This is a genomic window from Kurthia massiliensis, assembly GCF_000285555.1.
GTDB classification, from domain to species: Bacteria; Bacillota; Bacilli; order Bacillales_A; family Planococcaceae; genus Kurthia; species Kurthia massiliensis.
The window spans coordinates 1-42,267 of record NZ_HE611003.1 but is presented as its reverse complement, the minus strand read 5'-3'; the positions used below and the strand labels follow the sequence as shown (position 1 = coordinate 42,267).

The 42,267-nt window shown below is 39.5% G+C and carries 50 protein-coding genes; 40 read left to right on the top strand and 10 right to left on the bottom strand.

Annotation, left to right across the window (positions count from 1 at the left end):
• Nucleotides 1-403: RNA-guided endonuclease TnpB family protein (locus KMHG_RS18100; protein ID WP_010290680.1), on the top strand; the 403-nt coding region annotated here is incomplete at its 5' end.
• Between the two features lie 124 nt (nucleotides 404-527).
• Here the strand turns inward: KMHG_RS18100 and KMHG_RS18095 are convergent.
• The 3 genes from KMHG_RS18095 to KMHG_RS14785 all read right to left on the bottom strand — a co-directional run bounded on the left by KMHG_RS18095 (nucleotide 528) and on the right by KMHG_RS14785 (nucleotide 2,429).
• Nucleotides 528-884 (bottom strand): DUF2500 domain-containing protein, encoded by a 357-nt coding sequence (locus KMHG_RS18095; protein ID WP_044504922.1) that lies wholly within the window; start codon nucleotides 882-884, stop codon nucleotides 528-530.
• Nucleotides 885-972: 88 nt separating this feature from the next.
• Nucleotides 973-1,497 (bottom strand): YceI family protein, encoded by a 525-nt coding sequence (locus tag KMHG_RS14790; RefSeq protein WP_010290678.1) that lies wholly within the window; start codon nucleotides 1,495-1,497, stop codon nucleotides 973-975.
• Between the two features lie 71 nt (nucleotides 1,498-1,568).
• Nucleotides 1,569-2,429, bottom strand: a complete 861-nt coding sequence (locus KMHG_RS14785) for a VOC family protein (RefSeq protein ID WP_010290675.1) — start codon at nucleotides 2,427-2,429, stop codon at nucleotides 1,569-1,571.
• A 142-nt stretch (nucleotides 2,430-2,571) separates the two neighbouring features.
• On the opposite strand from KMHG_RS14785, the gene KMHG_RS14780 reads away from it, so the two are divergent.
• The 12 genes from KMHG_RS14780 (at nucleotide 2,572) to KMHG_RS14725 (ending at nucleotide 10,332) form a co-directional block, all read left to right on the top strand.
• Nucleotides 2,572-2,880 carry a winged helix-turn-helix transcriptional regulator gene (locus tag KMHG_RS14780; protein ID WP_010290674.1) on the top strand — a complete coding sequence of 103 codons (309 nt, stop codon included), beginning with the start codon at nucleotides 2,572-2,574 and terminating at the stop codon, nucleotides 2,878-2,880.
• 81 nt (nucleotides 2,881-2,961) lie between these two features.
• Nucleotides 2,962-3,897, top strand: a complete 936-nt coding sequence (gene murB / locus KMHG_RS14775; protein WP_026022136.1) for a UDP-N-acetylmuramate dehydrogenase — start codon at nucleotides 2,962-2,964, stop codon at nucleotides 3,895-3,897.
• A 48-nt stretch (nucleotides 3,898-3,945) separates the two neighbouring features.
• Nucleotides 3,946-4,704, top strand: coding sequence for an exodeoxyribonuclease III (locus KMHG_RS14770; RefSeq protein WP_010290671.1), 759 nt, complete (start codon nucleotides 3,946-3,948; stop codon nucleotides 4,702-4,704).
• Nucleotides 4,697-5,050, top strand: coding sequence for a fluoride efflux transporter FluC (locus KMHG_RS14765; RefSeq protein WP_010290668.1), 354 nt, complete (start codon nucleotides 4,697-4,699; stop codon nucleotides 5,048-5,050). Before KMHG_RS14770 ends, KMHG_RS14765 begins: the two co-directional genes overlap by 8 nt.
• A complete protein-coding gene (crcB, locus tag KMHG_RS14760) occupies nucleotides 5,047-5,391 on the top strand; it encodes a fluoride efflux transporter CrcB (protein WP_010290663.1) in 345 nt (114 codons plus the stop codon). The genes KMHG_RS14765 and crcB overlap by 4 nt, the downstream gene beginning before the upstream one ends.
• Nucleotides 5,392-5,477: 86 nt before the next feature.
• Complete coding sequence (locus KMHG_RS14755) at nucleotides 5,478-6,587, top strand: GNAT family N-acetyltransferase (RefSeq protein WP_010290657.1); 1,110 nt, start codon at nucleotides 5,478-5,480, stop codon at nucleotides 6,585-6,587.
• 36 nt (nucleotides 6,588-6,623) lie between these two features.
• Nucleotides 6,624-6,917: a late competence development ComFB family protein gene (locus tag KMHG_RS14750; protein WP_010290656.1), complete on the top strand. Its 294-nt coding sequence runs from the start codon at nucleotides 6,624-6,626 to the stop codon at nucleotides 6,915-6,917.
• Nucleotides 6,918-6,995: 78 nt separating this feature from the next.
• A complete protein-coding gene (mntR, locus tag KMHG_RS14745) occupies nucleotides 6,996-7,421 on the top strand; it encodes a transcriptional regulator MntR (protein ID WP_010290655.1) in 426 nt (141 codons plus the stop codon).
• Between the two features lie 30 nt (nucleotides 7,422-7,451).
• On the top strand, nucleotides 7,452-8,312 hold the full coding sequence (locus KMHG_RS14740; protein ID WP_010290654.1) for a CvfB family protein: 861 nt from the start codon (nucleotides 7,452-7,454) through the stop codon (nucleotides 8,310-8,312).
• An 88-nt stretch (nucleotides 8,313-8,400) separates the two neighbouring features.
• Nucleotides 8,401-9,339, top strand: a complete 939-nt coding sequence (locus KMHG_RS14735; RefSeq protein ID WP_010290653.1) for a DUF1002 domain-containing protein — start codon at nucleotides 8,401-8,403, stop codon at nucleotides 9,337-9,339.
• A gap of 117 nt (nucleotides 9,340-9,456) precedes the next feature.
• On the top strand, nucleotides 9,457-9,741 hold the full coding sequence (locus KMHG_RS14730) for a GNAT family N-acetyltransferase (RefSeq protein ID WP_010290652.1): 285 nt from the start codon (nucleotides 9,457-9,459) through the stop codon (nucleotides 9,739-9,741).
• A 120-nt stretch (nucleotides 9,742-9,861) separates the two neighbouring features.
• A complete protein-coding gene (locus KMHG_RS14725) occupies nucleotides 9,862-10,332 on the top strand; it encodes a DUF4064 domain-containing protein (protein WP_010290651.1) in 471 nt (156 codons plus the stop codon).
• A 35-nt stretch (nucleotides 10,333-10,367) separates the two neighbouring features.
• On the opposite strand, the gene KMHG_RS14720 is transcribed toward KMHG_RS14725, so the two are convergent.
• Complete coding sequence (locus tag KMHG_RS14720; protein ID WP_010290649.1) at nucleotides 10,368-10,943, bottom strand: TetR/AcrR family transcriptional regulator; 576 nt, start codon at nucleotides 10,941-10,943, stop codon at nucleotides 10,368-10,370.
• A gap of 165 nt (nucleotides 10,944-11,108) precedes the next feature.
• Here KMHG_RS14720 and KMHG_RS19465 point away from each other — a divergent pair, with 165 nt between their 5' ends.
• Nucleotides 11,109-11,666, top strand: coding sequence for a YbyB family protein (locus KMHG_RS19465; protein ID WP_010290646.1), 558 nt, complete (start codon nucleotides 11,109-11,111; stop codon nucleotides 11,664-11,666).
• 92 nt (nucleotides 11,667-11,758) lie between these two features.
• Here the strand turns inward: KMHG_RS19465 and scpC are convergent, their stop codons facing one another.
• Both scpC and KMHG_RS14705 read right to left on the bottom strand, forming a co-directional pair.
• Nucleotides 11,759-13,264: a succinyl-CoA:acetate CoA-transferase ScpC gene (gene scpC, locus KMHG_RS14710; protein WP_010290645.1), complete on the bottom strand. Its 1,506-nt coding sequence runs from the start codon at nucleotides 13,262-13,264 to the stop codon at nucleotides 11,759-11,761.
• 314 nt (nucleotides 13,265-13,578) lie between these two features.
• Nucleotides 13,579-14,229 (bottom strand): LytTR family DNA-binding domain-containing protein, encoded by a 651-nt coding sequence (locus tag KMHG_RS14705; RefSeq protein ID WP_010290644.1) that lies wholly within the window; start codon nucleotides 14,227-14,229, stop codon nucleotides 13,579-13,581.
• A 567-nt stretch (nucleotides 14,230-14,796) separates the two neighbouring features.
• On the opposite strand from KMHG_RS14705, the gene KMHG_RS14700 reads away from it, so the two are divergent.
• The 5 genes from KMHG_RS14700 to KMHG_RS14680 all read left to right on the top strand — a co-directional run bounded on the left by KMHG_RS14700 (nucleotide 14,797) and on the right by KMHG_RS14680 (nucleotide 18,414).
• Nucleotides 14,797-15,582, top strand: coding sequence for an AraC family transcriptional regulator (locus KMHG_RS14700; protein ID WP_010290643.1), 786 nt, complete (start codon nucleotides 14,797-14,799; stop codon nucleotides 15,580-15,582).
• A 104-nt stretch (nucleotides 15,583-15,686) separates the two neighbouring features.
• Nucleotides 15,687-16,565 carry a membrane protein insertase YidC gene (gene yidC, locus KMHG_RS14695; RefSeq protein WP_010290640.1) on the top strand — a complete coding sequence of 293 codons (879 nt, stop codon included), beginning with the start codon at nucleotides 15,687-15,689 and terminating at the stop codon, nucleotides 16,563-16,565.
• 63 nt (nucleotides 16,566-16,628) lie between these two features.
• Nucleotides 16,629-16,874 carry a hypothetical protein gene (locus KMHG_RS14690; RefSeq protein ID WP_010290639.1) on the top strand — a complete coding sequence of 82 codons (246 nt, stop codon included), beginning with the start codon at nucleotides 16,629-16,631 and terminating at the stop codon, nucleotides 16,872-16,874.
• A gap of 27 nt (nucleotides 16,875-16,901) precedes the next feature.
• Nucleotides 16,902-17,672 (top strand): M15 family metallopeptidase, encoded by a 771-nt coding sequence (locus KMHG_RS14685; protein WP_010290638.1) that lies wholly within the window; start codon nucleotides 16,902-16,904, stop codon nucleotides 17,670-17,672.
• A 106-nt stretch (nucleotides 17,673-17,778) separates the two neighbouring features.
• The gene (locus KMHG_RS14680; RefSeq protein WP_010290637.1) at nucleotides 17,779-18,414 is read left to right on the top strand and encodes a M15 family metallopeptidase; all 636 of its coding nucleotides are present in this window, start codon (nucleotides 17,779-17,781) and stop codon (nucleotides 18,412-18,414) included.
• Between the two features lie 36 nt (nucleotides 18,415-18,450).
• Here KMHG_RS14680 and cls read toward each other — a convergent pair whose 3' ends face one another.
• Entirely contained in the window at nucleotides 18,451-19,911 is a 1,461-nt protein-coding gene (gene cls, locus KMHG_RS14675; protein WP_010290636.1) for a cardiolipin synthase, read from the bottom strand.
• 185 nt (nucleotides 19,912-20,096) lie between these two features.
• On the opposite strand from cls, the gene KMHG_RS14670 reads away from it, so the two are divergent.
• The gene (locus tag KMHG_RS14670; RefSeq protein WP_010290635.1) at nucleotides 20,097-21,488 is read left to right on the top strand and encodes an L-cystine transporter; all 1,392 of its coding nucleotides are present in this window, start codon (nucleotides 20,097-20,099) and stop codon (nucleotides 21,486-21,488) included.
• A 159-nt stretch (nucleotides 21,489-21,647) separates the two neighbouring features.
• Here KMHG_RS14670 and KMHG_RS19460 read toward each other — a convergent pair whose 3' ends face one another.
• Both KMHG_RS19460 and rodA read right to left on the bottom strand, forming a co-directional pair.
• A complete protein-coding gene (locus KMHG_RS19460) occupies nucleotides 21,648-21,785 on the bottom strand; it encodes an Lmo0850 family protein (RefSeq protein WP_010290634.1) in 138 nt (45 codons plus the stop codon).
• Between the two features lie 379 nt (nucleotides 21,786-22,164).
• The gene (gene rodA, locus KMHG_RS14660; RefSeq protein ID WP_010290633.1) at nucleotides 22,165-23,337 is read right to left on the bottom strand and encodes a rod shape-determining protein RodA; all 1,173 of its coding nucleotides are present in this window, start codon (nucleotides 23,335-23,337) and stop codon (nucleotides 22,165-22,167) included.
• 142 nt (nucleotides 23,338-23,479) lie between these two features.
• Between rodA and KMHG_RS14655 the strand changes: the two genes are divergently transcribed.
• The 6 genes from KMHG_RS14655 (at nucleotide 23,480) to KMHG_RS14630 (ending at nucleotide 31,413) form a co-directional block, all read left to right on the top strand.
• Complete coding sequence (locus KMHG_RS14655) at nucleotides 23,480-24,241, top strand: hypothetical protein (RefSeq protein WP_010290632.1); 762 nt, start codon at nucleotides 23,480-23,482, stop codon at nucleotides 24,239-24,241.
• A gap of 209 nt (nucleotides 24,242-24,450) precedes the next feature.
• Nucleotides 24,451-25,515, top strand: a complete 1,065-nt coding sequence (locus tag KMHG_RS14650; RefSeq protein ID WP_010290630.1) for a D-alanine--D-alanine ligase — start codon at nucleotides 24,451-24,453, stop codon at nucleotides 25,513-25,515.
• A gap of 17 nt (nucleotides 25,516-25,532) precedes the next feature.
• Nucleotides 25,533-26,888 (top strand): UDP-N-acetylmuramoyl-tripeptide--D-alanyl-D-alanine ligase, encoded by a 1,356-nt coding sequence (locus KMHG_RS14645; protein ID WP_010290627.1) that lies wholly within the window; start codon nucleotides 25,533-25,535, stop codon nucleotides 26,886-26,888.
• Nucleotides 26,889-27,816: 928 nt separating this feature from the next.
• Entirely contained in the window at nucleotides 27,817-29,352 is a 1,536-nt protein-coding gene (gene cshA / locus KMHG_RS14640) for a degradosome RNA helicase CshA (RefSeq protein ID WP_010290625.1), read from the top strand.
• 116 nt (nucleotides 29,353-29,468) lie between these two features.
• Nucleotides 29,469-29,948 carry a PH domain-containing protein gene (locus tag KMHG_RS14635; protein ID WP_044504931.1) on the top strand — a complete coding sequence of 160 codons (480 nt, stop codon included), beginning with the start codon at nucleotides 29,469-29,471 and terminating at the stop codon, nucleotides 29,946-29,948.
• Entirely contained in the window at nucleotides 29,941-31,413 is a 1,473-nt protein-coding gene (locus KMHG_RS14630) for a PH domain-containing protein (RefSeq protein WP_010290623.1), read from the top strand. The genes KMHG_RS14635 and KMHG_RS14630 overlap by 8 nt, the downstream gene beginning before the upstream one ends.
• A 19-nt stretch (nucleotides 31,414-31,432) precedes the next feature.
• On the opposite strand, the gene KMHG_RS14625 is transcribed toward KMHG_RS14630, so the two are convergent.
• On the bottom strand, nucleotides 31,433-32,053 hold the full coding sequence (locus KMHG_RS14625) for a rhomboid family intramembrane serine protease (RefSeq protein ID WP_010290622.1): 621 nt from the start codon (nucleotides 32,051-32,053) through the stop codon (nucleotides 31,433-31,435).
• 70 nt (nucleotides 32,054-32,123) lie between these two features.
• Between KMHG_RS14625 and acpS the strand changes: the two genes are divergently transcribed.
• From acpS to KMHG_RS14555, 14 genes are all read left to right on the top strand, one after another.
• Nucleotides 32,124-32,477, top strand: a complete 354-nt coding sequence (gene acpS, locus KMHG_RS14620) for a holo-ACP synthase (protein WP_010290621.1) — start codon at nucleotides 32,124-32,126, stop codon at nucleotides 32,475-32,477.
• 170 nt (nucleotides 32,478-32,647) lie between these two features.
• Nucleotides 32,648-33,766, top strand: coding sequence for an alanine racemase (alr, locus tag KMHG_RS14615; RefSeq protein ID WP_010290620.1), 1,119 nt, complete (start codon nucleotides 32,648-32,650; stop codon nucleotides 33,764-33,766).
• Between the two features lie 156 nt (nucleotides 33,767-33,922).
• Nucleotides 33,923-34,183, top strand: a complete 261-nt coding sequence (locus KMHG_RS19370; protein ID WP_010290619.1) for a hypothetical protein — start codon at nucleotides 33,923-33,925, stop codon at nucleotides 34,181-34,183.
• Between the two features lie 27 nt (nucleotides 34,184-34,210).
• A complete protein-coding gene (locus KMHG_RS14605) occupies nucleotides 34,211-34,561 on the top strand; it encodes a type II toxin-antitoxin system PemK/MazF family toxin (protein ID WP_010290618.1) in 351 nt (116 codons plus the stop codon).
• A gap of 151 nt (nucleotides 34,562-34,712) precedes the next feature.
• Complete coding sequence (locus KMHG_RS18520; protein WP_010290616.1) at nucleotides 34,713-35,492, top strand: STAS domain-containing protein; 780 nt, start codon at nucleotides 34,713-34,715, stop codon at nucleotides 35,490-35,492.
• A 4-nt stretch (nucleotides 35,493-35,496) separates the two neighbouring features.
• Complete coding sequence (locus tag KMHG_RS14595; RefSeq protein WP_010290615.1) at nucleotides 35,497-35,862, top strand: STAS domain-containing protein; 366 nt, start codon at nucleotides 35,497-35,499, stop codon at nucleotides 35,860-35,862.
• Nucleotides 35,862-36,263, top strand: coding sequence for an anti-sigma regulatory factor (locus KMHG_RS14590; protein ID WP_026022132.1), 402 nt, complete (start codon nucleotides 35,862-35,864; stop codon nucleotides 36,261-36,263). Before KMHG_RS14595 ends, KMHG_RS14590 begins: the two co-directional genes overlap by 1 nt.
• A 47-nt stretch (nucleotides 36,264-36,310) precedes the next feature.
• Complete coding sequence (locus KMHG_RS14585) at nucleotides 36,311-37,291, top strand: PP2C family protein-serine/threonine phosphatase (RefSeq protein WP_010290613.1); 981 nt, start codon at nucleotides 36,311-36,313, stop codon at nucleotides 37,289-37,291.
• A 22-nt stretch (nucleotides 37,292-37,313) separates the two neighbouring features.
• A complete protein-coding gene (locus tag KMHG_RS14580; RefSeq protein WP_010290612.1) occupies nucleotides 37,314-37,634 on the top strand; it encodes an STAS domain-containing protein in 321 nt (106 codons plus the stop codon).
• A 4-nt stretch (nucleotides 37,635-37,638) separates the two neighbouring features.
• Nucleotides 37,639-38,112 carry an anti-sigma B factor RsbW gene (gene rsbW / locus KMHG_RS14575; protein WP_010290610.1) on the top strand — a complete coding sequence of 158 codons (474 nt, stop codon included), beginning with the start codon at nucleotides 37,639-37,641 and terminating at the stop codon, nucleotides 38,110-38,112.
• A complete protein-coding gene (sigB, locus tag KMHG_RS14570) occupies nucleotides 38,090-38,869 on the top strand; it encodes an RNA polymerase sigma factor SigB (protein ID WP_010290609.1) in 780 nt (259 codons plus the stop codon). Before rsbW ends, sigB begins: the two co-directional genes overlap by 23 nt.
• A complete protein-coding gene (locus KMHG_RS14565; protein ID WP_010290608.1) occupies nucleotides 38,859-39,443 on the top strand; it encodes a SpoIIE family protein phosphatase in 585 nt (194 codons plus the stop codon). The genes sigB and KMHG_RS14565 overlap by 11 nt, the downstream gene beginning before the upstream one ends.
• Before the next feature lie 69 nt (nucleotides 39,444-39,512).
• Complete coding sequence (locus KMHG_RS14560) at nucleotides 39,513-41,663, top strand: Tex family protein (protein WP_390619243.1); 2,151 nt, start codon at nucleotides 39,513-39,515, stop codon at nucleotides 41,661-41,663.
• Between the two features lie 52 nt (nucleotides 41,664-41,715).
• On the top strand, nucleotides 41,716-42,165 hold the full coding sequence (locus tag KMHG_RS14555) for a SprT family protein (protein WP_010290604.1): 450 nt from the start codon (nucleotides 41,716-41,718) through the stop codon (nucleotides 42,163-42,165).
• Nucleotides 42,166-42,267: the final 102 nt, after the last annotated feature.

The following is a 42,267-nucleotide window of genomic DNA, read 5'->3' as shown; positions in this document are numbered from 1 at the left end:
GGCTCGCTTGCATGAGCGTGTTGCGTTTCAACGTGAAGATTTTTTGAACAAGCTATCAACAGAATTAATTCACAACTATGACGTCATCTGCCTCGAAGACTTAAACACAAAAGGCATGTTGAAAAATCGTAAGTTGGCAAAAGCAATTAGTGATGTGTCATGGTCCTCTTTTGTGCAAAAACTGACGTACAAGGCAAAGTGGTATGGTCGTGAAATTGTGAAGATTTCAAGGTTCTATCCATCGAGCCAACTTTGTCATGCGTGTGGGCATCAGGATGGTAAAAAATCACTCGATATTCGTGTGTGGACTTGTCCATCTTGCGGTACGGAACTAGACCGAGATATTAACGCAAGTCAAAATATTTTAGCTGAGGGATTAAGGATATTATATCAACAACCGTAGGAACTACGGGGCTCGCCTACTCAAAAAGTGAAGCCACTGTTTCGAGCAAGTGGAAACAAGCAAGCGCTGTTCGTAGGAATCCCCCACTTCAAGCATGTTCGAAGAACGGCTAAGTGGGGGTAGTTCAATAGGCACGATCAAATTGTACGAAGCGTTTTCGTTGATACTTCAATGTACCTTTGTCGGCTTCTAACAGTTGACCGTAAATACGAGGTGGCACTTTAAATTCTTTGCGTATGCCATGAAACAGCTCAAACGTTACGTAATAGACCGTTTGGACAGCTGCATCGCCCCCACCTAATAGCTCTGTTCGCTTCGCAATAATTTTCGCATCTGTTCGCTCAACGTTCGCCGTTTTATCTAATTTATACTCGTTAAATTCCTTTAACGACACATATAGTATAAAACCTATAATAATAGTTGGTATAAAGTAAAAAAATAAAAGCCCATCAGAAATATTCAACTTCAACACTCCTTCCATTTGCTATACGTTCATTATATACATTTTTTTAAAAATTGCGATAAATTTCCATAAAAAAAACAGCCAGAAATTTTTCTGGCTGTTTTCATTATGCTGGGTTCGCTTCAATTTCAAGGTGAATTTTAATCGTTTCACCGACGAGTACGCCACCTGTTTCGAGCGCTTGGTTCCAGTTTAGGCCGAAATCTTTACGGTTGATTTTACCTTCTGCTTCGAACGCTACGACTTCAACGCCCCATGGGTTTGTACCACGACCGTTGTAATCGACTTCGAATGTGACTGGTTTTGTTACGTCGCGAATCGTTAAATCGCCTGTCACTTTATATTCATCATCGTCTTCTTTTTGAATGTCTGTTGCGACAAATGTCATTTTTGGATACGTTTCGGCGTCAAAGAAATCTGCTGAACGAAGGTGATTGTCACGATCGTCGTTGTTTGTATCGATCGATGCGATATCAACTTCGAAGCGAATGTTGCCGCCTGTTAAATCTTCAGGGTTAATGTCTAGGTCTGCATTGAATTGATCGAAGTGACCTTTTACTTTTGAAATCATCATATGTTTCGCTTGAAAACCTACAGAAGAGTGTGTTGGATCTACTACGTATTTTGTCATTGATAAATCCTCCTAAAAAATGTATTTGTTGCAAATTTTATTATAAACGGCGGAAGCCGGGAATACAAAAATTAATGCTTTACGTGAAATACCATATCGTGTCCGTTGACATCTTTTACGACAAGTTGTGTGTCATCGTCTTCAAAGGCAACTTGTTGAGCGATTAAGTTTTGACGCAGTGCATCTAGTGCTTCACGAGAAGACAGGTTTAATGAATAGCCGATTAAACCAGACGACTCAGCAGGTGGTAGTGGTGCGCCTTGACCATTCCACGTATTCATCGCGATATGGTGATGATAGCCGCCTGCTGAAATGAAGTAGGCAGAATTGTGGAAGTTTGTTTTAAAGTCGAAACCGAGGGCATCAAAATATAAATGTTTCAATGCATCGTCTAAATACGAAACGTTTAAATGCATATGACCTAAAATTGTACCGTTCGGGAAACCTGTCCACTCACTTTGTGGATTAAAGCGCGCTAAAATTGCTTCGACATCGACCGGTAACGTATCAGTTTCAATTGTACCGTCTGCGTTAATCGTCCATTCAGATTTCGGACGGTCATGATAAATTTCAATGCCATTGCCTTCAGGGTCTGTTAAATAAAACGCTTCTGAATATAAATGGTCACCTGCGCCTGAGAAGCGAATACCACGTTGCGCTAAATGGCCGATCACATATGCTAAGTCATCTACGCTTTTCACTAAAATAGCGAAGTGGAAAAGACCTGTTGAGCGTGGTGGGCGAGGAACTGTATTGTCTTGTCGCTCTAAAATAAGTAAAGGTTCGTCACTGCCAGCGCCAAAAACGACACGTGATGCTGTTTCTTCTAATAATTGAAAACCGAGTGTTTTATAAAAATCTTTTTGTGTATCGAGATTGAGTACGCGCAATTGCACGTAACCTAATTGCATGTTGGGATCTAATTTGAACATTTGAAACGTCCTCTCGTTATATAGTTACTTTATGTAACCTACTATATATTGATAAGTTTATTACGTCAAGTAATTTAGTTACGAAAAGTTGAAAAGTCGATTTGATGCCGTTACAATATAAATATACAAGGAGTGGTTCACAATGGAACAGACAAATACACTTTGCCCGCGATTAGCAAAAGCAATGGACTTAATCGGGAAGCGATGGGTAGGGTTGATCTTATACGAATTGTTAGATGGGCCGAAGCGTTTCAATCAAATTGAATCGGCTTTACCAATTAGTGGTCGATTATTATCGGAGCGTTTAAAAGAACTTGAAAAAGAGGAAATGGTCGAACGTTGCGTTTATACGGAAGTACCAGTACGCGTCGAATATAAATTAACGGATAAAGGTTATAGTATGAAGGACGCCATTGATGCGATTGAAAAATGGTCGAAACAGTGGCTTTAAAAGTATAAAACTTGTAAAATGGCTAATGAAGATTCATACTTAGTTGTGATGAACTTAAGTGAGAAAGGATTGGATTTTTCCATTATGAAAATGCAATGGGCAGAAGATTTAGCGAAAATCATTGATCCAGCAAATATTAAAATTGATGAACCATTAAATAAATACACGATGACAAAACTAGGCGGTCCAGCTGACGTATTTGTTATGCCTGAAAACGAAGAGCAAGCGAGTGCAGTTGTGAAATATGCGCGCGCAAACGATATTAATATTTTATTATTAGGTAACGGCTCAAACATGGTCGTGCGCGATGGCGGTGTACGTGGTATCGTTTTAAACTTTGCAAAGTTAAATCGTATTGAAGTAACTGGCACTGAATTATATGCACAAGCAGGTGCATTATTGAAAGACGTATCAAAAGCAGCAGCATCTCATACGTTAAGCGGTCTTGAATTCTCTTGTGGGATTCCAGGGTCAATTGGCGGTGCAATGGCGATGAACGCGGGCGCTTATGATGGTGAAATTAACGACGTCATTAAAAGTTGTAAAGTGTTAACAAAAGATGGCGACATCGTTGAGTTATCAAAAGAGCAATTAAAACTTGGTTACCGTAAAAGTATCATTGCTGATGAAGGCTACTACGCATTGTCATCAGTATTTACATTAGTAAAAGGTGATCAAGCAGCAATCGACGAAAAAATTGCAGATTTAACGCATCGTCGTGAATCTCGTCAACCGTTAGAATATCCGTCAGCAGGATCGGTATTTAAACGTCCTCCAGGTCACTTTGCAGGGAAGCTTATTCAAGATAGCGGCTTGCAAGGTCACGGTGTTGGTGGTGCGGAAGTATCGACAAAACACGCGGGCTTCATTATTAACAAAACAGGTACAGCGACAGCAACGGACTATATCGAAACGATTCATATGGTACAACGCGTCGTTAAAGAAAAATTCGACATCGCTTTAGAAACTGAAGTGAAAATTGTCGGTGAAGATTTAACAGCAATCTCAAAATCATAAACGACGAACGCTCTTCATTAGAGGAGCGTTTTTTTTTGGAGGTTACAAATGAAATTTGTATCATGGAATGTAAATGGCATTCGTGCCTGTTTAAAAAAAGGATTTTTAGCATACTTTGAACAAGTCGATGCAGACTTTTTTTGTATTCAAGAATCAAAATGCCAAGCTGGGCAAGTAGAAATCGATTTGCCAGGATATGAACAATATTGGAATTACGCCCTTCGTAAAGGTTATTCAGGAACGGCGATTTTTACGAAACATACGCCACTCAGCGTCAAATATGGCGTCGGTGATCGTGATACCGAAGATGAAGGTCGCATTATCACATTAGAATATGAACGCTTTTACGTTGTCACTGTATATACGCCTAATTCAAAACGTGATTTAGCACGTCTTGATGAACGACTTGAATGGGAAGATAACTTACGTGCGTATTTAATCGAGCTCGATCAACAGAAACCGGTTATTTATTGTGGGGATTTAAACGTTGCACATGAAGCCATTGATTTGAAAAATGCGAAACCAAACGTCGGCAACTCTGGATTTACGAACGAGGAGCGTGGCAAAATGACATTGCTTTTAAATAGTGGCTTTACAGATACGTTCCGTGCGATGTATCCACAAGAAGACAACCGCTTCACATGGTGGTCATATATGAACAAAGTGCGCGAACGTAACATCGGTTGGCGCATTGACTACTTCATCGTATCGGATCGTTTAAACCAACACGTGACGAACGCAGATATTCACGACCAACAACTCGGTAGTGATCACTGCCCAGTCGTTTTAGAATTAGATATTGAATAATTATGCAATCGTTGCAGCGGGTGCAGTAATCGGTGTTTTGCTGCGCTATAGTTGCATGTTAATGATGAGTGGCAGTGTGTTATGGGCCGTCAACATCGTCGGTAGTTTGTGTATGGGCTTATTAAATGGCTATTTTGAGCGTAAACCGAATGCCAAAATAAAATTGTTATTAACGACAGGACTGCTCGGTTCGTTTACGACGTTTTCTTCGTTTTCAAATGAATGGTTGGCGCTCGCTGTGGATAACTTTTTAAGTTCCCTTTATTATGCGTTCGGTATGACGATTGCTTGTATCGTTGCTGCATTTATCGGCTATGCTTTTATGAAACGAGGTGGGCGCGCATGATTTGGTTAGCGATTGCTATCGGTGGTGCGCTCGGTGCGACGTTACGTTATGCGATTATTCAATATGGTGAAAAACGACGAGCGCCTTTTTATCGTGCCACGTTGATTGTGAACGTCATCGGCTCATTTTTGATGGGGATGGCGGGCCATTTAGCCGAGACCCATATCGTTACGTTTATGCTGACGGTCGGATTTTTAGGTGCGCTGACGACATTTTCAACGTTCGCATTTGATGCGCTACGTTTAATAAAGGCGCAAAAAATACTACAAGCAATTGGCTACGTGCTGACGACACTCGTAGTGAGCTTTGTTTGCATCATCGTCGGGTATAAAATAATATAAAGAAGAAAAGCGTTTTAAAAGCAATAATTTTAAGACGCTTTTTCCGATAATGATAATAACGACTTTAATTAATAGAAGGTGTTTACATGCGACTAAGAGAATGGACAATCGAAGAGCAAGAACCACTGATTCACTTTTTGACGAAAAATGAATGGCCGTATCACGTACAATCACACCCTGGCCGCGAATTGATCGAACGTACAATTGAAGAAGGAGGCTATGAATCAGACGATGTGAAGACGTTTTGGATTGAAAACGAAGAAGGTCAAATCGTCGGCATGGCCCAACTGTATGATCTGCAAGATGAAATTCCTGTATTTGATTTAAGAATCGCTGAAAAATGGCGTGGCTTAGGCTATGGTAAAAAAGCGCTTCGCTTAGTGACGAAATACGTATTTTCGATTCCAGACAAAAAAATCCGCCTAGAAGGTCATACGCGACAAGATAATGTACCGATGCGCAAAACGTTTGAAAGCGTCGGCTTCGTGAAAGAAGCTCATTTCCGTGACGCGTGGTATATGCCGAAAGAAGATGCATATTACGATGCGGTTACTTATGGCATTACACGCGAAGACTTTTTCGAGAAAAAGACGACGCCTGTATCATGGAATGATGAACACGAAGAGTTTGACTATAAAAAGTATTGGGATTTCCCATCGCAGTTTGAGACGAAACAATTAATCGTTCGCATGCCGCGTGAAGAAGATACGCAAATGGTCTATGAAGCGATTGAACGTTCGATTGCCTTTTTAAAGCCGTTTATGACATGGGCACAGCAAAAGCCAACGTCTGAAAATGTGAAAGAAAATATTCGGAAAGCGATTGCGCGTTTTATGAACCGCGAAGAATTGCGCTTCCACATATTTTTAAAAGAGACTGGTGAGTTTGTTGGTTGCTTAGGCTTACAGCATATTGACTGGACGATTCCAAAGTTTGAAATTGGCTATTGGATTGATGAGCGCCATAGCGGACATGGTTATATGACAGAGGCTGTTCATAGCATGACACTTTTTGCATTTGAAGATTTAGGGGCACACCGCTTAGAAATTCGTTGTGATCGCGATAACATTCGTAGCCGTGCAATTGCCGAAAAAAATCATTTTGAATTAGAGGGCATTTTGAAGCAAGATTCGCGTAATGCTAACACGCACCAATTACGCGATACGTGTGTATATGCGAAAATTAGTTTAGTGTAACGGCGCATATCGCACTTATTGAGGAGGAAATTTTTCATGATACAACACGAACAAACGATTCCGTTAATGAACGCGACGGAAGAACTTGTTCAGGGCATTGTACGCTTTTTAATATACGGTCCAGAATATCCAACATATTGTCATTGTGAACAATGCGAGGCGAAAATTTGTGCCATCGCATTGAATCATTTACAAAGCTATTATGTGACGACGACAGAAGACCGTGAGAAAGCTTACATGCATTTGAAACAACCAGCACAAATGCATGAAATTAATAAGCAAGTCATTCATGCGATACACATTATTGGGCAAAATGAACATAAAAAATAGCAAGTTTGACGTTACCTTACGTTTTAATGTTAATTGTAGTACACTAGTAAGATAACTACTGGAAAGAGAGGGAATTAGATGCCGACACCGAGTATGGAAGATCACATCGAACAAATATATTTACTTATAGATCAGAAAGGTTATGCGCGCGTATCGGACATTGCAGAAGCACTGTCTGTTCTTCCTTCCTCTGTTACAAAGATGGTTCAGAAGCTTGATAAAGATGGTTATTTAATATACGAAAGATATCGTGGCTTGTCGCTGACGCCAAAAGGCAAAAAGCTCGGCAAACGCCTCGTTGAAAGACATAGTTTATTGGAGCAGTTTTTACGACTCATTGGTGTCGATGAGGACTTGATTTACAATGATGTAGAAGGCATTGAGCATCACCTTAGTTGGAACTCCATAGACCGTATTGCAGACCTAATCCAAGTGCTGGAAGAGAATCCTGAGTTTGTACAAAAGATTGAAGCGCTAAAATCTTTAGAGCATCATTTCGAATAGTACGTGTCAACAATTGAGAGGAGTTTTAAAATGACTGAATTATTATCAGGAGATGTTGTAACGCTTGTCGTGAAAGAGAAGCAAGCATCTCAATATATTTTAACAAACGATGAAACAGATGTACGTTTAAACAGTTCTGAAGTACTAGAGGAACTAAAAGAAAACGACCAAGTAAAAGTATTTTTATACGCTGACCGCCGCGGTGACTTAGCTGCGACGACAGCGATTCCACATATTACGAAAGATACGTTCGGCTGGGCACGCGTCATGCGTGTATCTCGTCACGACGGTGCGGTCATTGATATCGGTACGTCACGTGAAGTCATCGTCCCTGCAGAAGATTTACCAGTAATGGAATCTTTATGGCCAGAAGTCGGCGATCATTTATACGTTACATTACGTGTCGATTATAACGGTAACCTTTTCGGCCGTTTAGTAACAGAAGAACGTGTTATGGAATTATTCGAAGATGGCGAACCTGAGTTATTTAACCAAAATATCGTAGCGCGCCCATATCGTTTATTACCAATCGGTACGTTCCTTTTAGGTGTCGAAAAACCATACCGTATTTTCGTTCACCAAACAGAACGTGATGCAGAACCACGTTTAGGTTCAGACGTAAACGTACGTATTATCGAAGTTAAAGAAGATGGTACGATGAACGCATCTATGAAACCACGTGTATATGAACGCTTAACTGCTGATGCAGATCAAATCTTTACTTACTTACAAGAAGTAGGCGGCAAAATGCCATTTGGCGATAAATCATCACCAGATGAAATTAAAGATATGTTCAACATGAGTAAAGGTTCTTTCAAACGTGCATTAGGTACGTTAATGAAAGCTGGTCGTATCGAACAAGTTGATGGCTGGACAAAATTAAAAGACTAAATCACTGTGGACGAAAAAGTAGCAATGAAACTTTTTCGTCCTTTTTTGCGTAATATAAGCAAATGAGTTTTTAAGGGAGAGACGAACGATGAAAAAACGAGCATATGCGATCGTTGCAGCACTTTGCTTAACGACTGCAGCAGTGAGTGCTTCAGCAGTAGCAATGACAAGCTTTTCAAATACAGCATCAGCGGAAGTCGTCAACGAAAAACTAGGCGATCCAATCGTTGTATACGGTAGTTCTTTAAGCGCTGCTGAAAAAGAAACAGTGAAACAACAACTAGGCGTAGCAGGTACGGTGAAAGAAATTACTGTAACAGGTTCAGATATTGCGAAATATATTCAAAATGGGAATGCGTCAGCGCGTCTTTTCTCATCAGCTGAAATTACTCCAGAAGATGCAGGACATGGCATTGTCGTAGACATTAAAACACCACAAAACATTACGCAAGTAACTGCAGATATGTATTCAAATGCGATGTTAACAGCAGGTATTACGGATGCGAAAGTAGAAGTTGCTGCACCGAAACAAGTAACAGGCCACTCTGCACTTGCCGGTATTTATAAAGCGTACGAAGTATCAACAGGTGAAAAACTAGATACGGAACGTACAGATGTTGCGAACCAAGAGCTAGGTGTTGCGACGGATTTAGCGGAAAAATCAGGTGTCGATCAAGATAAAGTTAGTCAGTTATTAACGGAAATTAAACAACAAATCGCTGAACAAAAACCAGCAACGAAAGAAGAAGTCGCACAAATCGTTGACGATAAATTAAACGAGTTAAAAATTAGCTTAAGCGATGAAGACCGTCAATTGCTCGTTGACTTAATGAATAAAATTAGCAACTTAGACATTAACTTCGGCCAATGGTCAGATCAGTTAAACGATCTTGGCGGTAAGCTAACAGATTCAATTAACAATTTAAAAGATAGCGTGAATGAAAATACAGGCTTCTGGGATAAAGTTGTGAATTGGTTTAAAAACTTATTCGGCATGAATGACGATCAAGAAACAGAATCAAAATAACCTCAACACGACGTTGGTGCGACCAACGTTGTGTTTTTTTCATTTGCAGTCGTTTTAATATTGTATTTCCAAAATTTGTGATAAAATGACGATAATTTATAAAAGGAGTGAGGCGTAATGGAGTTTGAATTCACAAAACGCGGTGGCGAAGAATTTGCTTTCGAACATAAAGAAGGCGAAGTCGTCAATGCAGAAATTAGTTGGACACAATTAGGAGATGTAATGGTTGTCGATCATACATTTGTCGACGATTCACTACGTGGACAAGGCATTGCACGTCAATTAGTCGAGCGTGCTGCAGATTATGCGCGTGAGAAAAACTACAAAATTGAGCCCGTTTGCTCATACGTCGCATCAGCTTTTGAAAAGTCGACAGACTACGATGACATTAAAGTATCTTAATCGGATTTCACGCCTGCATGAACAGGCGTTTTTTTATTTTTTTAAAGCGGGTATAGATAATAAAACGCAACGATCAGCGTGACTTCGAAAGCATGTGACAGGGAGAAAGGGTGAAAACAGATGAACCGCACGATCGAAAAAATTTTAGCAATGATCGCGTCGATTTTAAATGTCTTCGGTATAGCAACGACAGGTATTATTATATTTAGCATTGATAGTCTTTTTAAAACAGATAGCGTGCAACAACAGCTATTTGATGATGTTCAACAGCGTACAGGCACCGAGCTTACATGGACAGATTTATACGACCTTTCACAAGTATTTGATGCTGTTAGTTGGTTCGTTATCGTCGTGCTAATTATTAGTTTAATTTTAGGGACAGCAGGCATGATTAAGTTAAATAGTGACACGCGCGTCGCTGGTATTTTATTTATCGGTGCTGGTATTTTTGCTTGCCTCGTATCAGTCCCATCTATTTTATATTACATTGCCGCCATTCTTTGTTTCACACGTAAAAAAGGTCAGCCACAAGAAGCGCCTGTCGGCAAAGAACAACGACATATTTCTAGCAATCACGAGCAAATCAAATAAAAAAGAAGCAGTGCATCGGCGCGCTGCTTCTTTTTTTATTCAAAAAATTTACCGCTAATAATACTGCTAATGACTTGCTTCACTTTGTCTGGCACAATCGTACGCTCATCTTGTTTTTGATAGATGACTAAATGTTGGATCATCGCAATTAATGCGCCAATCATACCGACTTGTAGTAACGTAATATCAAGTTCAGGAAAGGCACCTTTATCGATGCGTTTACGTACCTCTATATCTGCTTTCGTATCTTTATGGAAAAGTTCTAAATATGCTTCTGAAAGCTCAGGATATTTAGTCGATTCTCCGAATAAAATAATGTACTGTTGTAAATTATTTTCTACTTTTTCTAAAAAAAGTGCCGTCCAATGTTCTACTACTTCGACGTTCGTTAAGTTTGAATAATCGGTATTGTCTGTTACGAAATACGTCGGTTGAACAGAAGCGATTAACAAATCTTTTTTGCTTTTAAAATATTTGTACATCGCAGCTTCTGAAATACTTGCATTTTTGGCGATTTCAGCGGTAGATGTAGCATCATATCCTTTTTTATAAAATAACTCGCGCGCGACGCCTAAAATGCGCAGCTTCGTTAAATCTCCCTTTGATGGCATGCTCTACACTCCGTTTCAATGAACTAGTAATGTCACCATCTTAGCATAAAATGATAGTTCCGTAATGATTTCGTTAAATATTTGCAATAGATGTTATTGGTTAAAATGATTTCTATCAGGGTAATACATACATATACACATTGAATTTTACGGGAGGCTATTAAAATGGCGAAAAAAAATACGTTAATTATTGCAGGTCTTGCAGCAGGTGCTTATGCATACTTACGAAAAGCGGAAAATCGTGACAAAGCGATGGCTGCATTTAATAGTACGAAAGAGAAAGTCAATGAACTGTTAAGTCAAACTGCGGCGACATCTACAGATGAAAAAGATGTAGAAACAGTAGACGATCGTGAGCAAGTAGCGCACGGTGCAGATCCTGATACAGACCCGGACAGATCATATTATTTACGAGATCGCGATATGGTTGATGAAGGTGCTATGACGACGGTTCAATACTACAACGAAGGTAAACAAGAAGAAGTAGATGGTCCATCTGAACACGATAACGAAGAAAATAAAAATAAAACGACGCTTGATAGCGATAAACCATCGCCAAAAGTAGCGGCACCAAAATTAAACTACCGTCCAAACGGTCTTAACGATCAAGCGGAAGATGGCGTAAGCAACGAGCATCTTCGCGACCGTGATATGCTTTCAGAAGGCGGCGGCGCAGGAACGACTGTCCAATATTACAATGAACAACAAGAAAAAAATAAATAAAACAATACGAAAAAGCGACTTCCTTTTTGTTACGGTAAAAGGGAAGTCGCTTTTTTCATTTATATTGTCTTTTCATTCATCTATAAAAAGAACTATTGAGGTAACATTGTACCGTGTTCTGCCAAGTTGTTGTGGAATGAGAATGCTTTTGTTAGCATGTGAGGTGTTTGACCACCAACAGTTGCTTTTGCTTCCTCGAAGTAGTTGCGAAGTGCTTCTTTATACATTGGGTGTGCACAGTTTTCGATGATTAATTCCGCGCGTTCGCGAGGTGTTAAACCACGTAAGTCTGCGATACCTTGTTCAGTTACAACGACATCTACATCGTGTTCGTTATGGTCTACGTGAGAAACCATTGGGACGATTGATGAGATTTTGCCATCTTTCGCAACAGATTTTGTAACGAAAATTGATAGGCGACCAGCGCGTGCGAAGTCACCAGAACCACCGATACCGTTCATCATTTTGCTACCTGAAACGTGTGTTGAGTTGACGTTACCGTAGATGTCGAATTCAAGTGCAGTATTCATGCAAATTAAACCTAAACGACGGATGACTTCAGGGCTGTTAGAAATATCTTGTGGACGCAATACTAATTTGTCAGCGTATTCTTTTAAACGTGGAATCACTGTGTCCATTTTTTCACGAGATAATGTAAATGAACAGCATGATGCTGATTTTACTTTACCAGCGTCGATTAATTCGAAGACAGCATCTTGTAGTACTTCTGAGTATACTTCAAGGTCTTCAAATTCAGAATCAACCATACCTGCAAGTACAGCGTTAGCTACAGAGCCGATACCTGATTGCAGTGGTGCTAGTGTGTTTGTTAAACGGCCAGCTTTAATTTCTGAACGGAAGAAATCAAGTAAGTAGTTCGCCATTTGTTGTGTTTCAGCATCTGGTGCCACGATATTAGAAGGAGAATCTTCTTGTTCAGTGACAACAATTGCAACGACTTTATCCATGTCGAGTTTAATACCTTTAGCGCCAATGCGGTCATTCGCATGTAGGATTGGAATTGGACCACGTTCGCCTTGTTTTTCAGGAAGATAAATATCGTGTAGGCCTTCTAATTCTGCAGGAGCAGCAACGTTCAGTTCAATGATGACTTTGTCTGCTGATTCTACATAGATAGGAGAGTTACCGACAGATGTTGTTGGGATTAAGAAACCATCTTCAGTGATTGCAGTCGCTTCGATGATTGCTACATCAATTTTCATCGCACCTTGACGTAGGTACTCTGAAGTTACAGATAAATGTTGGTCGATAAAGCCAACGTCACCATTGTTAATGTGACCGCGCATTGTACGGTCAACTTGGAATGGTAAACGCTTACGTACGATACCAGCGTCAGACATTACTGCGTCAGTATCGAAACCAAGTGATGCACCTGTGTATACATCTACTTTAAAATCTTCTAGACCTTTTGCACGTTTTGCAAGTGCATGCGGTACAAACTTAGCGTCTCCGGCACGAGTAAAACCACTTAAACCAAGAGTATCGCCATTGTTGATTAGTGCAGCAGCGGCATCAGCAGACATAATTTTGTCTTCTAAGCCTGCATAGCGTAATCGTTCTTCGACTTTGCTAATCATTAAAATTGCCTTCTTTCTTCATTAGAAAAATACTGAATAAAAAGGGTAAACCCTCAATATGTCAATACTATCACCAAATTGTCACAATTTCTTTTTCTGTTAATTAAAAGGCGAAAATGTGTTCATTTAGAGAAAATTTAAGTCTGTTATAGCGTTTTTTGAATGTAAATGTGAACGAAATGTGACGTATAACAGATTTAGGAAATGAGATTGACATATAACAGTAATACGATTCATCAAGAAAATGCTACAAAAAAAGAGATTGGCATCGCGCCAATCTCTTTTCTGTATAGCAAATCGATGCTCTATTAATATTAGAAACCAAGAGAACGACGGAAGTAGCTTGCGTAACGTTGACTAACAGGAATGCGCGTACCGTCTTTCATGATTAATAAGAATGTAGAGTGTGAATCTGGTTGAATTTCATCGATGTAATCAATGTTAACAATATAAGAACGGTGACAACGAATAAATGTGTCAGGTGATAAGAATAGCTCAAGGTCGCTTAAGTTTAAGCGGTGGTAGCCTTCTTTTTTCATCGTTTTTACAAATGTTTTACGAAGTTGTGTTTCTAAGTAGATCACTTCATTGTGTTTTACTGGGTACCAGCAATCATCAATTTTAATTGTGATGTAGTTAGTTAAGAAAGGAGATGGCTTTTGAGGGAAGATTGCAGTGATTGCACCCTTCGTTTCGCCTTCTTCTAATAGTGGAATACTCATGCCGTAGTACGGTACACCGAACACGTCTGGTTCGATAAATGAGTTGATTTTTTGACCGTAATCAAGAGCTTTATGTGTTGCAGAGCCTTCTGGGATCTCTTCACCAGGCTTAATCTTTAAATCGATTTTTTTGCTTGGTTGATAGTATAGATACTTGTCTGTATCCGAGATGGCGATAGAAGTATTATCAGGGAAAAATTCTTTAATGACCTCTATTAATTCTTCGATTGATTTAGGATCCATTCCTACATACCTCGTTTCTTCCGATATCTTAAATTCATTTCATCCTGTCATAACATTTTACTATAGTTTGTTTCCAAAATTAAGTACTTAAAATAAATTTGCTTCATCAATCTGCAAAATAATGTGGTATTAACGAGAAATTTTATGTTTGATTGCAGAATGATACTCAGTTAGTATAGCATTTAAAGCTTGAAAATACGCCATATATATATGGAAAATTCAGAAAAAATAATACTCGATGAAAAAATGAAGCAAAAGACACTCACATCTTAACAAAAAAATGATATTTTGTCGACTTATGTAGAATGAACTATAATAAGTTTCATTAATAATAAAAATTACATAAATTTTTTCAAATAGTACCTTTTCCTTTACTGCATAATATTGTATAATTTTTATAAAAATCACTCAATTACTTTGTAAATTATTTAAGTATAACGACCTAAACGGCGGATTTTATAAAAAATTAGGGCGCTACTTACTATACAAAACTTGATACTTTTTTCATTTATTGAGGATTAAGGGTTAATACAAAATGCGTATTTTTCAGAAAGATGGGGATTCTATATGTTACAACACCAATATTCTATCTCAGAAGCTATTTCAAAGCGTTATTTCCAAGAAATCGAAGTTATGAATCGTTACGATGGAATTGAAAAGTTTTATGAAGTCGAAGCACAGCTAATCAGAGAAATTTATCAATTGGAAACGGATGCGGCGAAAGAATCATTACGTAACCTAATTGATATTTTATCAGAGCGCGCAGGCAAGCACTTCTTCCGCGCGATTCGTCACTACTTTATTATTTTATCTTCAGTTGTGACACGTAAGTTAATCGACAACCAAGCACCACTTAAAAAAGCATTTGCTTTTAACTCAGCATGCGTACAAATGGTTGATGAGCGCATGAATGATGCAGAATTTTTACAATTTGCTGACGATTTAATTGAGTTTTACATCTATGTGATCTCTGAGCGTAAACAACCTTCTTACAAACACCAAACAGTGAACAAAGTCATCATGTTTATCGATGATGAAGTCGAAACAGATTTATCTGTTGAAGATATTGCGCAACACTTTTCAATTAGTACGAGCCACTTATCTCGTATTTTCAAAGAGCACGTTGGTATTACATTAGTCGAATATTTAAACGTACGTCGCGTTGAAGAATCTCAATACTACTTACGCCACACGAATAAAAGCATTTCAAGCATTTCAGAGCAATTCCATTTCTGCAATCAAAGTTATTACACACGTATCTTTAAAAAATATGTCGGTTTGACGCCGAAGCATTTCCGCGATCAACCGGATTACGAATATTTCCGTTTCCAACTACCAGAGCGTTTACTGTAGTCGTAAAATATTCATAAAATGACACCTACTATAATTTGATAAGTACCGTATAAATACGGTATACTTCACTATAGTTTTAAAAAAATGATGTAGGTGAAAAAATAGTGAAGAAAATAGGCTTACTTTCAATACTTGGACTAGCCCCATTCTTATTAGCAGGTTGTGAATCAATCGAGAATGGTACAGGCTTTTTCTACAAAACGTTTGTTAAACCTATGGAATTCCTGCTTGATTTCTTCGGCAATACATTACTCGATGGCGGTTACGGTGGCGCAATTATTATCATCACAGTCATTATTCGTTTAATTTTAATGCCATTCATGCTGAAAACGTACAAAAATCAACAAGGTATGAAAGCGAAAATGGATAAGCTTCGTCCAGAAATGGAAGCTATCCAAAAGAAATTAAAAGCAGCGTCTTCTAAGGAAGAACAAATGGCACTTCAACAAGAAATGATGGGGCTTTATAAGAAATACGATGTGAATCCATTAAATATGGGTTGCCTACCGATGATTATTCAAATGCCAATCATCATGGGCTTATACTATGCAATTCGTTATTCTGAAGATGTACAAGCTCACACATTCTTATGGTTCAAACTTGGTGATACAGATATCATCATGACGTTAATTGCCGGTGCGATTTACTTCTGGCAATCAAAAGTGTCAATGGCAAATATGCCAGCGCAACAACAAGCACAAATGAAAATTATGATGTTCATTTCTCCGATTATGATCATGGTGATTTCATTCTCTAGTATTAGTGCATTACCACTTTACTGGTCGGTTTCAGGTTTACTGTTAGTCATCCAAACATATATTGGTCGTATGTTATATCCACCATTAGATGAAGATGGGAATCCGATTAAAAAAGAGAAAAAAGCAGCAGTAATTGACGCGGCAGCTTCTGAAGTTCCAGAAGAAAAACGTAAATTAACACCTGCTGAACGTGCAGCAAAAGCGCAAAAGAAAAAGAAAAAATAATGTATAATAGGTCAGAGTGTTAGCGCTCTGATCTATTTTTTTTGAGGAGGTGTTATACATACAGTGGACATTCAAAAAGTGACAGGTATCGTAACCGTTGTGGCGAGTGTGCTGGCAGTTGTATTTTTATTCAAACAGCAGTTTAACATCGCAGTCGCATTGATCGCATTTACGTTTACATTAACGAATGCGTTACGTGCAAAAGATATGAATGCGAAAGGATACGTCAAAGAAGCAAAAGTGATGCGTTTTGTGGCGATTTTCTTTAGTATTTTAACGATTTTAGCGATCGTATCATTATTCTTTTAATATAGTTGAAGTCAGGAGATGGGTGTAGTGAAGAAGTCATTAATTAAATTTCCGATAGTAGCACTTGCAGCGAGTGCAATGTTATTAGCAGCATGTGGGGATGAAGAGACAGCAACGCCAAAAAAGACAACTGAGCAGACGACAGAAACGGCAGCGCAATCAGAAGAAACATCAACAGAGACGACTGAAGAAGAAGCAACAGAAACAGAAGAAACAATTGATGAACCAGAGCGTGACGCAGGTGGATATATTATCGACCAAGAACCTGCAACAGAAGTAAAAAAAGTAGATGGGATCGTGCTAGCGAATAAACGTTACCCGATGCCTTCAGATTATGCACCAGGAGAAAGTGCAGAAGCACGTAGCGCATTTGAAAAATTAAATGCGGAAGCGAAACAAGCTGGCTATACGTTCAATGCATTTAGCACATACCGCAGTTACGAGCGCCAAAATGAACTATATAACAATTATGTAGCAAAAGATGGTCAAGAAGCAGCGGACCGTTATAGCGCACGACCAGGATTTTCAGAACACCAAACAGGTCTTGCATTTGATATCGGTGATGTGAACAATCCGGGAGACTACGCATCGAATCGTTTCGGCGAAACAGAAGCTGGCAAATGGCTTGCGGACAATGCACATAAATATGGTTTCATTATGCGTTATCCTGACGGTAAAGAAGACATTACTGGTTACATGTATGAATCATGGCATTTCCGTTATGTTGGCGTAGATATTGCGACAGAAATTTATAATAATGACAGTACACTTGAAGAATATTTAGGTGAACAAGGCTAACACCAATTCTAGGAACACATTCGTTTTTCGTATGAAGCACCATCGGTTGTTTTAAACAAAAGAGCGCATTGTTGTTCCTAGTTTTTTCATAAATGGAGGGAATGGGATGAAAAAATTATTAGCACTTGCACTTGCGGCGACGATGCTCGTACCGACGACGGCTGCGGTCGCTGCTGAAAAAGGCAGCGGTGGGTATACAGTAGGACAAAAGTTGCCGAAAAAACCGACTGTCATTAACGGTATTTTACTCGTTAATAAAAGTTATCCACTGCCTAAAACATACGCACCAGGGGAAAGTAAACAAGCACGTAGCGCCTTTATACGTTGGCAAAAAGCTGCAAAACAAGCAGGGTATTCGATGACAGCTTTCAGCACGTATCGTTCATACAGTTATCAAAGTACGTTGTATAATCGTTACGTCAAAAAGGACGGTAAAAAGGCGGCCGATCGTTATAGCGCACGACCAGGTTATTCAGAGCACCAGACAGGCTTAGCGTTTGATATCGGCAACCCGTACCAAACAGCATACTACGCGTCTGAAAAATTCGGGACGACGAATACTGGTAAATGGGCTGCAAAAACAGCGCATAAATATGGTTTTATTATGCGCTATCCGAAAGGGAAAGAAAAAATAACAGGGTACATGTATGAACCTTGGCATTTCCGTTATGTCGGCAAATCGACAGCTACGAAAATCTATAAGCAACAAGTGACATTAGAGCAATATTTAGGGGTACAATAATGAAAGAGCACTCGCAAATAGCGAGTGCTCTTTTGTTTATAAAATAGGAGATAATAACCTTGAAATCGACTCTTTCCATTTAATCCATTTCGAGCGCTGTGCATACAATGTCGGCGTTAGTTCGTGTGAATATAACATGTCGCGCTCAAACAGTTCCGCGAGTTGATGCGAGACGTTTCGGTCGTAAATAAACGCGTTCACTTCAAAATTTAATTTAAAACTACGTGCATCGATATTTGCCGTACCGACTGTAGACGCTTCATCGTCAATGACGATCATTTTCGTATGCAAAAAGCCGTTATCATAAATATAAATGCGCGCCCCCGCTTCAAGCAATTCACCGACGTTCGAGTACGTTGCCCAGTAGACGAAAGGATGGTCGGGTTTGTTCGGAATCATAATGCGGACGTCGATACCGGATAAAGCTGCAATGCGTACAGCGTCCATAAAGCTGTCGTCTGGAATAAAATACGGCGTCTGAATGTAAATATATTTTTTGGCCATGTTAATTAATTTTAAGTAACCACTTTTAATTTGTTCCCAATCAGAATCGGGCCCACTCGAAACGATTTGCAAACCGACTTCACCTTTTCGTGAAATCGTCGGGAAAAAGTGATCTTCATATTGTAAATCTTTGCGGTCAGACGCTTGATTCCAATCGAGTAAAAATCGCGTTTGCAGTGGATGAACCGCACTTCCTTCAATACGTAAATGTGTGTCTCGCCAATAACCAAACTTCGGATCGAGACCTAAATATTCGTCGCCGACATTAAAGCCACCGATATAACCGACGCGTCCATCGATAATGACGAGTTTACGGTGATTTCGGTAATTGAGGCGCGGATTTACGAGAGGTAAAATCGACGGGAAGAAAATTTCGACTTCGCCCCCGTAGCGCATCAATTGTTTGAAATGTCTTTTATGAACGCCACGCGAACCCATATCATCAAACAACAGGCGTACTTTAACACCTTTTTTCGCTTGTTTAATGAGCGCGTCTAAAATGCGTTCACCGAGATGATCGAGACGGAAAATATAATATTGAATATGAATATTCGTTTTCGCCTGCAAAATATCTTGTATTAATCGTTCGAACTTTTCATGCCCATCATCGAACACTTCAACGGCGTTATCTTGCGTTAAAACGGCGTGGTTGTTGACGAGGTGCATATAAATGAGTTCTTTATAATGTGCCGCGTCGGTTAAGCGATATTCAAATGTTTTCGATTTAATCGCTGCGATTTGATAGTCGACGAGCGTATCAATACCGATTTTTTTACGGCCTTCCCACCGAAATAAATGGCGTTGGCGCAATCGTCTTCCGAACAGTAAATAAATAAGGAAGCCAGCAATCGGTAAGAAAAAGAGCACTAAAATCCACGCCCATGTAGAAGAAGGTTCTCGACGTTCAAAGAAAATAATAATGGCCGCTAACACGAAATTAATAAATAAAATCATCGATCCGGTCATCGATAATATGTAGCTGAATTCTGACATAACAAGCCTCCTCCGATATGTACTTCCCTTTATATATAGCCTATTGTGGGCAACAAATAACTAAAAAAACAAATCTTCCTATTAAACCAACTTGACTAATAAGAATTAATGGATTAATATATGGCTTGTTACAATATTTCATTATGAAAAACAATTTATGTACTTATACACTAGGAGGCAATAACATGGACATCGTTTTAGTTCTTGTGAATGTTGCTGTGTTACTCGTTTTATTAGCACTTTTATTTAAAATGAACAAAAAACACGTCTCATTCTCAAAACGTGTGTTTACCGGTTTAGGTCTTGGGATTCTATTCGGTTTAGCATTACACTTTATTTATGGCGTCGATTCAAATGTAACGATGACAACGACAGATTGGTTTAGTATCGTCGGTAGTGGTTATGTGAAATTACTACAAATGGTTGCCATGCCACTTGTATTTATTTCAATCGTTGCGGCCTTTACAAAAGTCGTAGCAGGTAAAAGCTTCGGTAAATATGCAATCATCATCTTAGCGATGCTTGTCGGCACAACAGCGGTTGCCGCATCAGTCGGTATCGCATCAGCATTATCATTCAACTTAGATGGTTCATCTTTAGTCGGTGGCGATGCAGAACAAGCACGTGGTCAAGAAATCGTCGCGAAGTCAGATGAAATGGGCGACAAAACAATGCCTCAACAAATCCTTGAATTCATTCCAGCGAATCCATTCTTAGATCTAACAGGCGCACGTCCATCTTCAACAATTGCAGTCGTTATTTTCGCCGTATTTATCGGTTTCGCTTATTTAGGCTTAGTACGCAAAGACAGCGAACATGCGGGCTACATTAAAAAAGCTATCGATACAATTTATGCATTAGTGATGCGTATCGTGACACTCGTTTTACGCTTAACACCATTCGGTATTTTAGCGATTATGACGAACACAGTCGCAACATCAGATTTCAATGCAATTTACAACATGGGTAAATTCGTTATTGCTTCATACGTCGCATTAATCGCGATGTTTATCATTCACTTAGTGATTGTGGCACTTACAGGTATGAGTCCACTCACATACGTGAAAAAAGTAGCTCCAACGTTATTATTTGCGTTTACATCACGTTCAAGTGCTGGAACACTACCAATGAACATCGAAACGCAACGTAAACGCTTAGGCGTACCAGAAGGCATTGCAAACTTTGCAGGTTCATTCGGGGTATCAATCGGTCAGAACGGTTGTGCTGGTGTGTATCCTGCGATGCTTGCAGTGATGATTGCACCAAGTGTGGGCATCAATCCTTTTGAATGGCAATTTATTTTAACGTTAATTGCAATCGTTGCAATTAGCTCATTCGGGGTTGCAGGTGTCGGCGGTGGCGCGACATTCGCAGCAATCATCGTATTGTCTGCAATGGACTTACCAGTTGCACTTGCAGGTATTTTAATTTCAGTCGAACCATTAATCGATATGGGTCGTACAGCATTAAACGTTAATGATTCAATGGTTGCCGGCTTGACAACAGCACGCGCAACAGGCGAATTGGATCGTGACACATACAATTCAAAAGAAGCTCAAGATTTAGCAGAGCTTTAATTGTTTCCAAACAGGGATGGGAATTGAACGGGAAAAACGCAGCGTGTGGGGATACGCTGCGTTTTTATATGGACGAAAAAAAGGAACTGCAATGAGGCAGTTCCTTTTCGTTATGTATAAAAGAAAAAAACTCCGACATGGTCGAAGCAAATTCAATCATTAGTTTTGAGTTTGCGGAGTTGATTTCGGTGGGGCAAGTGTTTTAAGCATTTCTAAGCGAGATTTAGTTTTCGTTGCCTTTACGCCTAATTTAGACAAATTCGAAATAATTTTTGTAATATCAACTTCTTTTGTCATATGAGCCACCTCAATTCATTCGTTTTATAATAAGACGCTAAAAGAAAAACAGAAGTTTCAGCGTTTTATTTGACAAAGCTGTTATTAGTACTATCATAACATGATTTACATAGTTAGAGTTTTTCAAAATTGTTACATTCGTAAAGTTTTGTGCGGTTATAAAAAACAGCGAAAATGTCTAGAAGTTAAGTCATTACAGCAACGAAAGCAATGTTTCTGTATTATGTATTCCCCGAAATTTTGTTAAAACACCTCGTTTTTTAAAAATATACGCGACGGTACAATTTTTTAATATTTTTACCTATTTTACGAAAAATTCATGGTTTTTTTGTGGAGAAAAAAAGAAACCTCACTTTTTGAAAGTAAGGTTTCTCTACAATTAATCATCGCGACCGAACATGTATGTGTGATGATGGAATTTCATACTGAAGACGAGGCCGAGCGCGAACGCATTCCCCATCATCGAACTACCACCGTAACTAATGAATGGTAGTGGAATACCTGTGATTGGTAACACTTGCGTTGTCATACCGATATTTTCTAACACATGGAACGTAATCATAGCGATAATCCCCGCACATACGTATGTACAGAATGGATCTTTCATTTGAAGCGTTAATTTCGTTAAGTGATAGATTAAGAAGAAGAATAAGACGATCACGGCACTACAGCCAATGAATCCCCATTCTTCACCGATGATACTGAAAATGAAGTCGGTATGGTTTTCCGGCACGTATACTTCGTGTCCTTTATACCCTTTACCGAATACTTGACCGCTTCCGATTGCATTTAGTGATTTCACTAAGTGATAACCATCACTAGAAGAATATGAGTAAGGGTCTAACCAAGAATAAATACGGGCGAATTGATAAGGTTTTAAACCGAGTGCTGTATTTAAAAATTCTTGTTTATAAAGCGCCATCCAAAGTAGCGTACCACCGATAGCAACTGCGCCAACGACGATCGGTAAAATGATGCGCCAAGCGATACCAGCGACTAATACAAGTGCGGCAGTAATCGCTAAGAATACTAAACTTGTACCAAGGTCAGGCTGTTTTAAAATAAATGCTAATGGCACAATTAATGTTAAAGCAATTTTCCCAAGTAAAATGAAGTCTGATTTGATCGTTTTATTAGGATATAATTCATGGTGTTTCGTTACGACACGGGCGAGTGCGAGAATATAGAACGTTTTCATAAACTCGGACGGTTGAATATCGGCAAAGCCTAAGTGGAACCAACTTTTCGCACCGTTACGTGGTTCAGTCAGCTTACCCGGTGTAACCATTAAGACTAACAGTAAGAAAATACCGAAGCCATATAAATACCAAGCCATCTTTTTATATTGCTCTGGCTCGAAATACATCATCACAGAGATGATACATGCGGCAACAAAGTACCAGAACAATTGCTTTGGTACGAAGTTTGTTGCGTATTGACCAGACATTTGCGCGGCAGAGATTGCCGTCAAACTGACAACACAAAATAAGGCTATAATGAAGATTAACGTCCAATCTAAACGATCGAAGAAATTTTTTCGATTGTTATTCATATTTGCCACCTAATATTAATTATTTCACTTACTCATTATAGCGTATTTCATTGTATCACGCTTGTGCATAAAGATGTGACGAAATCGAATCACAAATGTTTCAAAATCTTGCATTTCAATCTATAATATAAAGAGGAATGGGGTGATCGACTTGGCAAAGAAAATGCGAGCTGCTGATGATTTTTTGCATCATTTATATGTGCACGTTAATGAGTTGAATCAATTTGTGGTATTAAGCGGTTTAAAATTTCACGAATTTGCTTCCTCAGTCGGTCCGCTTCAAAATATTTTGCTACTGAAAAATGAGTTCGAAGATGGCTCATTCAATATGCATACACGTCTAGGCTTCGTAGATAGTAAAAGTATGCCATATTTTGCAAAAAAAATTTCTGACTCCCGTCAGGATTTATGCTGGATCGATTTTGTAGACGAGAAAAGGTTAAACTTATTAACGCCGCAAGAACAGGCGGAGCTTCTATACATAGGGCATAAAAAAGAGCCACTACGCACGCCGTTTTATCACCAATTACAAAATAAATACGTATATTTAGAAAACAAAGAAGAACAATATACAAAAATTTATTTTAGCAATTTAGAGGATAATGATCGCCTCGTCGTCAACGTCTTCAACAACGTCATTCAGTTGAAGGAACGCCAAACGAGCTTTTGGCGCCGACGCGTCGCGACCGTCATGCCACACTTTACGATGGATGTGTGCGATACATTTCGTGAGCATATGAAAGATGGTGCGCTCTTTTCGATGTATCGTATTGAAAAACCGACAGTCGCTTATGTATTAGAAGTACGTAATGTTGCAGATATTCATTTCGCAGATGAGATTTGGGACGATTTAAATACGTTATTAAAACAAAAACCAGATGGCGTACTTGAAGTACATAAATAGTACACATTGATGTTTACGCGTTTGATTCCTTTCGACATATGATAGGAATCTTTTTTTACGTTTTTTTTATGAAAATCGGCGAGAGAGTGCTATGATAAGTAATGATATTTTGCGCAAGTTCGCGTGAAACTTGATCCGATAGAAATCGTCCTATTCAATTCCAGGACATTCGTTCGTACGACCAACTATAATTTGGAGGAACTAACATTATGAATAAAAAATTAGGCTTATTATACGGCGGTAAATCTGCAGAGCATGACGTATCATTATCTACAGCAAAAGCTGTTACACAAGCATTAAACTTTGAAAAATACGATATTTTCCCAGTGTTTATTACACGTGACGGTGAATGGCGCGTCGGTGACCAATTAACAGCACCTGCTGAGTCAGTAGAACAACTTGCGTTCACGCGTGAAACAGCGACTGAAAATGACGTTACAGAATTTTTAACTTCTTTAAAAGAACGTAAATTTGACGTTGTATTCCCATTACTTCACGGTACAAATGGTGAAGACGGTACAGTACAAGGTTTCTTAGAAGTATTAAACTTACCTTACGTTGGTAACGGCGTATTAGCTTCTTCAGCTGGTATGGATAAAGTATCAATGAAACAATTATTCGAAATCGCTGGACTTCCACAAGTACCTTACACATATTTCATCCGCAACGATTGGAATAAACAACAAGACGCATTAATCGCTGAAATGGAAGAAAAATTAACGTACCCAATGTTCGTCAAACCTGCGAACCTTGGTTCAAGTGTCGGCGTATCAAAAGCAGACGATCGCGAAGCGTTAATCAAAGCGGTAGAAGTTGCTTTAAAATATGACCGTAAAATCGTCGTAGAAACCGGCGTCGTTGCACGCGAAGTAGAAATGGCCGTATTAGGTAATGACGAGCCAGAAACATCTGTACCTGGTGAAATCAAACCGAAAACAGCTTTCTATGACTACGACTCAAAATATAACGATGATTCAACAGATTTATTAATCCCTGCTCCTGTAACAGATGACGTACAAGCACAACTATCTGATATGGCAAAACGCGCCTTCAAAATTTTAGATGGTGCTGGTTTAGTACGTGCTGATTTCTTCGTTACGGCTGAAAACGACATCTTCATCAATGAAGTAAACACATTACCAGGTTTCACACCTGTCAGCATGTACCCAATTCTTTGGAAAAACACAGGTCTTCCATACAGCGACTTAATCGAAAAATTAATTAGCCTAGGTATCGAACGCCACGCTGAAAAACAACAACTTCAATATCAATAAGAGAGAGGTCCTTTCCAATGAAAAAAACGTTAAATGACATCGCTCGTTGGTTAGATGCGGATCAAACGTTTGAAGATATTACTGTAACAGGTGTATCGATCAATACACGTACGCTACAACCTGGTGATTTATTTATCCCGTTCCGTGGTGAAAATACAAATGGTCATAAATATGTCGCACAAGCTTTTGAAGCAGGTGCTGCGGCTGCATTTTGGCAAAAAGATGAGCCGAACCCACCGAAAGATGTACCACTTATTTTCGTCGACGATGCAGAAGAAGCGCTTCAACAAATGGCGCGTGCTTATCGTGCAGAACATAAAGCGACATTTATCGCGGTAACAGGCTCAAATGGTAAAACGTCTACGAAAGATTTAATCGCAGGAACGCTTAAACCTTATTACAAAGTGCAAAAAACAGAAGGTAACTACAACAACCAATTAGGTTTACCACTAACGCTACTTAGCTTAGATGAAGATACACAGTTTGCGGTACTTGAAATGGGTATGGACGGCTTCGGTCAAATTGAGTTATTAACAAAAATGGCGAAACCACATTATGCGGTCATTACAAATATCGGTGAAGCGCATATGGAAGCATTAGGTTCTCGTGAAGGTATCGCAAAAGCGAAGTTTGAAATTACAATGGGCCTACAAGCTGACGGTAAGTTTTTCTATGATGGCGACGAACCATTGCTAACACCACTTGTTGAAGCGGCAAACTTAAATGCCATCTCATTCGGTTTAGAAGCGAGCGACGATTTATACGCGGCAAACATTACCGAAACAGCAGCTGGTAGTACGTTTAACGTGCACGGCTTATTAGAAGATAAATTCTTTATTTCTGTTCTAGGTCGTCACCAAGTAAAAAATACGCTAATCGCCATCTTAATCGCGCAAGATATCGGTTTAACGAACGACCAAATTCGTGCAGCATTAAAAGGAGTACAACTCACAAACATGCGTATGCAATTAGTTGAAGGTAAAAATGATGTATTATTCATTAACGATGCTTACAACGCCGCACCAACGTCAGTACGTGCAGCGCTAAACTTCGTTGAACATGCGACGATGCGTCAAGATAAATGGGTCGTGCTTGGCGATATGTTAGAGCTTGGTACGTTAGAGCGCGAATATCATGAAAATATTGCCGATGACTTAAATGTCGAAGCGATTCATCACGTATGCTTATTCGGTCCACGTATGGAAGCGTTATATGCAAAACTTCAAGGTAAAGTCGATGTCATTTGGAGCGCGGACGATTATGCACCAATTATCGAAAAACTTGAAGCCGAAGCATCAGCGGATTCTTTAGTATTACTAAAAGGTTCACGCGGTATGGCACTTGAAAATGTGTTAAATGCTTTTGTGAAATAAAATAAACATCAGAGCAGTTGATTTTTTCAACTGCTCTTTTTTTATAGGCGGGAGCCAGTTATATAGATTGTGATATGAACATCGTGTAGTAAACTGCATGTCATTGTCAGTGACGCAGCTTTTCGTTAGCAAGGCGCATGAACAATTTAGTCGGCGAAAAAATTCCGACGTAAAACAACAATTTTTTGATCTTAGACAATTGCTTCAAGAACTGAAAAATGACTATGTAACGGACAATATCACCTCATAACGTTATGATGAACAAATATTGTACGCACCGGTTATATTTCTGTTTTCATTTTCAAACGTAAAAAAATGGTGCGTCTCTACTATAGAAAAACGATACATGCGTTATTTTTAGTGCAACGGAATCAAATCGCTTCGGCCCACGTTATACGCTAGTTTGGATTAGTACGCATATTGATGTGACAAAGTGAGATTTATTATTTTAAAAGTAGGAAGCATTGCATTTGTGATCGCGACGACTTTTCGACATCGTCTACGAAAATGTTGAAATTTTTAATGGCATAATATAATTTTCAGAAAATTCGAATCAATTGTTATTCGTTGCATATCGATAATGCGCATGATAGAATATTTAAAGCAATGGATACATTTTGTATGAGACTCTCCCGGTTCTGATATGTGGAGAGTACTTTTTTTTGAACATTAACGGTCAATGATGATAAGGTTTTATACCTTCGAATTAAACCGCTCGGCAAAGTCCGGGCTTTATTTTATATAAACATGGCACTGTGATGACTTAAGCGCACATGATGAATAACGATCATATGATCGACATAGATCACAGTAACGTATAAGCGTTCAGGATATTAAAATCCTAAACATGAGGCTCGATTTGCCCTATTTTCATCTGAAAATGTAACCATTTGTCAACTGACACTTAACTAAAAGGAGAATGAGAAGTTTGACAAATTTTTCAGAATTAAATATTAGCGAATCTACACTTAAATCCCTAGAACGTATGGGATTTGAAGAAGCAACACCAATCCAAGCAGGTACTATTCCACTAGCTGTAGAAGGTCATGACATTATCGGTCAAGCACAAACAGGTACTGGTAAAACTGTAGCTTTCGGTGTTCCATTAATTGAAAAAGTAGATCCTAAAGAAGCTGCTGTCCAAGCATTAGTAATTGCACCAACTCGTGAATTAGCGATCCAATGTTCTGAGGAGCTACACAAAATTGGTTATGGCAAACGCTCTAAAATTTTATCTGTGTACGGTGGCCAAGATATTAGCCGTCAAATCCGCGCACTTAAAAACAAACCACAAATTATCGTCGGTACACCAGGTCGTATTTTAGACCACATTAAACGCCGTACGTTAAAATTAGAAAACGTTAAAACATTAGTTTTAGACGAAGCTGATGAAATGTTAAACATGGGATTCATTGAAGATATCAATGCAATCTTAGAAAACGTTCCAGCTGAACGCCAAACACTTTTATTCTCTGCAACAATGCCTCCAGCAATCCGTAAAATTGCTGATACATTCATGACAGAGCCACAAAGCGTAAAAATTAAAGCGAAAGAATTAACAGTGGATAACATTGAACAATTCTTCGTGAAATCACAAGAACGTGAAAAATTCGATATTTTATCTCGTTTATTAAACGTTCAAAAACCAGAACTTGCAATCGTATTCGGTCGTACTAAACGTCGTGTTGATGAATTATCACACGCACTTAGCATCCGCGGTTACATTGCTGAAGGTATCCACGGTGACCTTTCTCAAGCAAAACGTCTTTCTGTATTACGTCAATTCAAAGAAAATAAAATTGATGTATTAGTAGCAACAGACGTAGCTGCTCGTGGTCTTGATATCTCAGGCGTAACACACGTTTACAACTTCGATATTCCACAAGATCCAGAATCTTACGTTCACCGTATCGGTCGTACTGGCCGTGCCGGTAAATCAGGTGTAGCGGTAACATTCGTAACACCACGTGAAATGAGCTACTTACGTATCGTAGAAGAAACTACGAAAAAACGTATGACACCACTTAAGCCACCAACTGCTGATGAAGCATTAGTTGGCCAACAAGAGGTAGCTGTTGAACAATTAAAAGCAATCGTTGAGAAAAATCATTTAAGCAACTACCGTCAAATGGCTGAAGAGCTATTAAAAGACGGCGATGCAGTTGATTTCGTAGCAGCAGCGATTAAATCATTAACAAAAGAACCAGATGATACACCGGTTAAAATCTCTGAAGAACGTCCACTTCCAATGCGTCGTGGTGGCGGTCATGGCGGTAACCGTAATGGTGGCGGCCGTAACCGTAACTTCCGTGGTAACCGTAACGGTGGTGGCGGAGATCGCCGTCGTCGCGAAGGTGGCGACCGTCGTCGTCGTGAAGGCGGAAATGGTGGACAAGGTGGCGACCGTCGTCGTCGCGAAGGCGGAGAACGTCGTCGTCCACGCCGTGACAACAACGAAGGCTAATCATCATTTAATGAAAGAGTCTATGCGTATGCATAGGCTCTTTTTTTGTATGCTCAAACATGAAAAAATAAAGCGGGTATGAGACACTGTGAATAACAAAATAGGAGGGAGTGGACATAGTGGGAGAACCGATACAACAAATCTCGAAAAAAGGATTAAAAGTGTGGCGGATTCATGCGATGATTCAAACGGTGATTGTTTGGCTCGTTTTAGGTGGGCTAAGCGTTTGTACATATTTTTTTGGCTGGTATGAGTGGCTTTATATCGTTTTCGGTGTACTAGCGGTAGTAGAAGCTGTTTGTAGTATTTTTATTTTCCCAAACATTCGTTGGCGACATTGGCGTTATGAAGTACGCGACGAAGAAATCGATTTAAAATATGGGCTCTTTATTATTAAACGTGTGCTCGTGCCAATGGTGAGGGTGCAGCATGTTAATACTGTGCAAGGGCCGATTTTAAAACATTACCATCTAGCAGAAATTTCGATTTCAACAGCAGCAACGGTACATACGATTCCGTTATTAAGTGAAGAAGAGGCAGATGCATTGCGTCATAAAATATCTGCCTTAGCAAGGGTGGCTGAAGAAGATGTCTAAACAACATTTGCACCCAATTACGATTTTAGTGAAGTTATTTCAAATGATTAAACAGTCGATTGCGATTTTCGGTTTTATCGTCGTGTTAAACATTACGAAACTTACGTGGAATCCAGCGGACCCTCGTTTTAAATGGACGTTGCTCGTACTACTCATCGCTTTCGTGCTACTTGCGTTCATGATCGTTTATATCGTGTTATGGTGGCGTAAATTTACGTATTGGACAGAAAACGACGAATTGCACGTACAAGAAGGTATTTTTATTAAAAAACATCAGTACGTACCGTTCGAACGTATTCAAAGTATGAATTTCAAAGAAGGAATTTTCCATCGTCCGTTTCAGCTCGTGAAGGTAAGTATCGAAACGGCGGGGAGTGAAGACGCTGGTATTGATTTACTCGCGATTTCACGCGAACAGGCTGACTGGTTAGATGCTGCAACGAAACGGGCAAAGCGTGCGACGAAACAACAGGAAACGTCGGAAGAAACGTTATTAGAAGAAGTCCCGCAACGTGAAACGATTTACCGCATGACGACGAAAAATCTATTTATTTTAGCGACGACTTCTGGTGGACTTGGCGTTATTATTGCCGCGGTCGGTTCCGTCATGTCGCAACTGTCAGACATTATTCCGTATGAACGTATTTTCCATGAACTACAAGACGTTGCAAAGGTGGGTGTGTTGCTCGTATCGCTCATCGTACTCGCGATATTATTCGTTTCTTGGATTATTTCAATTGCGTGGACGTATTTGAACCATGCGAATTTTATCGTCGAACGTGAAGGGGATCGTTTATTTATTTCAAAAGGTGTACTCGAAAAGAAACGTGTAGCCGTTCCACTTGCCCGCATTCAAGGCATTAAAATTGTGGAAACACCATTCCGTCAATTGTTTGGCTTTGCGGCGATTCAATTAGAAAGTGCCGGCAATACGGAAAATGATCAAACATCGACAATTTCGCTCGTTCCACTTATTAAAAAGCGAGATGCGTATGACGTATTAGCGCAGCTATTCCCATCGTATACGTTCGAGCTACCATTAACGCGTGCACCGAAAAAAGCGATGTGGCGCTACATGTTATGGACGCCGGCATTTGCATTGTTGCCAGTAGCAGCGGCATGCTATTTCATTCCGTACGGTTATGGCTACTACAGTTTAATCATATTGCTATTAGGTGCGATTGTTGGATTTATGCAATATCGAACAGCAGGTTTTGCGATTCACCATTTCCAATTAATAATCGTCACACGTGGTTTTTCAAAACAAACGTTTTTTGTCATGAAAAATCGCATTCAAACGATAAAAGTAGCGCAAAGTATTTTCGCCGAGACAGGGCAGTTAGCGCGCATTAGCGTTTCCATCGTCGCTGGTCGTGCGGAATCACAGACGACGCTTAGATTTTTTGAAAAAAGCGCATTAATGCGTATATTTGCATGGTTTCAACCGCATGAAAAAAGAGGCTAATCGTTAGCCTCTTTTTTCGTTATAAATGAATTTTTCGTTGTTTGCGCCACTTCGCAATGTTTTTCGGGTGGAAATTAATAAAGCCAATGACAGCACCTGTAATTAAACCTGCAATATGTGCGGTTGCGTTTACATTTGGTTGTAAAAATGTGATGATAACAGAAATAATGACGAGTGGTAAAATCATTTGGCGAAGTTGTGGGAAAATGTGACGCGTATAGTAAACGAGTGCTAAATACGCACCGAGCATACCAAATACTGCACCACTTGCGCCGACAGATACGTATCCAAGGTCTTGCACGAAATACGTCGCGACATTTCCGATAATGCCTGACATTAAGAAAATAAAGATGAAGCGTGCGCGACCGGCGATTTTTTCAAGTTCTGGTCCGAAAACGTATAACCAAAACATATTTGATAAAATGTGTAGGAAGCCACCATGAATAAAAATAGCTGTTACTAAGCGCCAATATTCACCGGCCCCAATGAGCCAGTTGGCGGCCGCGCCATAGTTGAAAATATAGCTATTTATACGAGGTACCAAACCGATGACATAGACGATTAAATTAATTAAAATTAACGTCGCAACAGCTGGATAAAGCTTGATGTAGTCCGAAAGTTTTTCGTTACGATTAAACATATCGTCACCTCTCGTTAAAAGTTATCATTATTATACCTGTTTAGGACAATCGAATGAAAGGAGGAAGGCTATGATTACAGGAATTGGGTTAGATATTGTCGAAATGACGCGCATCGAAAAGATCAATCAGCGTAGTGAAGCATTTCGAAAAAAAGTGTTAACCGATCAAGAATTAGCTCTTTATAATGATTTAACACCGCATCGACAATTGGAATTTTTAGCGGGTCGATTTTCCGCAAAAGAAGCATTTTCAAAAGCGCTCGGTACAGGTCTAGGCGGCCAGTGCGCATTGCATGATATTGAGATTTTAAAGGCTGAAACAGGGCAACCAATTCTTTATTTTAAAGGTGAGCGCGTGAACGGATTTGTATCTATTACACATTCAAAAGCGTACGCTGCAGCCCAGGTGATTTTAGAGGCGTAAAAGATTCTTTTTGAAAAGGGGCTTAATTTTCAGTGAGTGGGGTAAATAAAATTATCGCCAATAAATCGGGAAAATATGTCTTTTTAAAGAGTATTCAAAAATATTGACCTCCGTTCGCGAGAGGTACATAATAATAGAACAAAATTACGATTTAGAAGAGGTAAGAACTCATGGAAGAATTACAAAACTTTCGACCTACGAAGGCCGTTATCGATTTAAAAGCGATTCAATCAAACGTTTCAAATTTGCGTAAGCACTTGCATTCAAACGTACATATTATAGCAGTCATTAAAGCGAATGCTTACGGACATGGCGACATCGAAGTAGCGCGTGCTGCTTTAGAAGCGGGCGCAACAATGCTTGCAGTAGCGACACCAGAAGAAGCGCTACACGTTCGCAAACATATTGCGGATACACCGATTTTAATTTTAGGCGCTGTACCGGTTAACTTCACACCTTACGCAGCGAAATACGATATTACATTAACTGTTTTCTCAACAGAATGGTTAGCCGCTGTGCGTGACATTGCGCCGACATTCGAAAAAACATTAAATGTGCATTTGAAAGTCGACAGTGGGATGGGACGTATTGGCGTACGTTCAGCAGAAGCGTTGCGTGAAGTTTATGACGCTGCACAATTTAAAAATATTTGTGTAGACGGTATTTTCACACACTTCGCTACAGCAGATGAAGAAGGAACAGCATTTTATGAACATCAAGTAGAAGTCTTTACATCACTTGTGAATAGCCTTCCAGTCAAACCTCGTCTCGTACACGCAGCAAATACAGCCGCATCATTAGTAAAAGAACATGTGCAATTTGATGCCGTTCGTTTCGGTATTTCAATGTATGGCTTATCGCCATCAGACTATGTCGCACACCACTTACCATATGAACTAAAACGCGCACTCTCACTTGAAACAGAAATCGTTCATGTGAAACAAATACATGCTGGCGATACGGTTGGTTACGGTGCCACATATGTTGCAACTGGGGATGAATGGATTGCCACATTACCAATCGGATATGCAGATGGTTTAATCCGTGGTCTTGGCAATCAAGAAGTACTCGTTGGCGGCGTGCGTGCACCGATCGTTGGTCGCATTTGTATGGACCAAATTATGATCAAGCTACCGAAAAAAATGCCTGTCGGTGAACGCGTCGTATTAATCGGTACACAAGGCGACGATGAAATTTTAATCGAAGAATGGGCAAAACGTCTAAACACGATCGTTTATGAAATTCCATGTATGCTAAATAGCCGTATTCCTCGTATTTTTCAGGCATAAGATCGACGCATAATAGGCACGAAAATTCAGAAAACAATCATTTTTTATATCACCTTGTGGCTTTTACACCTTTTCAAGAATACATTTCTTTGTTAAGATAGGTTCAAGCTACGAAGAACGACTAAAAAAATGAGGTTTGCTTTGGAGGTGCTGGCTATGAGTCAAAATCAATTAGATATTATTCAATTGCCTGAATATGAAATGGAAAAAGCTTATGATGCGGTATTACAAAAAATTGCGCAACATTACGCTTATGAAAGTGACGTGCGTAAACATGCACGTATGCAACAACAAAAACATATTCGAGAGGCAATGGTTAAGGGATACGAAGAAATGTCTCAAATTAACCTTACGATATGCAGTGAATGCTTGCATGCAGAGTATGAAGCTGAGCATGTAGCTGGACGTATATGGTAGCGCGTCTCGTTTACGGAGGATGAAAATGTGAACGTAAAACGCGGAGATGTCTTTTTTGCAGATTTATCACCAGTGGTCGGTTCCGAGCAAGGGGGAACACGGCCGGTGCTGGTAATTCAAAATGATATTGGCAATCGATTTAGTCCGACCGTGATTATCGCGGCCATTACAGCACAAATACAAAAAGCAAAATTACCAACGCATGTCGAAATTGATGCGAAAAAATATGGTTTCGAGCGCGACTCTGTTATTTTGTTAGAACAACTTAGAACGATTGATAAGTCTCGACTAACGGATAAAATAACACAATTGGACGGACCATTAATGCATAAAGTCGAAGCAGCTTTGGAGATCAGTTTAGGCCTCATAAAATTTTAGCATACATATAAAAAAGACTACTTTCTTTTCGAGGTAGTCTTTTTTTTACATAAAAAAGAACCAATGTAGAAAAAAATGGGTTTTAAAAGTGAATTATATACAGAAATATTATACAATTATGTAAAGATTATTATGATGGGTGGTGAGTGTGATGAATTTAGTGAAGGCGTACAAAGACCAATTAAAACAAGCAGTCGTGGAAAAATGGGCCGAGAAAAGCGATATACATCAGCCGCTCCATATGGAGAAATTAGAAGATATGTGCGGATTAATCGAAGCCGCTTTATACGAGGAAAATGAAGTGGTGAAAGATAATATTTGTCAGTCATTCATCGGAAAATATCATTCGTTTGAAGAAAATGTTTACTACATACAGCTTGTTGAAGAAGCTGTCGTAGAACTCTTCCTACAATCAAATACCCATTCCGTTGAGGAAATAAGCATTTTTTTACGAGAAAATTATAAAAAAGTGCATGATATGGAACGTGCCCTTATTATGAATTACGAACGAGGATTATCGTCTCAAATTAATCAGCAAAAGCGTTCATTAAAAGAATTATCAACGCCTATTATTCCTGTACTTGAAAAAATTGCGATCTTGCCACTTGTCGGAACGATTGACGAAGCACGCGCGAAACTGATTGTCGAAAATGTATTAGAAGGCATTCGAATGTATCGAGCAGAAGTTTTACTCGTCGATATTACAGGTGTACCGTTTGTAGATGAGGTCGTTGCTCATTACATTACACAAGCAGTGAAAGCCGTCCATTTACTTGGCACGCAGTGTATCATCGTCGGTATTCAACCGGAAATGGCACAAGCAATTGCTTCGTTAAATAAGATGTTTCATAACTTATTAACAGCAAATACGTTACAACGTGGCTTTGCACAAGCGTTGAAATTAACGAATAGAAAAATTGATGAGGTGTAATGATATGATCCAGCCAAAAGTGCCAATTTTGAAATTAAAAAACTGTTTGATCATTTCAATCCAATGGGAACTAGACGATGCGACAGCATTACAATTTCAACAAGACGTATTAGAAAAAATTCATGAGACGAACGCGCGCGGCATCGTCATTGACTTAACGGCAATCGATTTTATCGATTCTTTCATCGCACGTATTTTCGATGAAGTCATTCAAATGGCAAATATGATGGGCGCAAAAGTCGCACTGACAGGCATTCAACCACCGATTGCCATCACACTCGTAGAATTAGGAATAGAGTTGAAAAACGTGATGACGGCACTTGATTTAGAAAGTGGGTTAGAACGGTTACAACTAGAATTGGAGGGATAATGATGGACGTTTCCTCAGTGAGCATTTTAACGGAATGGGATATCGTAGCTGCAAGACAAATGGGTCGTAGCGAAGCAAAAGTCATTGGTTTTGGTGCTGTCGACCAAGCGCGTATCACAACAGCAATTAGCGAACTGGCTAGGAATATTTATTTATATGCGGAACAAGGAAGCGTCACAATTGGGCGTTTCGAAAAAGATGGGAAAGTCGGAATTCGCATTATTGCAGAAGACCGCGGACCTGGTATTAACGATGTTCAGCTCGTATTACAAGACGGATATTCTTCATCATATGGTTTAGGAGCAGGGCTTCCAGGGGTAAAGCGTTTGATGGATGAATTTGATATTCAGACAGAAGTAGGCGAAGGCACGAAAATTACAGTTGTAAAATGGTTGTCTTAACAGATAGGTGAGGATGCGCTACGAAAGAGATACAAAAACAGTACACGATGTTACTAAGCCAATACTTAAAGTATCAAACAGAGCGAAATTTATATTTAGGTCAAAATTTTAGCCGACATCTCGTCCAAAAAAATATTACGCCTGAAGAAGTGATTAGTATTCATAAAATCGCCCTTGAAGAAATATATGGCGATACGTTAGAAGATACGATGATCATTTCGCTCGACTTTTTAACAGAGTTTATGATTCAGTATGGCTTAGCACTACGTGAACATAAAATATTAGTTGAACAGCAAGAGTCGATGAATCATGAAATTGAACTTGCTGCAAAAGTACAAAATACGATGTTACGCACGAAAAAGCCAGAAATCGACGGTGTAGATATTGATTTCTTATCCGTACCTGCAGGCAAAATGAACGGTGACTACGTTTACTTCCAAGATGACGATAGTGACTTTGTCGGCGTCGGTGTAGCAGACGTCGTCGGAAAAGGAATTCCGGCTGCCCTGTGCATGTCGATGGTGAAAAATGGTTTAGACACACTTGGTCAAGCGAGTATTAGTCCGGCATATGCGCTCGACGTTTTAAATCGTATCGTTGAAAAAAGTGTTTCTGATAACATGTTTATTTCAATGTTTTACGGTAGATATGATAGCGAAGAGGCTACATTTACATATGCGACAGCAGGTCATGAGCCAGCGCTTTATTATTGTGCGAAGGAACAAAAGTTTTATGACCTCGACGAATCGAAAGGGTTATTGCTCGGTATTTTACCAGATGTACATTATACCGAGAGTTCTGTAAAACTAGAATCAAATGACATGGTTCTCATCATGACAGATGGTGTGACGGAATGTCGTACCGAAGACGAACGATTTTTAACAAGACAAGAGCTGACGGATATGATCTTCAACGTGAAAGATCAAGCGCCAGGAGAAATCGCGCATAGCGTCTTTAAAGCGTTAGAGAAATTCCAAGCGTTCCATCAACGTGATGACTTTACGTTAGCAGTCATTAAAAAATTATAAAAAAACAATAGAGGTGCAAATCATGGAATTAACAGTAAATATTACGACACAACAAGATAGCAGCGTACTTGCAACAATTAGCGGCGAAATTGATGCTTATACAGCACCAAAATTACGTGAACAATTACTAGCAATCGATACGAAAAATACGAAAAAGGCTGTGCTTGATTTAGCAGGCGTTGGTTACATGGATAGTACAGGTATCGGTGTTATCGTAGCATTTTATAAAAGCGTCATTGCAGACGGGGGCGAATTAACACTCGTTGGTTTATCACCTCGTTTAAAACGTTTATTTGATATTACAGGTTTAAGTGGTATTATCCACGTAGAAGAGGAGGCGTAAAACGATGAAGGAATTTGATTATTTTGAAATGCGCATCCCATCGAAAACACAATATGTGGGCGTGGCACGTTTAACAGTTTCAGGTTTAGCAAGTCGTTTAGGCTTTTCATACGATGATATCGAAGATTTAAAAATTGCTACGAGTGAAGCAGTGACAAATGCAATTCAACATGCATATGCAGATGATGAAGAAAAACAAGAAGTCATTGTTGGCTGTGCAGTGTATGAAGATAAATTAGAAATTATGGTTGCGGATTATGGTCGCAGCTTCGAATTTGAAGAAGTAAAAGAAAAGGTCGGCCCATATCACGAAGACACGGAAGTCGAATTTATTCGTGAAGGAGGGTTAGGGTTATTTTTAATTGAAAGTCTAATGGATGAAGTGAAAGTACTAAATGAAAATGGTGTAACAGTCTTCATGACCAAATATGTTTCACGAGAGCAGGTGAATGCAAATGTGGAAACAGACGTCCACTAGAAATGCCTCAAAGGAACAAGTTTTACAATGGATTCAACAATACCAAGATACGAAAGACGATGAAGCGCAAACGCGCCTCGTCGAAAACTACCAATATTTAGTTGAGTCGATTGCGCGTAAATATTCAAACGGTCGTTCATATCATGATGATATCGTCCAAGTAGGGATGCTCGGGTTACTCGGTGCGATTCGTCGATTCGATCCAGATTTTGGCCGTAGCTTTGAAGCGTTTGCGGTACCGACAATTGTCGGGGAAATTAAACGTTTTTTACGCGATAAGACGTGGGATGTACACGTGCCTCGTCGTATTAAAGAATTAGGTCCACGTATTAAATCAACGGTTGAGTTGTTAACGACTGAATTACAACGTTCGCCGAAAGTATCTGAAATTGCTGAACGATTAGAAGTGACAGAAGAGGAAATATTAGAAGCAATGGAAATGAGCCGTAGCTATCAAGCACTTTCAATGGACCACTCAATTGAGTCAGATTCAGATGGTAGTACAGTGACGCTATTTGACGTTGTCGGTCAAGAAGACGATGAATTTGAAAAAACAAATCGTCGTATGATCGTCTCAGAAGCGATGAACGTGTTAAATGAACGTGAAAAACAAATTATTCAATTAACATATTTAGAACAATTAAGTCAAAAAGAAGCGGGCGAACGCCTCGGCATTTCACAAATGCACGTATCTCGTTTGCAACGAAAAGCGATTAAAAAACTACAGCAGGCGATTATCGCTTCAGGTGGTGTATAACATTAACTTTTCGTATCATATCTTTCAACGTAATCATCAGCAATATGATGTGTGTGGAGATAGCTATTTCGTCGATCAGCGAGAAGACTATGCGATTTGCGTCGTCGCTGATGGCCTCGGAAGTGGTCCGCATGCGCACGATAGTGCACAAATTGTAACGAATGTCGTTCAAACATATGGACATCAACCACTCGACCAGCTCATGTTATTGTGCAATGAGCGTTTAAAGTTAAAGCGTGGTGCAGTTGCTTCGGTAATGCGTATTCATTTCGCACGACAGGAAATACAATATTGTGGCATTGGGAATATTACTTGCTACGTCATTCATCATGATACGATCAAGCGCCCGCGTACGCATTACGGCTATTTAGCAGGAAAAACAATCCGTCCATTCGTTGAAACGTTTAAGTTCACGAATGGTGATCGATGTTTTATGCATTCTGATGGGGTAGATGTGATTGACGCCGCGACGCTATTAAATGCAGATGCTTGGCAAGCACTTGAAAATGATGAGACGGATCATTATTTGTTGCGAAAAAATGATGATCAAACGTATGTGATGCTTCAATTTTAAAAGGCTGTGTAGCTGTCATGTTACACAGCCTTTTTTAATGAAAAGTGCTACACTTGAACGAAAGAAAGGATGAGATCGATGAATTTTTCAGCAACCATTGCGAAAGAATTAACAGTGAGTCCAAAACAAGTGAGTACCGTGATTACACTTTTAAAAGATGGTAACACAGTACCTTTCATTGCCCGATATCGTAAAGAGGCAACAGGTTCACTAGATGAAGTTCAAATTAAAGCGATTGAAGACCGCCACCATTACTTAGAACAATTACAAGCGCGAAAAGCAGAAGTGATCAATGCGATTGATGAGCAAGGAAAGCTAACACCTGCGTTATCGGCGAGCATTGAAAAAGCAACAATTTTAAAACAAGTAGAAGATTTATATCGTCCGTATAAACAAAAAAGAAAAACGAAAGCAACGATTGCAAAATCGTTAGGGTTAGAACCGTTAGCAAATAAAATCATGGCCTTTCCGAATACGCAGCCTCATCAACTAGCGACAAGTTATACGAATGACGCACTAACAATTGACGATGCCTTACAAGGTGCACGAGATATTATTGCAGAACGTCTCAGTGATGATGCGAAAATTCGTGATATGATTCGTCGTTATACGTGGCGTGAAGGAACGATTTGCACAGACGTAAAAGATAAAGTGCAAGATGAAAAAGCTGTATTTGAAATGTATTACAGTTATGAAGAGCCACTTGCGAAAATCGTACCGCATCGTACGTTAGCGATAAACCGTGGGGAGCACGAAAACATATTGCGCGTATCGATACAAGCACCGATTGCTAAAATTGAAGATGCGATGCGTCGTACGTTTATAACAAATCCGACATCACCGTGTGCAACACAAGTAGACGAAGCGATTGAAGATAGTTATAAACGATTGATTGCGCCATCGATTGAGCGAGAAGTGCGCAATGAATTAACCGAAAAAGCTGAGACGCAAGCGATTCATATTTTCTCGGAAAATCTACGTAGCTTATTACTACAACCACCGATGCGTGGGAAATACGTCCTTGGTGTAGATCCGGCGTATCGAACAGGGTGTAAACTCGCGGTCGTCGATGATACCGGAAAAATGCTTGAAATCGGCGTCATGTATCCACACCCACCGAAAGCAAAGCGCGACGAAGCAAAACAAGTGATGAAAGATTTGCTACAACGTTATCCGATTTCGATCGCAGCGATTGGTAACGGGACTGCTTCACGTGAAACAGAAGCGTTTGTCGCAGAAGTATTACAAGAAACAAATAGTGAAGCTTCGTATGTCATCGTTAGTGAAGCGGGTGCAAGTGTATATTCAGCATCAGAAGTTGCACGTGCCGAATTCCCAACACTACAAGTTGAACAACGCAGCGCTGTGTCAATTGCCCGTCGTTTACAAGATCCACTAGCTGAACTTGTGAAAATCGAACCGAAAGCGGTTGGCGTCGGTCAATATCAACATGACGTCTCACAAAAGAAATTATCGTCATCATTAACGTTCATCGTCGAAACGGCTGTTAACCAAGTAGGTGTCGATGTCAACACGGCCTCTGCATCATTACTCCAATACGTATCTGGCTTATCGAAAGCAGTTGCTGAAAATATTGTGGCGCTTAGAGAGACAGAAGGGAAGTTTACAGCGCGTACACAATTGAAAAAAGTGCCGCGTCTCGGTGCAAAAACGTATGAACAAGCGATCGGCTTTTTACGTGTACCGGATGCTAAAAATCCGTTAGACGAAACAGGGATTCACCCAGAGAGCTATAAACTTGCAGAAACGTTGTTACAAAAAGCGGGCGTATCGAAGCAAGCAATCGGTACTGATGCTGCTGAACAACAATTAAAACAATTGCACGTTGACGCACTTGTCGATGAATTAAACATCGGCGCAGTAACGATTCAAGATACGCTAGATGTGTTAATGAAACCGAAGCGCGATCCACGTGATGCATTCCCACAACCACTTTTAAAGAAAGATATTTTAAAAATGGAAGATTTAAAACAAGGAATGGAGCTACAAGGAACTGTTCGAAACGTCGTTGATTTTGGTGCGTTTATCGATATAGGTGTTAAACAAGATGGCCTCGTTCATATTTCAAAATTAAAAAATGGGTTCGTCAAACATCCACTTGATGTCGTGTCACTAGGCGATATCGTGACAGTATGGGTCGATCAAGTCGATGTGAAAAAACAACGCATCGCTTTGACAATGCTTGCCCCTCAATCATAAAATGAAGTCGAGTCACGTTGATGGCTCGACTTTTTTTGTAAGGAGTGAGGAAATGACAGACGAAACGTTACAACAATTTGTATGTGACATATCTAATCAATACTTTCATAAACCATTTCGTCATCAGGCATATTTTAACGCGCGACTTCGTACGACAGGGGGCCGTTACATATTGCAAACGCATCATATTGAAATCAATCCAAAATCGTACGAACAATTTGGCGTGGATGAATTAACGGGAATCATTAAACATGAATTATGTCACTATCATTTACATATAGAAGGAAAAGGGTATCAGCATAAAGATCGCGACTTTAAAAACTTATTGGCGCAAACGAAAGCACCACGCTTTTGTTCGATCATTCAAAAGCCTATTTCTCATAGTGTTCAACATACGTACGTCTGCGAGTCATGTGGCATCGTCTACAGACGAAAACGTAGAATTGACGTCACAAAATATCGTTGTGGAAAATGTGCTGGAACGCTTTTTAAAAAGAAATAAAGTTTTTTTAAAAAAACTATTGACGAATAGAACAGACCTCTCTATAATAGTAAAAGTCGACAAGGTAATCACTTACCAAAACGATACGAAACATATTATATT

Bases quoted from the DNA above. Each gene is read 5' to 3' on its own strand.
- KMHG_RS18095 (WP_044504922.1), bottom strand. From the start codon at position 884: ATGGAAGGAGTGTTGAAGTTGAATATTTCTGATGGGCTTTTATTTTTT.
- KMHG_RS14790 (WP_010290678.1), bottom strand. From the start codon at position 1,497: ATGACAAAATACGTAGTAGATCCAACACACTCTTCTGTAGGTTTTCAA.
- KMHG_RS14785 (WP_010290675.1), bottom strand. From the start codon at position 2,429: ATGTTCAAATTAGATCCCAACATGCAATTAGGTTACGTGCAATTGCGC.
- KMHG_RS14780 (WP_010290674.1), top strand. From the start codon at position 2,572: ATGGAACAGACAAATACACTTTGCCCGCGATTAGCAAAAGCAATGGAC.
- KMHG_RS14770 (WP_010290671.1), top strand. From the start codon at position 3,946: ATGAAATTTGTATCATGGAATGTAAATGGCATTCGTGCCTGTTTAAAA.
- crcB (WP_010290663.1), top strand. From the start codon at position 5,047: ATGATTTGGTTAGCGATTGCTATCGGTGGTGCGCTCGGTGCGACGTTA.
- KMHG_RS14755 (WP_010290657.1), top strand. From the start codon at position 5,478: ATGCGACTAAGAGAATGGACAATCGAAGAGCAAGAACCACTGATTCAC.
- KMHG_RS14750 (WP_010290656.1), top strand. From the start codon at position 6,624: ATGATACAACACGAACAAACGATTCCGTTAATGAACGCGACGGAAGAA.
- mntR (WP_010290655.1), top strand. From the start codon at position 6,996: ATGCCGACACCGAGTATGGAAGATCACATCGAACAAATATATTTACTT.
- KMHG_RS14740 (WP_010290654.1), top strand. From the start codon at position 7,452: ATGACTGAATTATTATCAGGAGATGTTGTAACGCTTGTCGTGAAAGAG.
- KMHG_RS14735 (WP_010290653.1), top strand. From the start codon at position 8,401: ATGAAAAAACGAGCATATGCGATCGTTGCAGCACTTTGCTTAACGACT.
- KMHG_RS14730 (WP_010290652.1), top strand. From the start codon at position 9,457: ATGGAGTTTGAATTCACAAAACGCGGTGGCGAAGAATTTGCTTTCGAA.
- KMHG_RS14725 (WP_010290651.1), top strand. From the start codon at position 9,862: ATGAACCGCACGATCGAAAAAATTTTAGCAATGATCGCGTCGATTTTA.
- KMHG_RS14720 (WP_010290649.1), bottom strand. From the start codon at position 10,943: ATGCCATCAAAGGGAGATTTAACGAAGCTGCGCATTTTAGGCGTCGCG.
- KMHG_RS19465 (WP_010290646.1), top strand. From the start codon at position 11,109: ATGGCGAAAAAAAATACGTTAATTATTGCAGGTCTTGCAGCAGGTGCT.
- scpC (WP_010290645.1), bottom strand. From the start codon at position 13,264: ATGATTAGCAAAGTCGAAGAACGATTACGCTATGCAGGCTTAGAAGAC.
- KMHG_RS14705 (WP_010290644.1), bottom strand. From the start codon at position 14,229: ATGGATCCTAAATCAATCGAAGAATTAATAGAGGTCATTAAAGAATTT.
- KMHG_RS14700 (WP_010290643.1), top strand. From the start codon at position 14,797: ATGTTACAACACCAATATTCTATCTCAGAAGCTATTTCAAAGCGTTAT.
- KMHG_RS14680 (WP_010290637.1), top strand. From the start codon at position 17,779: ATGAAAAAATTATTAGCACTTGCACTTGCGGCGACGATGCTCGTACCG.
- cls (WP_010290636.1), bottom strand. From the start codon at position 19,911: ATGTCAGAATTCAGCTACATATTATCGATGACCGGATCGATGATTTTA.
- KMHG_RS14670 (WP_010290635.1), top strand. From the start codon at position 20,097: ATGGACATCGTTTTAGTTCTTGTGAATGTTGCTGTGTTACTCGTTTTA.
- KMHG_RS19460 (WP_010290634.1), bottom strand. From the start codon at position 21,785: ATGACAAAAGAAGTTGATATTACAAAAATTATTTCGAATTTGTCTAAA.
- rodA (WP_010290633.1), bottom strand. From the start codon at position 23,337: ATGAATAACAATCGAAAAAATTTCTTCGATCGTTTAGATTGGACGTTA.
- KMHG_RS14650 (WP_010290630.1), top strand. From the start codon at position 24,451: ATGAATAAAAAATTAGGCTTATTATACGGCGGTAAATCTGCAGAGCAT.
- KMHG_RS14645 (WP_010290627.1), top strand. From the start codon at position 25,533: ATGAAAAAAACGTTAAATGACATCGCTCGTTGGTTAGATGCGGATCAA.
- KMHG_RS14630 (WP_010290623.1), top strand. From the start codon at position 29,941: ATGTCTAAACAACATTTGCACCCAATTACGATTTTAGTGAAGTTATTT.
- KMHG_RS14625 (WP_010290622.1), bottom strand. From the start codon at position 32,053: ATGTTTAATCGTAACGAAAAACTTTCGGACTACATCAAGCTTTATCCA.
- acpS (WP_010290621.1), top strand. From the start codon at position 32,124: ATGATTACAGGAATTGGGTTAGATATTGTCGAAATGACGCGCATCGAA.
- alr (WP_010290620.1), top strand. From the start codon at position 32,648: ATGGAAGAATTACAAAACTTTCGACCTACGAAGGCCGTTATCGATTTA.
- KMHG_RS19370 (WP_010290619.1), top strand. From the start codon at position 33,923: ATGAGTCAAAATCAATTAGATATTATTCAATTGCCTGAATATGAAATG.
- KMHG_RS18520 (WP_010290616.1), top strand. From the start codon at position 34,713: ATGAATTTAGTGAAGGCGTACAAAGACCAATTAAAACAAGCAGTCGTG.
- KMHG_RS14595 (WP_010290615.1), top strand. From the start codon at position 35,497: ATGATCCAGCCAAAAGTGCCAATTTTGAAATTAAAAAACTGTTTGATC.
- KMHG_RS14590 (WP_026022132.1), top strand. From the start codon at position 35,862: ATGATGGACGTTTCCTCAGTGAGCATTTTAACGGAATGGGATATCGTA.
- KMHG_RS14585 (WP_010290613.1), top strand. From the start codon at position 36,311: ATGTTACTAAGCCAATACTTAAAGTATCAAACAGAGCGAAATTTATAT.
- KMHG_RS14580 (WP_010290612.1), top strand. From the start codon at position 37,314: ATGGAATTAACAGTAAATATTACGACACAACAAGATAGCAGCGTACTT.
- rsbW (WP_010290610.1), top strand. From the start codon at position 37,639: ATGAAGGAATTTGATTATTTTGAAATGCGCATCCCATCGAAAACACAA.
- sigB (WP_010290609.1), top strand. From the start codon at position 38,090: ATGTGGAAACAGACGTCCACTAGAAATGCCTCAAAGGAACAAGTTTTA.
- KMHG_RS14560 (WP_390619243.1), top strand. From the start codon at position 39,513: ATGAGATCGATGAATTTTTCAGCAACCATTGCGAAAGAATTAACAGTG.
- KMHG_RS14555 (WP_010290604.1), top strand. From the start codon at position 41,716: ATGACAGACGAAACGTTACAACAATTTGTATGTGACATATCTAATCAA.